The 55,452-nt window shown below is 65.6% G+C and carries 54 protein-coding genes (1 of these 54 only partly in view); 10 read left to right on the plus strand and 44 right to left on the minus strand.

Features of this window, described 5'->3' with window-relative positions:
• Positions 1–98: 98 nt before the first annotated feature.
• The 13 genes from V7Q53_RS07505 to V7Q53_RS07565 all read right to left on the minus strand — a co-directional run bounded on the left by V7Q53_RS07505 (position 99) and on the right by V7Q53_RS07565 (position 14,719).
• Entirely contained in the window at positions 99–1,280 is a 1,182-nt protein-coding gene (locus V7Q53_RS07505; RefSeq protein WP_333827909.1) for an ABC transporter substrate-binding protein, read from the minus strand.
• Positions 1,281–1,344: 64 nt separating this feature from the next.
• The gene (locus tag V7Q53_RS07510; protein WP_333827910.1) at positions 1,345–3,195 is read right to left on the minus strand and encodes an AMP-dependent synthetase/ligase; all 1,851 of its coding nucleotides are present in this window, start codon (positions 3,193–3,195) and stop codon (positions 1,345–1,347) included.
• 2 nt (positions 3,196–3,197) lie between these two features.
• On the minus strand, positions 3,198–3,968 hold the full coding sequence (locus tag V7Q53_RS07515) for an ABC transporter ATP-binding protein (RefSeq protein WP_333827911.1): 771 nt from the start codon (positions 3,966–3,968) through the stop codon (positions 3,198–3,200).
• Positions 3,965–4,729, minus strand: coding sequence for an ABC transporter ATP-binding protein (locus tag V7Q53_RS07520; RefSeq protein ID WP_333827912.1), 765 nt, complete (start codon positions 4,727–4,729; stop codon positions 3,965–3,967). Before V7Q53_RS07520 ends, V7Q53_RS07515 begins: the two co-directional genes overlap by 4 nt.
• Positions 4,726–5,802 carry a branched-chain amino acid ABC transporter permease gene (locus tag V7Q53_RS07525; protein ID WP_333827913.1) on the minus strand — a complete coding sequence of 359 codons (1,077 nt, stop codon included), beginning with the start codon at positions 5,800–5,802 and terminating at the stop codon, positions 4,726–4,728. The genes V7Q53_RS07520 and V7Q53_RS07525 overlap by 4 nt, the downstream gene beginning before the upstream one ends.
• Complete coding sequence (locus V7Q53_RS07530; protein ID WP_333827914.1) at positions 5,802–6,686, minus strand: branched-chain amino acid ABC transporter permease; 885 nt, start codon at positions 6,684–6,686, stop codon at positions 5,802–5,804. Before V7Q53_RS07530 ends, V7Q53_RS07525 begins: the two co-directional genes overlap by 1 nt.
• The gene (locus V7Q53_RS07535) at positions 6,687–7,634 is read right to left on the minus strand and encodes a winged helix-turn-helix transcriptional regulator (protein WP_333827915.1); all 948 of its coding nucleotides are present in this window, start codon (positions 7,632–7,634) and stop codon (positions 6,687–6,689) included.
• Positions 7,631–8,824 (minus strand): acetyl-CoA C-acyltransferase, encoded by a 1,194-nt coding sequence (locus V7Q53_RS07540; protein ID WP_333827916.1) that lies wholly within the window; start codon positions 8,822–8,824, stop codon positions 7,631–7,633. The genes V7Q53_RS07535 and V7Q53_RS07540 overlap by 4 nt, the downstream gene beginning before the upstream one ends.
• Positions 8,825–8,911: 87 nt before the next feature.
• Positions 8,912–9,832, minus strand: a complete 921-nt coding sequence (locus V7Q53_RS07545) for an NAD(P)H-dependent flavin oxidoreductase (protein ID WP_333827917.1) — start codon at positions 9,830–9,832, stop codon at positions 8,912–8,914.
• Positions 9,825–11,516 carry an aldehyde dehydrogenase family protein gene (locus V7Q53_RS07550; protein ID WP_333827918.1) on the minus strand — a complete coding sequence of 564 codons (1,692 nt, stop codon included), beginning with the start codon at positions 11,514–11,516 and terminating at the stop codon, positions 9,825–9,827. The genes V7Q53_RS07545 and V7Q53_RS07550 overlap by 8 nt, the downstream gene beginning before the upstream one ends.
• Positions 11,516–11,965 (minus strand): lipocalin-like domain-containing protein, encoded by a 450-nt coding sequence (locus tag V7Q53_RS07555; RefSeq protein WP_333827919.1) that lies wholly within the window; start codon positions 11,963–11,965, stop codon positions 11,516–11,518. The genes V7Q53_RS07550 and V7Q53_RS07555 overlap by 1 nt, the downstream gene beginning before the upstream one ends.
• Positions 11,962–13,440 carry a carotenoid oxygenase family protein gene (locus tag V7Q53_RS07560; RefSeq protein WP_333827920.1) on the minus strand — a complete coding sequence of 493 codons (1,479 nt, stop codon included), beginning with the start codon at positions 13,438–13,440 and terminating at the stop codon, positions 11,962–11,964. Before V7Q53_RS07560 ends, V7Q53_RS07555 begins: the two co-directional genes overlap by 4 nt.
• A 472-nt stretch (positions 13,441–13,912) precedes the next feature.
• Entirely contained in the window at positions 13,913–14,719 is an 807-nt protein-coding gene (locus V7Q53_RS07565; protein WP_333827921.1) for a FadR/GntR family transcriptional regulator, read from the minus strand.
• Positions 14,720–14,874: 155 nt separating this feature from the next.
• On the opposite strand from V7Q53_RS07565, the gene V7Q53_RS07570 reads away from it, so the two are divergent.
• From V7Q53_RS07570 to V7Q53_RS07590, 5 genes are all read left to right on the plus strand, one after another.
• Positions 14,875–16,098, plus strand: a complete 1,224-nt coding sequence (locus tag V7Q53_RS07570) for an aminotransferase class V-fold PLP-dependent enzyme (protein WP_333827922.1) — start codon at positions 14,875–14,877, stop codon at positions 16,096–16,098.
• A 42-nt stretch (positions 16,099–16,140) separates the two neighbouring features.
• Positions 16,141–17,553: a cryptochrome/photolyase family protein gene (locus tag V7Q53_RS07575; protein WP_333827923.1), complete on the plus strand. Its 1,413-nt coding sequence runs from the start codon at positions 16,141–16,143 to the stop codon at positions 17,551–17,553.
• Positions 17,554–17,651: 98 nt separating this feature from the next.
• On the plus strand, positions 17,652–18,863 hold the full coding sequence (locus V7Q53_RS07580) for a cyclopropane-fatty-acyl-phospholipid synthase family protein (protein WP_333827924.1): 1,212 nt from the start codon (positions 17,652–17,654) through the stop codon (positions 18,861–18,863).
• Positions 18,864–18,916: 53 nt separating this feature from the next.
• Positions 18,917–19,375, plus strand: coding sequence for a TrgA family protein (locus V7Q53_RS07585; RefSeq protein ID WP_333827925.1), 459 nt, complete (start codon positions 18,917–18,919; stop codon positions 19,373–19,375).
• Between the two features lie 19 nt (positions 19,376–19,394).
• Positions 19,395–20,528, plus strand: coding sequence for an NUDIX domain-containing protein (locus V7Q53_RS07590; protein WP_333827926.1), 1,134 nt, complete (start codon positions 19,395–19,397; stop codon positions 20,526–20,528).
• Between the two features lie 30 nt (positions 20,529–20,558).
• Here the strand turns inward: V7Q53_RS07590 and V7Q53_RS07595 are convergent, their stop codons facing one another.
• From V7Q53_RS07595 to V7Q53_RS07605, 3 genes are read right to left on the minus strand one after another with little or no spacing between them, the layout of a single operon-like run.
• On the minus strand, positions 20,559–21,788 hold the full coding sequence (locus V7Q53_RS07595; protein ID WP_333827927.1) for a multidrug effflux MFS transporter: 1,230 nt from the start codon (positions 21,786–21,788) through the stop codon (positions 20,559–20,561).
• Entirely contained in the window at positions 21,785–22,417 is a 633-nt protein-coding gene (locus V7Q53_RS07600; protein WP_333827928.1) for a DsbA family oxidoreductase, read from the minus strand. The genes V7Q53_RS07595 and V7Q53_RS07600 overlap by 4 nt, the downstream gene beginning before the upstream one ends.
• Positions 22,414–23,958 carry a class I adenylate-forming enzyme family protein gene (locus V7Q53_RS07605; protein WP_333827929.1) on the minus strand — a complete coding sequence of 515 codons (1,545 nt, stop codon included), beginning with the start codon at positions 23,956–23,958 and terminating at the stop codon, positions 22,414–22,416. The genes V7Q53_RS07600 and V7Q53_RS07605 overlap by 4 nt, the downstream gene beginning before the upstream one ends.
• 182 nt (positions 23,959–24,140) lie before the next feature.
• Here V7Q53_RS07605 and V7Q53_RS07610 point away from each other — a divergent pair, with 182 nt between their 5' ends.
• Positions 24,141–24,764 (plus strand): helix-turn-helix domain-containing protein, encoded by a 624-nt coding sequence (locus V7Q53_RS07610; RefSeq protein WP_333827930.1) that lies wholly within the window; start codon positions 24,141–24,143, stop codon positions 24,762–24,764.
• Between the two features lie 17 nt (positions 24,765–24,781).
• Here V7Q53_RS07610 and V7Q53_RS07615 read toward each other — a convergent pair whose 3' ends face one another.
• Together V7Q53_RS07615 and V7Q53_RS07620 are read right to left on the minus strand one after the other, a co-directional pair.
• Positions 24,782–24,910: an entericidin gene (locus V7Q53_RS07615; protein ID WP_333827931.1), complete on the minus strand. Its 129-nt coding sequence runs from the start codon at positions 24,908–24,910 to the stop codon at positions 24,782–24,784.
• Entirely contained in the window at positions 24,907–26,685 is a 1,779-nt protein-coding gene (locus V7Q53_RS07620; protein ID WP_333827978.1) for an extracellular solute-binding protein, read from the minus strand. The genes V7Q53_RS07615 and V7Q53_RS07620 overlap by 4 nt, the downstream gene beginning before the upstream one ends.
• Before the next feature lie 325 nt (positions 26,686–27,010).
• On the opposite strand from V7Q53_RS07620, the gene V7Q53_RS07625 reads away from it, so the two are divergent.
• Entirely contained in the window at positions 27,011–27,793 is a 783-nt protein-coding gene (locus tag V7Q53_RS07625) for a 3-hydroxybutyrate dehydrogenase (RefSeq protein WP_333827932.1), read from the plus strand.
• 184 nt (positions 27,794–27,977) lie between these two features.
• Here the strand turns inward: V7Q53_RS07625 and V7Q53_RS07630 are convergent, their stop codons facing one another.
• The 7 genes from V7Q53_RS07630 to V7Q53_RS07660 all read right to left on the minus strand — a co-directional run bounded on the left by V7Q53_RS07630 (position 27,978) and on the right by V7Q53_RS07660 (position 33,933).
• Entirely contained in the window at positions 27,978–28,655 is a 678-nt protein-coding gene (locus V7Q53_RS07630; protein WP_333827933.1) for a DUF502 domain-containing protein, read from the minus strand.
• Positions 28,656–28,859: 204 nt separating this feature from the next.
• A complete protein-coding gene (locus V7Q53_RS07635; RefSeq protein ID WP_333827934.1) occupies positions 28,860–29,774 on the minus strand; it encodes a pseudouridine-5'-phosphate glycosidase in 915 nt (304 codons plus the stop codon).
• Between the two features lie 31 nt (positions 29,775–29,805).
• Complete coding sequence (locus V7Q53_RS07640; RefSeq protein ID WP_333827935.1) at positions 29,806–30,693, minus strand: PfkB family carbohydrate kinase; 888 nt, start codon at positions 30,691–30,693, stop codon at positions 29,806–29,808.
• A gap of 9 nt (positions 30,694–30,702) precedes the next feature.
• A complete protein-coding gene (locus V7Q53_RS07645; RefSeq protein ID WP_333827936.1) occupies positions 30,703–31,335 on the minus strand; it encodes a class I SAM-dependent DNA methyltransferase in 633 nt (210 codons plus the stop codon).
• A gap of 74 nt (positions 31,336–31,409) precedes the next feature.
• A complete protein-coding gene (locus tag V7Q53_RS07650; protein ID WP_333827937.1) occupies positions 31,410–32,066 on the minus strand; it encodes an alpha/beta hydrolase in 657 nt (218 codons plus the stop codon).
• Between the two features lie 3 nt (positions 32,067–32,069).
• On the minus strand, positions 32,070–33,035 hold the full coding sequence (locus V7Q53_RS07655; protein ID WP_333827938.1) for a glyoxalase: 966 nt from the start codon (positions 33,033–33,035) through the stop codon (positions 32,070–32,072).
• Between the two features lies 1 nt (position 33,036).
• The gene (locus V7Q53_RS07660; RefSeq protein ID WP_333827939.1) at positions 33,037–33,933 is read right to left on the minus strand and encodes a dioxygenase family protein; all 897 of its coding nucleotides are present in this window, start codon (positions 33,931–33,933) and stop codon (positions 33,037–33,039) included.
• 80 nt (positions 33,934–34,013) lie between these two features.
• Between V7Q53_RS07660 and V7Q53_RS07665 the strand changes: the two genes are divergently transcribed.
• On the plus strand, positions 34,014–34,973 hold the full coding sequence (locus V7Q53_RS07665) for a LysR family transcriptional regulator (protein ID WP_333827940.1): 960 nt from the start codon (positions 34,014–34,016) through the stop codon (positions 34,971–34,973).
• A gap of 20 nt (positions 34,974–34,993) precedes the next feature.
• On the opposite strand, the gene V7Q53_RS07670 is transcribed toward V7Q53_RS07665, so the two are convergent.
• From V7Q53_RS07670 to V7Q53_RS07695, 6 genes are all read right to left on the minus strand, one after another.
• Positions 34,994–35,701 carry an ABC transporter ATP-binding protein gene (locus V7Q53_RS07670; protein ID WP_333827941.1) on the minus strand — a complete coding sequence of 236 codons (708 nt, stop codon included), beginning with the start codon at positions 35,699–35,701 and terminating at the stop codon, positions 34,994–34,996.
• Positions 35,694–36,428: an ABC transporter ATP-binding protein gene (locus V7Q53_RS07675; RefSeq protein WP_333827942.1), complete on the minus strand. Its 735-nt coding sequence runs from the start codon at positions 36,426–36,428 to the stop codon at positions 35,694–35,696. Before V7Q53_RS07675 ends, V7Q53_RS07670 begins: the two co-directional genes overlap by 8 nt.
• Positions 36,425–37,387, minus strand: coding sequence for a branched-chain amino acid ABC transporter permease (locus V7Q53_RS07680; RefSeq protein WP_333827943.1), 963 nt, complete (start codon positions 37,385–37,387; stop codon positions 36,425–36,427). The genes V7Q53_RS07675 and V7Q53_RS07680 overlap by 4 nt, the downstream gene beginning before the upstream one ends.
• Complete coding sequence (locus V7Q53_RS07685; RefSeq protein ID WP_333827944.1) at positions 37,384–38,256, minus strand: branched-chain amino acid ABC transporter permease; 873 nt, start codon at positions 38,254–38,256, stop codon at positions 37,384–37,386. The genes V7Q53_RS07680 and V7Q53_RS07685 overlap by 4 nt, the downstream gene beginning before the upstream one ends.
• A 96-nt stretch (positions 38,257–38,352) precedes the next feature.
• The gene (locus V7Q53_RS07690) at positions 38,353–39,573 is read right to left on the minus strand and encodes an amino acid ABC transporter substrate-binding protein (RefSeq protein WP_333827945.1); all 1,221 of its coding nucleotides are present in this window, start codon (positions 39,571–39,573) and stop codon (positions 38,353–38,355) included.
• 103 nt (positions 39,574–39,676) lie between these two features.
• Positions 39,677–41,434, minus strand: a complete 1,758-nt coding sequence (locus tag V7Q53_RS07695) for an FAD-dependent oxidoreductase (protein WP_333827946.1) — start codon at positions 41,432–41,434, stop codon at positions 39,677–39,679.
• A gap of 236 nt (positions 41,435–41,670) precedes the next feature.
• Here V7Q53_RS07695 and V7Q53_RS07700 point away from each other — a divergent pair, with 236 nt between their 5' ends.
• On the plus strand, positions 41,671–42,621 hold the full coding sequence (locus tag V7Q53_RS07700; RefSeq protein ID WP_333827947.1) for a LysR family transcriptional regulator: 951 nt from the start codon (positions 41,671–41,673) through the stop codon (positions 42,619–42,621).
• 38 nt (positions 42,622–42,659) lie between these two features.
• Here the strand turns inward: V7Q53_RS07700 and V7Q53_RS07705 are convergent, their stop codons facing one another.
• The 13 genes from V7Q53_RS07705 to V7Q53_RS07765 all read right to left on the minus strand — a co-directional run bounded on the left by V7Q53_RS07705 (position 42,660) and on the right by V7Q53_RS07765 (position 55,103).
• Positions 42,660–42,992, minus strand: coding sequence for a hypothetical protein (locus tag V7Q53_RS07705; protein ID WP_333827948.1), 333 nt, complete (start codon positions 42,990–42,992; stop codon positions 42,660–42,662).
• A 7-nt stretch (positions 42,993–42,999) separates the two neighbouring features.
• The gene (locus V7Q53_RS07710) at positions 43,000–43,836 is read right to left on the minus strand and encodes an intradiol ring-cleavage dioxygenase (protein ID WP_333827949.1); all 837 of its coding nucleotides are present in this window, start codon (positions 43,834–43,836) and stop codon (positions 43,000–43,002) included.
• 79 nt (positions 43,837–43,915) lie between these two features.
• Positions 43,916–44,464 carry a flavin reductase family protein gene (locus V7Q53_RS07715; protein WP_333827950.1) on the minus strand — a complete coding sequence of 183 codons (549 nt, stop codon included), beginning with the start codon at positions 44,462–44,464 and terminating at the stop codon, positions 43,916–43,918.
• Between the two features lie 58 nt (positions 44,465–44,522).
• Positions 44,523–45,743: an acyl-CoA dehydrogenase family protein gene (locus tag V7Q53_RS07720; RefSeq protein WP_333827951.1), complete on the minus strand. Its 1,221-nt coding sequence runs from the start codon at positions 45,741–45,743 to the stop codon at positions 44,523–44,525.
• 30 nt (positions 45,744–45,773) lie between these two features.
• The gene (locus V7Q53_RS07725) at positions 45,774–46,562 is read right to left on the minus strand and encodes an alpha/beta fold hydrolase (RefSeq protein ID WP_333827952.1); all 789 of its coding nucleotides are present in this window, start codon (positions 46,560–46,562) and stop codon (positions 45,774–45,776) included.
• A gap of 313 nt (positions 46,563–46,875) precedes the next feature.
• Entirely contained in the window at positions 46,876–47,919 is a 1,044-nt protein-coding gene (locus V7Q53_RS07730; RefSeq protein ID WP_333827953.1) for a branched-chain amino acid ABC transporter permease, read from the minus strand.
• A gap of 3 nt (positions 47,920–47,922) precedes the next feature.
• Positions 47,923–48,786 (minus strand): branched-chain amino acid ABC transporter permease, encoded by an 864-nt coding sequence (locus tag V7Q53_RS07735; RefSeq protein ID WP_333827954.1) that lies wholly within the window; start codon positions 48,784–48,786, stop codon positions 47,923–47,925.
• Positions 48,783–49,502 carry an ABC transporter ATP-binding protein gene (locus V7Q53_RS07740; protein WP_333827955.1) on the minus strand — a complete coding sequence of 240 codons (720 nt, stop codon included), beginning with the start codon at positions 49,500–49,502 and terminating at the stop codon, positions 48,783–48,785. Before V7Q53_RS07740 ends, V7Q53_RS07735 begins: the two co-directional genes overlap by 4 nt.
• Positions 49,499–50,221 carry an ABC transporter ATP-binding protein gene (locus V7Q53_RS07745; protein ID WP_333827956.1) on the minus strand — a complete coding sequence of 241 codons (723 nt, stop codon included), beginning with the start codon at positions 50,219–50,221 and terminating at the stop codon, positions 49,499–49,501. Before V7Q53_RS07745 ends, V7Q53_RS07740 begins: the two co-directional genes overlap by 4 nt.
• A gap of 62 nt (positions 50,222–50,283) precedes the next feature.
• Positions 50,284–51,558: an ABC transporter substrate-binding protein gene (locus V7Q53_RS07750; RefSeq protein WP_333827957.1), complete on the minus strand. Its 1,275-nt coding sequence runs from the start codon at positions 51,556–51,558 to the stop codon at positions 50,284–50,286.
• A 71-nt stretch (positions 51,559–51,629) separates the two neighbouring features.
• Positions 51,630–52,691, minus strand: a complete 1,062-nt coding sequence (locus tag V7Q53_RS07755) for a maleylacetate reductase (RefSeq protein WP_333827958.1) — start codon at positions 52,689–52,691, stop codon at positions 51,630–51,632.
• A gap of 337 nt (positions 52,692–53,028) precedes the next feature.
• Positions 53,029–53,877: an IclR family transcriptional regulator gene (locus V7Q53_RS07760; protein WP_333827959.1), complete on the minus strand. Its 849-nt coding sequence runs from the start codon at positions 53,875–53,877 to the stop codon at positions 53,029–53,031.
• Positions 53,874–55,103, minus strand: a complete 1,230-nt coding sequence (locus tag V7Q53_RS07765; protein WP_333827960.1) for a CaiB/BaiF CoA transferase family protein — start codon at positions 55,101–55,103, stop codon at positions 53,874–53,876. The genes V7Q53_RS07760 and V7Q53_RS07765 overlap by 4 nt, the downstream gene beginning before the upstream one ends.
• 93 nt (positions 55,104–55,196) lie before the next feature.
• Between V7Q53_RS07765 and V7Q53_RS07770 the strand changes: the two genes are divergently transcribed.
• Positions 55,197–55,452 carry the 5' portion of an acyl-CoA dehydrogenase family protein gene (locus tag V7Q53_RS07770; protein WP_333827961.1) on the plus strand. Its footprint extends 1,088 nt past the window's final position, so only the first 256 of its 1,344 coding nucleotides appear in the window; it begins with the start codon at positions 55,197–55,199; its stop codon lies off the right edge, out of view.

The following is a 55,452-nucleotide window of genomic DNA, read 5'->3' on the forward strand; positions in this document are numbered from 1 at the left end:
CGGGCGGCATGGTGGCGGGGTTCCGGTGGTTGTGCATTCCCGCCCTTATGGCAGGCCCCGCCCGGCAACGGAACCCGCAACCCCCCGCCAGGCGCCGCTCAGAACGGCGCGCCCAGCGGCACCCAACGCCCTCCCTGAATCTGGTCGATCGAGACCCGCTCGGGCATGGCGTGGTTATTCTCGAAGCGCTGCTCGCCATAGGTGGTGAAGTCATCATGCGCGGTGCCCTGCGCGGCGGCGATGAAGCTTTCAGCGCTCAGGTCGCGCCCGGCGGCCTCAAGTGATTTCACGAACCAGTCGGCATAAGCATATGAATTAGCCGCGTTTTCATCAGGCGTCATACCATAGGCCTCCTGAAAGGCGTCGATGAAGGCTCGCGCTTCGGGGTTTTCGGTGCTGTCGTCATGCAACTGCCAGCCGCCGATGCCATAAAGCCCCTCCGCATCCGCGCCGCCCAGCCGCGCCACGACCGAGGAACGCCCGGGGATGGCTGTCAGCACTTTCACATCCCAGTTCAGTTTCCTGACCTCGCTCATCACGCCCACCGTCTCGCGGATGATGGTGCCGGCGATGATCAGGTCGACGTCAGCGGCGCGCATCCGGGCCACCTGACTGGAGAAATCAATATCGCCGGGGCGATAGGCGGCGGTCTCGGCCACCGTCATGCCCAGCCCCTCCATCGCGGCGTTGACACCGGCCTGAATCAGGTCACCGAACGGCCCTTCCTGATAGATCACGCCGATGCGCGTGCTGCCCCATTCGGGGATGGCATGCGCCAGCGCGCGCCCGGTGGTGGTGTGATAATCCTGCACAGTGGTGAACAGAAGCGGGTTGTTCTGCGCCACCTGATGGAACACGACCGACGCACCCCATGGCGCGAACACCACTGTTCCGGCCTCCATCGCCAGCCCGATCGTGGCCGCGTTTGTGCCCGAGCCGAAGGGGTTGAGAAAGGCAAACACCTCATCCTGACGGATCAGCTTTTGCGCGGCGCGCACGGCCAGCTGCGGCTGGCTGCCGTTATCCTCGACGATGAAGCGAAGCTGGCGGCCATGGATGCCGCCCGCCGCATTGGCCTGATTGAGGCGCATCTCGGTGGCGTTGCGCAGCATCGGCATGGCGGCGGCGGCCGGGCCGCTCAGGTCGATATGGGTGCCGATGACGATGGCATCATCCTGAACACCGGCAGCATGCGCGCGGCGCAGCCCCAGCCCCAGCCCCGATGAAAGCGCGGCCCCGGCGGCCCCGGTAGCAAGCAATTGGCGACGGTTGAGTAGCATAACAGACCTCCCTGTTGTCGGATATTGACGGACAGATACCCCTCCCGGCATCGCGGCCTCCGCCTCAGCCGCGATACATGCTGTCGATCAGACTGGCATATTTCTGCGCGATCACCTTGCGTTTGAGCTTCATGGTCGGCGTCAGTTCCTCATCCTCGGCGGTCAGCAACTGGTCGAGGATGCGGAAATCCTTGATCTGCTCCACCCGCGCCAGTTTCGGGTTCGCGGTGGCGATCTCGTCGCTGATCAATGCGTGCACCTCGGGCGCGCGGGTCAGGCTGGCGAAATCGGTATAGGGAATGGCGCGGTCCTGCGCGAAACGGGCGACATGGTCATGGTCGATCATCACCAGCGCGGTCAGGTAATTGCGCCCTTCGCCCACCACCACCACATCGGCGATATAGGGCGAGAACTTGAGCTGGTTCTCGATCTGGCTGGGCGTGATGTTCTTCCCGCCCGAGGTGATCAGGATATCCTTGATCCGGTCACGGATCGCCAGATAGCCCGCCGCGTCGATCTCGCCGCAATCGCCGGTATACAGCCAGCCGTCGGCGTCAATGGTTCCGGCGGTCTTGGCCGGGTCACCGAAGTAACCCGCAAAGATACTGGGCCCGCGCACCAGAATCTCGCCCGCATCGCCGATGGCAATCTCGGTCCCTTCGGCGCCTTTGCCCGCCCAGCCCAGCCGGATGCCGCCGGGCGGCGTGGCGGTGCAGAAGCCGGTGGTTTCGGTCATGCCGAAAGCCTCGCGCAGTTCGATCCCGATGGACAGAAACCAGCGGATCAGCTCTGGCGGCACCGGCGCGGCGCCGGTCAGCGCGGTGCGGCAGTTCTGCAGGCCCAGAAAGACGCGGATGTTGCGCAGGGCCAGCCGGTCAAACAGCCGGGCGGACAGGCCGGTCGGCGGGGGCGGCTGGCCGTTCAGGCGCGCCTCGACGCCCTTTGCGGCACCGGCCTGCGCGCGGGCATAGGCCCAGCGGGCGGGGGCGATGGCGTCGCGCAGGAACAGCTCGATCTGGCTGTGCATCTTCTCCCAGAAGCGCGGCGGGGCAAAGACAACATGCGGCGCAACTTCGCGCATGTCGCCCGCCACGGTGCCGCTGTTTTCCGGAAAATGCACCACCAGCCCCACGGCGAGCGGGTTGAAGACCGATGCCATACGTTCGGCGATATGGCAGAGCGGCAGGAAGGACAAAGCCTTGTCGCCGGGCTGCACGTCCAGATAATCCGGCGCGCGGCTCATCTGGAAGACCACATTGCGGTTGAGGATCATCGCCCCCTTGGGCGCGCCCGTGGTGCCCGAGGTATAGACGAGGAACGCCAGATCATCCGGCCTCCCGGCATCTATCGCGGCCTCAAAGGCCCCGGCGCGGGTTTCAGCCAGCGCCTCGCCCTGCGCCATCACCTCGTCAAAAAAGCTGACGCCGGGCTCTGACAGCCCGCGCAGCCCCTCGCGGTCGATGACGATGATATGCGCCAGATCGGGGCAGGTGTCGCGGATGCTCAGCGCCTTGTCGAGTTGCTCCTGATTTTCGACGACCAGCAGGCGGGTGCGGCTGTCGGTCAGGATATGGCGCAGCTGATCGGGCGAGGAGGTCGGGTAAACCCCGTTCCCCACCAGCCCCATCGCCTGCGCGCCCATGTCGATGATCAGCCATTCCGGCCGGTTCTCGGCCAGCACCGACACCGTATCGCCGCGCGTCAGGCCCCGCTCGGCCAGCGCCAGCCCCAGCGCCCGGGCGCGCGCATAATACTCGGCCCAGCTCAGCGATTGCCACAGCCCTCGGCGCTTGTGGCGCAGGGCAGGGCGGTCGGCCCATTCCTTTGCGCGGGCGCGGAACAGGCGGGCGGGGGTGCCATGGCCCAGAAACTCGGGGCTTGCCGAGGAGAGGGTTTCGGCGCGGGCGTGTTGCATGCTCACCTCCAGTTCCGCTTGCGTTTCCAGCGCTGCGCGGTGCCGCTGCTGCCATGCCCCGCCACGCCCAGATAGGCATCGCGCACGTCATCCTTGGCCTTGAGCGCTTCGCAACTGTCGGCGGCGACAACCCGGCCCAGTTCCATGATATAGCCGAAATCGGCATGGTTCAGCGCCACGGCGGCGTTCTGTTCGACCACCAGAACCGCCACGCCGGTTTCCTGCCGGATGCGGGCGATGATGCCGAAAATCTCGCGCATCAGCAGTGGTGACAGCCCCAGCGAGGGTTCATCCAGCATCAGAAGCTTGGGGCCGGACATCCACGCCCGGCCAATCGCCAGCATTTGCTGCTCACCGCCTGATAGCAGCCCCGCCTGCTGGTTCAGCCGCTCACGCAGGCGCGGGAACCAGTCCAGCACCTGCGCGCGGTCCTGCGCCACGCGCTTGTCGCGCCGCGCATAGGCGCCCATGGTCAGGTTGTCGGCCACCGACAGGAAAGGGTAGACCTGCCGCCCCTCCGGCACCAGCACCAGCCCGCGCCGGGCGATGGCATCGGCATCCAGCCCCTGTGTCTCGGTGCCGTCAAAGCGGATCTTGCCCTTGAACGGGTCAAGCACCCCGGCCAGCGTGTTCAGAAGCGTGGTCTTGCCCGCGCCATTGGCCCCCAGCACCGCCACGATCTGCCCGGCACTGACCGTCAGGTTGACGCCCTGCATGGCCTTGATCGGTCCGTACCAGCTTTCAAGGTTCTGCACGTCCAGCAGCATGCTCATGTCCCCAGATAGGCGGCGATCACCGCCGGGTCTGACTGCACCTCGGCCACTGTGCCCTCGGCCAGAACGCGGCCCTGCGCCATGCAGATCACCCGGTCCGCCACGGCATTGACCAGCGACATATCGTGTTCGATCATCACCACGGTGATGCCCAGCTCGGTGCGGATATCCTCGATCCAGAAAGCCAGATCGCGGGTTTCCTCAGGGTTGAGGCCGCTGGCGGGTTCATCGAGGAACAGGATTTCGGGCTCTGTCGCCAGCGCGCGGCCCAGTTCCACCACCTTGCGCACCCCGTAGGGCAGCCCGGCCACCAGCGCCCCGCGCCAGGGTGACAGATCCAGCAGGTCAATCACCGCTTCGACCGCCGCGCGATGCGCCTCTTCGCGCCGGACCAGCGCCGGGGTGCGCAGCACCTGAGAAAGCCAGTTGCCGCCGCCAAAGCGGGTGCGGCCCAGCAGCAGATTGTCGAGCACGGTGGCATTCTCGAACAGCTCGATGTTCTGATAGGTCCGCGCGATGCCCAGATGCGCGATCCGGTGGCGCGGCACCTGTGTCAGGTCGCGCCCCTTGAACTGCATCCGCCCGCCCGAGGGGGTGAAAACCCGCGTCACAAGGTTCAGCATCGTGGTTTTGCCCGCGCCGTTGGGGCCGATCACCGCCAGCACCTCACCCGGTGCCACGCGCAGGTTCAGCCCGGCAATGGCCTTGAGCCCGCCAAAGGACAGCGACACATCGTCAAGTTCCAGCACCGGCGCATTCATTTGTAACGCTCCGATTTCATGTAGGTTTTCTGGCGGCGGAAGGTGTCGCGGCGGTAGAGCGGAAAGCTTTCCAGCAGCGCGCGGATCTTCAGCCAGCGCCCGTTCAGCCCGCGCGGCTCAAACAGCACGAACAGCGCCAGCACCAGCCCGAAGACAAAGATCTCCAGCCCGAACTGGCGCGCCATCGCATCGGGCAGCAGGGGTTTTACCCGGCTGATCGCCACCGGCAGCGCAGCAATCAGCACCGCGCCCAGAATGGCCCCCCTGAGCGAGCCGAGGCCGCCGATGACCACCATCAGCACCAGCTCCAGCGACAAAAGCAGCGTGAAGCCGTCCGGCGTCAGATAGCCCAGATGATGCGCCATCAGCGCCCCGGCCAGCCCCGTCACCCCGGCAGACAGCGCAAAGGCCCCGGCCTTGACCGCCTTGACGTTGATGCCCAGCCCCAGCGCCGCCGCCTCGCTGTCGCGCACGCCGGTGAACGAGCGCCCCACCTGACCGCGCATCAGGTTCCGCAGCATCAGCAGCACCACAACCAGCACCGCCAGACAGAACCAGTAGAACGGCGCGGGGCGGTTCAGTGCCAGCCCGAACATCTCGGCGCGCGGCACGGCAAGGCCGATGAACCCGCCGGTGACCGAGCGCCAGAGGCCGATCACCTGCTCGACGATCACGGCGAAGGCCAGTGTGACCATCGCCAGATAAAGGCCCGACACCCGGATCGCGGGCAGACCCACCACAAAGCCCGCCAGTGCCGTGATCAGCGCCGCCAGTGGTAATGAGGCCGCCATCGGCACACCCTGACGCATCAGCCAGACATGGGCATAGGCCCCGATCGCCACAAAGGCCGCGTGGCCAAGGCTGATCTGCCCGGTAAAGCCTACCAGCACCATCAGCCCCAGACTGGCGATGCACAGGATGAAGACATAGGCGATCTCGCCCAGCCAGTAGCCTGAGGCAAAGAAGGGCAGCACCACCAGCCCGGCCAGCAGCGCGGCATAAAGCGCGCGCTCCAGCGGCGATTTCATCAGCGCCATGCCCTGACGGTAGCGCGTGTGATAGTCGAACCGCATCAGACGCGCCTCCCGTGGGCTTCGCCCAGAATGCCGCGCGGGCGCAGCACCAGCACCGCGATCAGCACCAGATAGGCGGCGATGTCCTTGAACCCGTGGGGCAGGTAGACCCCGGCATATTGCTCGATCAGGCCGATCAGCAGCCCGCCGAGAATGGCCCCGGGGATGGAGCCGAAGCCGCCCAGAACAATCGCCGCCAGCGCCTTCAGCGTCACCAGCCACAGCGAGATATCCACCAGCGTCACCGGCGCCAGAAACACCCCCGCCACCGCCGCCGTCGCGCCCCCCAATGCCCAGACGAGCGAGTTGAGGCGCTTCACCCGCACCCCGTTCAGATGCGCGGCGAGCTGGTTCTGGCTGGCGGCCTGCATGGCGATGCCCAGCCGGGTGCTGCGGAAGAATGCCCAGAGCGCCAGCGTGATCGTCATCACCACGCCCATGATCACCAGCGACAGGTTGGCAACGCCGATCCCCAGCACCTGCACCGATTGTCCGGTCCACGGCGTGCGGTAGCTTTGCGATTCCGCGCCAAAGGTCATGCTGACCGCGCCCCGGATCATGAAGGCCAGCGCGATGGTCAGCATGACGCCGGAAAACTGCGGCTGCCCGGCAATGCGCCGGATCACCACGGCATCCAGCCCATAGGCAAAGGCCGCAACGCCCCCCGCCGTGATCACCAGCGCCAGCCAGAAGGGCAGGCCTGCACCCGAAATCAGCGCCCAGGCGCAGAACGCGCCCAGCACCAGAATGTCGCCATGGGCGAAGTTCAGCACCTCGGTCGCCTTGTAGATCAGCACGATCCCCAGCGCGACCAGCGCATAGATCGCGCCCACGGCAATGCCGTTGAGCGTGACCTGCGCGAAAAGTTCAACCGCGCTGCCCATTCACGCCTCCATCTCGAAGGTCACATCCTGCGGGAAAAGCCGGGCGTGGCAGTGCGAACAGCTTGCGCGCGCGGTGAAGGGCTTGCCGCAGGCGCGGTGGATCGGCGCGATGGACGAAGGCTCGTTGAACAGCGTCTCGCTGGCCCAGGTGGCAAAGGTGGTCAGATAGCCGAAGAGCGCGCGGCTGGCGGGGGTCAGCAGATAGACCCGGCGGCGCTGGTCGTCGCGGTCGGGCGTGACCTTGAGCAAACCGGCCTCCACCAGCCCCTGCAGGCGGCGCGACAGAACCGAGGGGCCGATGCCCAGCACATGGCTGAGCTGGTCGAAATGGCGGCAGCCCAGCGTGACGGCGATGACGATCATCAGCGCCCAGCGGTCAAGGCGCAGGCCCAGCGACAGCGTCGCGCCCTCGATCGGCACGCGCGGGGTGCGGGTATCGGCGGCGGCTTCGGCGGGCAGGCGGGGGTTGGGGCGCAGCCGGATCGCCAGATCGCCCATCGTCACCTCTTCGCCGCAGGCATCGCAGGAGAGTTTGGGCAGAAAGGCATGGCCGCAGCTTTTGTGGATCAGGCGGCGGGGCAGCGGGAAATCCCCTTCGCCAAAGCGATGCTCCCAGTCCCAGACCATCAGCACGGCGTCATACATCGCCAGCCCGCGCGGGGCGAGGCGGTATTCGTTGCGCGGCGGGTGGGTCTGATAGGGGTGCAGGCGCAGCATATCCATCGCCACCAGCGCCTTGAGCCGCTGGGACAGGGTGTGGCGCGGAATGCCCAGCCGGGTCTGGAAATCATCGAACCGGCGGACGCCCATGAAGGCCCCCATCAGGATCTGCACGGTCCAGCGGTCACCCAGCCGGCGCAGCCCGTGGCTGAGCGTGGACGAACCCAGCGCGTCGCGCATCAGGTCAAGGTCCGGCCCGGTGACGGGGATGGGGTCGGGGGCGTTCATGCCGCGGCACCGCTGACAGTTTCGATCACCAGCGCCGAGGCCAGCCCCGCCGCGCCGCAGGCGGCCACCACCGCCCGCCCACCGCCGCGCTGCTCCAGCGCCTCAATCGCCATCGACAGCAGCACCGCGCCGGTCGCCCCCATCGGGTGGCCAAGCGCGATTGCGCCGCCGTTGATGTTCAGCCGGTCGGTGGGGATATCCATATGGCGGGCGTAATGGAGCATCAGGGCGGCGAAGCTTTCATTGACCTCGAACAGGTCAATATCGGCGGCGCGCAGCCCGGCCTGCGCCAGCGCGGCGCGGCTGGCATCCACCGCGCCGGTCAGCGCAAGCACCCGGTCCACCGCCAGTTCGGCCATGCCAAGAATGCGCGCGCGCGGCCTCAGCCCGGCGCGCGCGGCGGCGGCAGCGCTGGCCAGCAGCACCGCTGCCGCGCCATCGGCCATGGCCGGGCTGTTGCCCGCATGGTGGACATGGGTGATCTCTGGCAGGCCCAGCCGCCCGGCAAGGGCGGCGTCAAACCCGTATTTCGCGCCCATCTCAGTAAAGGCCGGGGGCAGGGCGGCCAGCGCTTCGGCGCTGGTGCCCGCGCGCGGGGTTTCATCGGCGGCCAGCCCTTCCAGCGGCACCAGCGCGGTAAAGCGCCCCTGCTGGCGGGCGCGCACCGCACGGGCCTGGCTTTGGGCGGCATAGGCATCACAATCGGCGCGGCTGAACCCCTCTTGCGTGGCGATGGCATCGGCGCTGATGCCGATGGGCACCAGCCCGGCGGCGCGCTGGAAATCAAGGTCATGGGTCAGCGGACCCTTGTCGCTGGCCATCGGCAGGCGCGACATGCTTTCGACCCCGCCCGCCAGCGCCAGCCCGTCAGAGGCGCCCGCCACCAGCGCCGCCAGCCGCACCGCGCTGATACCGCTGGCGCAGTAGCGGTTCACGCTCAGCCCCGGCACCGCATCGGGGTAGCCCGCCGCAATCAGCGCCAGCTTGCCGATATTGGCGCCCTGCTCGCCGGTCTGGGTGACACAGCCGAAAACAGCCTCGCCCGCCTGCCGGGCCTCAGGGTGGCGGCGGGCGAGTGCGCGCAGCGGTCCGGCCAGCAGATTAACCGGCTTGACGCCGGCCAGCGCCCCCTTGGCATTGCCCCGCCCGCGCGGCGTGCGCAGGGCATCAATGATGACGATATCGCGCATCGCGCTCTCTCTCCCGTTCTCCGGCCCGTCTGGCGGGGCCTTTTGTCTGTGCGGGTGACCTTGAACGGGCACCCGTATCGCTGTCCCTCAAGCCTGCATGGCGGGTGCAAAACGCGCCCGCGCGGCGGTATAGTCCCGCGCCAGCCGTGCCACGATCTGCGCGACCGGCTCTACCCCCTGCACGGCGCCCACGCCCTGCCCGGCAGACCAGACATCGGCCCAGCGTTTGCCCTTGAACGACTGGCCGCTGTCATAGGCGCGCCCCGGCGCATCGGGCATGTTGCGCGGGTCCAGCCCGTTGGCCAGCAGCGAGGGGATCAGCCAGCTTGCCGCCGTGCCGGTGATCGCGGGTGAGACCAGCAGATCATCGACACCCGCCGCCGCCACCATGTCCTTGTAGGCGGGCGGCGCCATGCTTTCCTGCGCGGCGATGAAGCTGGTGCCCATGTAGACCGCATCCGCCCCGGCGGCGATGGCCCCGGCCACGCCCCAGCCGTCAGAAATGCCGCCGCCCAGCACCACCGGCCCGTCAAAGAACTCCCGCACCGCGCGCAGAAAGGCGAAGGGTGAAAGCGCGCCGGTATGGCCGCCTGCGCCGGCGCAGATGCAGGCCAGACCGTCAGCCCCCGCCTGAAGCGCCTTTTTCGCCAGCGTGATCGAGGTGACATCGGCCAGCACCTTGCCGCCATAGCCCTGCACCACCGCGATGGCAGGCGCCGGAGAGCCAAGCGCGCTCACCACCACCGGCGGCTTGTGCTTTGCCACCATCTCAAGGTCTTGCGGCAGGCGGGCATTGCTGGAATGCGTCACCAGATTGGCGCACCACGGCGCGTCACCCACTGCCGCGCGGATGCGGGTCATCCAGTCATCAAGCTGGTCAATGCTGCGCGCATTGGGCGTGGGAAAGGCACCGATAACCCCGGCTTTGCAGGCGGCGATCACCAGATCAGGGCCGGAAATCAGGAACATGGGCGCGGCGATGACCGGCAGGCGCAAGCCGTCAAACATGGCGATCCTCCTTGCCCTCGGCGACCGGCCTGCGCGACTGGGCAATGGCAAAGCGCGAGGCCACGAAGGCGAGCGAGGTCAACGTGGCATTGCCCGCGCCGTTCAGCCCCGTCACATGGTAATCGGAATAGGCGGCGGCGAAATTCAGCGGCATCGCCCCGGTCAGGTTCACGGTCAACTGCGCCCCGGCCTGCGCATAGGCCTCTTCGGCGCGGGCGATGAAAGCCTCATCGGTCGCATAGACAAAGCCGGTGATCCCGCCGTTTTCCTTCGCGTCCTGCGTGGCTTGCGCCAGCGCATCCTCGGCGGTATCGCAGGCCACGATAAAGCTGACCGGCCCGAACTGCTCCTGCGCGTAAAGATCGCGCGCGTCCTTGCCCACGGCCAGCATCAGCGGCGTTGCGGTGCGCGCATCGGGGAAATCCGGATGCGCATAGGGATGGCTTTCCAGCAGCACCGTGCCCCGTGCCGCCCCCGCGTTGCGCATCGCGGCCATCAGGCCCAGCGTTTCGGGCGACTGGATGGTGGCCAGAATCATCGCGGCTTTTCTGGGTTCTTCGATCAGCCGCGCCACCGCCGCCGCCAGCCGTTGCGCGACTTCGTCACGGGCAACCGGGCCTTGCGGCGTGGCCACTTCGGGCGGCAGATAGACGGTCTGGGGCGAGGTGCACATCTGGGCTGAGAACATGCACATCGTGGTGGCAAGGCTGCGCAGCGCGGCGTCCAGATCATCGGCGCCCTGCAACACCACGGTATTCACCCCCGAGGTTTCGGTAAAGGCCAGCGCCGGGTGGGCGTTGGCCTCCACCCACTGGCCGAACCGGGAAGAGCCGGTGAAATCGACAATCGCGCAGGCGGGATGCCCGATCAGCACCTTGCCCAGCGGCTGCGCAACGGTGTCCACGCAGAGCGTGACAAGGTTCGGGTCAAAACCCGCCGCTGCCAGCACGCCGCGCCATGCCCTGACCGTGATCGCCATGGGCAGCACCGACATCGGATGCGGCTTGACGATCACCGCGTTGCCGGTGGCAAGGCTGGCCAGCATCGATGGCCAGGCGTTCCAGGTGGGAAAGCTGGCGCAGGCGAAACAGACCGCCACGCCGCGCGGTATCAGGCGATAGGTCTTTTCCAGCCTGATCTCTGAGGCGCCGAAACGCCGCTCCCACCGCGCTTCGGGGGCGACAAAGCGCATGGCGGCTTCGGCGTGAACCAGCGCTTCAATCCCCCGGTCCAGCGCATTCACGCCGCTGCCCGCATAGGCCATGTTGAACGATTGCCCGGCGGTGTGCATCACCGCGTGAACCAGGTCAAAAAGATGCGCGCGGTAGAGCACATCAAGGCATTCCATCAACACGCCCAGCCGTGTGTCGATATCCGCCGCCGCCCAGCCGGGCATCGCGGCCCGCGCGGCGGAAAACAGCGCCTCCGGGTCTGATTGCGGATAGCCTATGCCCAGGGCTTTCTGCGTGTAGGGCGAGACCTCTTCGCCCGCCGTGCCCGTCACGCCGGGCTGTTCCAGCGCAAAGGGCTGGCCAAGCTGCGCGGTGAAGGCCGCCAGCCCGCGCGCCTGCGCGGCCCCGGTGTCAGGGTATTTTCCCGGCATCTCGGGATAGGGCGACCAGCAGGCGCGGGTGCGGCAGGCTTCCTGCGCACGGGTGAAGGTTTCGCGGTGGCGCTCGAACATCAGCGTCTCCAGATCAGGCGGTGATGGCGCTGGCCGCCACCGGAAAGGGGCTCGGTCGCGGAAAGGGTCAGCGTATCGCCCTCAAGCGTGATGTCGCGCACCTGCTCGGTGCCGACAAAACCGGGGTTCAGCGCATGGGTGACGCGGTGCGCCACCTTCGGCCCGTCCAGCATGTCAAAGGTTCCGGCGTAGTGGAAATAGCTTTCCAGCGCCGCTTCCTTCTCTGCCGCCGGGGCCGAGCGCGGGTTGCCGGTGGAAAAGCCCCGCCGCCCGCCCGCCGCAATACAGGCTGACATGAAGCCATCGGGTGCATAGACGATCAGCCCGGTCGCGGCATCGCCGAAGGGCAGGGTGCTGCGCCCGTCCTGAACGATCTCCCAGCGGGTCAGGTGCCAGCTTCCCAGAAGCACAGAGGAGGGCAGCGCGGAAGGGGGCGGCGCGGCGGTCATGCCACCGCCGCCGCCTGAAGCTGCGCTTCGCGCACCCAGCAGGAATGGAAGCCATGCGGCACCCGCTGCTTCATGATCACCCGCGCGACCGGCCCCTGGATGATGTCGCGCGCATCGGTCACCCAGACTTCCGAGCGGTTCGCCAGCCCGTTCCAGACGAAGCCCACGACATAGCCGTCATCCTCTTCCGTCGCGCCGTCGCGCGGGGCAAAGGGCGCTTCCGAGAACCAGAACCCCTCACCCGGATGATAGGCCACCGCCGAGCCGTTGGAGAGGTCATATTTCACCAGCCCCGCAAATTGCGGCTGTTCCAGCGTGCGGGGGCGGCCCATCAGCACGTTATAGGTGTAGCGGTTCTTCAGCCCCTGCCACGCGGTGTTGATCATCGGAAACTCGCTGTTGAGGATGTCATCCACCACCCCTTCGCGGGTCTCGCCGGTGGCCAGATTCATGCGCCACTGATACAGCTCATAATCGGTGCCCTGCGTGCCGATGGTGAACAGCAGGCGGCGCACATCAAGGTTGCCGTCATAATCGCGCGGCATGGCATAGGGCGTGCCGATCATGACGATCTCGGTCTCACCCTTCGCGTTCACCTCTTCCCAGGCGTTGGCGACATGCAGCATGTAGCGTGGTTCAAACTCGAACCACTGCACCTTGCCGCCATGGCGCGGGATCACGGCATAGCGCGTAGGCCAGTCCTGATGAAACTCAAGGCTGTAGCGCCCGGCGGCCAGCGCTGACGGATTGTTGATCAGCGGGAAGTCATGCAGGATCGTGTAGTGCGGCGTGACCGCGCAGTCATGCGGAAGGCGGGGGCCGGGCAGGGGCACATCCTGAAAGGTAGTGACAGCGCCATCGGCCCCGATCACGCCGTAATGCATATAGGGCGGGCGGTTGCCATAGGCGAAGAACATGAACTCGCCGGTGGATTCGTCCACGCGCGAATGCGCCGAAATCTGCAGGCCGACAAGGCGCGGATCATGCTCCAGCTTGCCCAGCGTGTTCAGGGTGAACGGGTCCACCGTATAAACCGCCCCGCCGCGATACCACATCGAGTAAAGCTTGCCGTTGTGATAGGTCACATCGGTGTTGGAGACGTTCTTCATCGCATCATCGGGCAGCGCGCCCTCGGGCATCCGCTCCTTCAGGCCGGGCCACAGCGCCTTGCCTGCCGCGCGCTCGGCCTTCAGGCCGTCGGTTTCGACAAAGCGGTTGCGATAGGTGGCCCGGCCGCCCTGAAAGCGCACGGCATGCAGCATGCCGTCGCCATCGAACCAGTGATACTTGCCATGCGGGGCATGGGCGGGCGAGGGGCCGTTGCGCACATACATCCCGTTCAGGTCTTCCGGCAGCGTGCCGATAACCTCAAGGTCTTCAAAGGCGGTCTCGATATTGTTGGGCGCGAAAGGGCCCTTCATGCTGGCATCGGGTACGTGCCAGTTCGACCGGTCGGGGAAGTGATCAAGTCCCATCGCGTGCTCCTTTTATTCCGGAATGCGACAGAGGCCTGCCGCCGTGAAAAACCGCCCCTGCGAACCGCCCGCTGCGCGGCGCAAGCATCAGGGACGGGCGGTCTGATGCGGTAATTGAACCTTTTCGTCGACAGAAGAATGCGGCGGGGCTGGCGCAGGCATTCTGGGGGTGGCTACGGATGCCTGAATCCCATGCAAAACGGCCTCAGCCCTCTGAAAAAGCGTGATAAACACCCCACCATGAAGGCGGTTTCTGTTTCTGACATTCACATGCACCTCCCTCGCCGAAGACTCGGCAGTGCCATATAGCTTTCTTTATTGAACTATATGCTATGCGAAAAGATTACTCTGTCAAGAAAGTTTTGACGGGCAGGGAAAAGGCCATGAATCAACACGCGGCCCGCGAAAGGTCGCGCGATAAAATAGCCATGGTGTTCAGGGGATTTGCTGCCTGCCCTTAGCGGGCGGTCTGTCAGTCGTCGGTGCCGTTGCCGCCCAGTCGCTGCACCGGCCGGATGCGCAGATCGCGCATGCTGGGCGGTCGCTCAAAGCCCGGCGCCGCGTCATCGGGCACATCGCCCGCGCGCTGCTCGCGCTCATAGTCCAGCAGATCGGCCAGCGCGCTGTCGCAATCCTCAGCGCGCCCGGCGCCGATGCCGTTGGCCAGCCGGACATGGAAGGACAGATACCGCGCTCTGACACGTGTGGGGCAGGGCTGCGCCTCATGGCGCGCGCTCTCGGCCTCGATCAGCGCCTGTGCCAGCACCGAGAGGACACCATTGCCCGCGGCCTGCGCCAGCGCCAGATACAGCCGCCTGCACGAATCGCGGAAAGCGGCGTCATCAATGGTGAAATCTGACTGGCGATCGATCTCGGTGCGCAGATCGCCGATCGGGCTTCGGCGCTGAGCGGCAAGACGGGCGCAACCGGCCATCATCTGCAGCCGCGCCTCCAGCATCTCTGCCGCCTGATCATGGCCAGTGGTGCCCAGTGAAAGCTGCGTGGCAATGCGCCCGCACAGATCGGCAAGGTCTGGGCGGATGACAAAAGCGCCGCCCCCCGCGCCGCGCCGCGACTGGATCAGCCCCAGCGCCGAAAGCCGCCCCAGCGCCTCACGCAGGGTGGGGCGGGAGACCGAGAAATGGCGGCAAAGATCGGCCTCGGAGGGAAGCCTGTCGCCCGGCACATAATGCCCTGTCAGGATATTTTGCTCCAGCACCCGCGCAATGGACTGCGCCCGGTCAAGCCGCTTTTCGCCCGTTGAATAATCTCTGCTCATGTTCGCAACGCATTGTTGTTATATAATAAAAAAATGTATCTTTTCAGCCTGTCAGTCATCCTGTGCCCTGTCAATCCCCGCTTTCGACAGGGGTGTTGCCTGCCCTGCAAGCCGCGTATCGTCACCCGGAGAAACGGCACACGGGGAAGATTCGGATGCATCTGGATAACGATTTCGTACGCGCACAGTTCCCGGCTTTTGCCGAAGCATCGTTGCAGGGGCAGGCCTTTTTCGAGAATGCGGGCGGCAGCTATACCTGCAAGCCGGTGATCGACCGGCTGGTGCGCTATTATCACAGCCGCAAGGTGCAGCCCTATGCGCCCTATCCCGCCAGCCAGCTTGCCGGCGCCGAGATGGATGAGGCCCGCAGCCGCCTTGCCGCGATGATGGGGGTAGAAACCGACACGCTGTCTTTTGGCCCCTCTACCAGCGCCAATACCTATGTTCTGGCGCAGGCCTTCCGCCAGCACCTGAAGCCCGGCGATGCCATCATTGTCACCGATCAGGACCATGAGGCCAATACCGGCCCGTGGCGGCGGCTGGCGGACAGCGGGATTGAGCTGCGCGAATGGAAGATCGACCCCGCGACCGGCCATCTGCCCCTTGAGCGCTTGCAGGCGCTGCTGGACGGGCCGGTGAAGCTGGTCTGCTTCCCGCATTGCTCCAATGTCGTGGGTGAGGTCAACCCGGTGGCCGAGATCACCGCCATGGCGCATCAGGCGGGCGCGGTGACATGTGTCGATGGCGTCAGCTATGCGCCCCACGGCCTTCCCGATGTGGCGGCACTGGGGGCGGATATCTACCTGTTTTCGGCCTATAAAACCTATGGCCCGCATCAGGGGCTGATGGTCATCAACCACGATCTGGGCATGCGGCTTCCCAATCAGGCGCATTATTTCAACGCCGATACACTTTATAAGCGGTTCACCCCCGCCGGGCCGGACCATGCGCAGATCGCGGCCTGCGCCGGGATGGCCGATTACATTGATGCGCTCGCCGCCCATCATGGCGGCGCGGCGCTTGATCCCGGGGGCCGCGCCGCGCTGGTGCATGACCTGATGCGCGGGCATGAGACCCGCCTTCTGCAACCGCTGCTGGATTATCTCACCAGCCGCAACGAACTGCGTGTTCTGGGCCCGCGCGATGCGACCCGCCGTGCACCCACCGTCGCCATTCAGGCCGAGCAGCCGGGCGAGGTGCTGGCACGCGCCCTTGCGGCGCAGGGCATCATGGCGGGCGGGGGCAGTTTTTACGCTGACCGCGCCCTCAAGGCGCAGGGGGCAGACCCGGCACATGGCGTGCTGCGCCTCAGTTTCGTGCATTACACATCGCAGGCTGAGGTTGACCAACTGATCAGCGCGCTAGATCGGGTTCTGTAGGCGCCTGTTTCGCGGGCGCCCTTTGCAACGTGAAAGCCCGGCATGACGCCCCTTATCCTCTGGTTTCGCCGTGATCTGCGGCTTGACGACAACCCCATGCTTCACGCCGCCACCACCACGGGGCGGGCGCTGATCCCGGTATTTGTGGGCGATGATGCGCTTTTCAGCATCGGCGCGGCGGCGCGCTGGCGGTATGGGGAAAGCATCCGCGATTTTGCCGCCGGGCTGGAACGCATGGGTTCGCGGCTGATCCTGCGGCGGGGCCCGGCGCTGGGGGTGCTGCGCGAACTGGTGGCACAGACCGGGGCGGGCGGCGTCTGGTGGACGCGGCTTTATGACCCGCAGGCGCGCGAACGCGACAGCGCCGTCAAGGCCTTGCTGCGCGAAGCGGGGACTGAGGCGCGCAGCTTTCCCGGCCATCTGCTGGCCGAGCCATGGGAGGTGGAGACCGGGCAGGGCACACCCTACCGCGTCTACACGCCGTTCTGGAAGGCATTGAGCGCGCGCGATATTCCCGCGCCGTGCCCTGCGCCCGCGCGCATCACGGCCCCCCACAGTTGGCCGCAATCCGAGCGGCTGGAAGACTGGCAGCTTGCCCGCGCCCTCAACCGCGCGGTGCCGGTGCTGGCCCGCCATGCCCGCATCGGCGAGAAGGCCGCGCAGGCCCGGCTGGACCGGTTTCTGGCCAATGCCGTCGAGGAGTACCGCCATGCCCGTGATCTGCCGGGGCGTGAGGCCACCTCAGGCCTGTCGGAGAACCTGACCTATGGCGAGATCGGCCCGCGCCGCATCTGGTCTGCCGCGCAAGCGCTCCTGGGCGCTGAACCGGGCCACAAAGGGGCCGAGCATTTCTGCAAGGAACTGGCGTGGCGCGATTTTGCCTATCACCTGATGTTCCACACGCCCGAGATTCTCACCCGCAACTGGCGCGCTGAATGGGACAGCTTCCCCTGGCGCGAGGACAGCCCCGAGGCCGAGCGCTGGCGGCGCGGCATGACCGGGGAGCCCTTTGTCGATGCCGGGCTGCGCCAGATGTATGTGACCGGCACCATGCATAACCGGGCCCGGATGATCGTCGCAAGCTATCTTTGTAAGCATCTGATGACCCACTGGAAAATCGGGATGGACTGGTTCGCCGACTGCCTGACGGACTGGGACCCGGCATCGAATGCCATGGGCTGGCAATGGGTGGCGGGCTCAGGCCCCGATGCCGCCCCCTATTTCCGCATCTTCAACCCCGCCACACAGGCCGCGAAATTCGACGAAAACGCTCGCTACCGGCACCGTTTTATCGCCGAACTCAGCGCCAAACCCGGCCCCGACGCGCTGGCCTATTTTGATTGCACCCCCCGCAACTGGGGGCTGGACCCTGCCGCGCCATACCCGGCTCCGATGGTCGATCTGGCCGAAGGGCGGGCGCGGGCGCTGGCGGCCTATAGCGCGCGCGGTACATAAAACCGCGCAACACCCGCCACAGGCTGAGTTTTTTGTTTTACGAACGCATCCAGCGTCGCTAGTCTTTCGTAAAACAAGAAACCATCCCAGGGGGAGCGATGCGTATCTTGACCAGCACCGACGGCGAAACGGACCTGCCGCGCTATTTCCGGCAGGTCTATGCTCAGGTCAGCAGAATGAATTACGGGCGGCTGGATTTCGTTCTGCCGGACGGGCGGCGCTTCCGGGCGCAGGGGGCAAAGCCCGGCCCGGTCGCCGAAGTGGTCATTCATAACCCCGATGTCTTTGCCCGCCTGATCCGCGAGGGCGATCTGGGTTTTTCCGATGCCTATCTGGAAGGCTGGTGGTCCACGCCGGATCTGCAGATCTTCATGGATGTCATCACGCAGGACAACCCCGAGGTGTACGATGGCTTTGGCGGCATGGTGCTGGTGCGGCTTTATGAGCGTATCCGCCACTGGCTGAACGGCAATTCGCGGCGCCAGGCCCGCAAGAACATCGCCTATCACTATGATCTCGGGAATGATTTCTACCGCCTCTGGCTGGATGACAGCATGACCTATTCCTCGGCACTGTTCCGGACCGGGCAGGAAAGTCTGGAGCGTGCGCAGGAACAGAAATACGCGGCGCTGGTGGATTCGCTGTGTGTGCAGGAAGGCGATCATGTGCTGGAGATCGGCTGCGGCTGGGGCGGATTTGCCGAATACGCGGCGGGCAAGCGCGGGCTGAAGGTGACGGGGCTGACCATCAGTCAGGCCCAGCATGATTACGCCGTCGCGCGGATGCAGCGCGCCGGGCTTTCGGACCGTGTGGAAATCAAGATGCAGGATTACCGCGACGAGACCGGCCATTATGACGCCATCGCCTCGATCGAGATGTTCGAGGCGGTGGGCGAGAAATACTGGCCCTCATATTTCAACACGCTGCGCGAGCGGCTCAAACCCGGGCGGCAGGCCACGATTCAGGTGATCACCGTGCCGGAGGCGCGGTTTGAGAGTTATCGCAAGAACGTTGATTTCATTCAGAAATATATCTTCCCGGGGGGCATGCTGATCTCACCGCGCCGCTTTCAGGAAGAGGCCGTGCGCGCCGGGCTGACCACGCAGGGCTCCATCGAATTTGGCGAAAGCTACAGTCAGACGCTGCGCCGCTGGCACGATGACTTCCTGGCGCAATGGGAGCGGATTGCGCAGATGGGCTATGACGCGCGTTTCAAGCGCATGTGGGAAATGTATCTGACCTCTTGCGCCGCCTGTTTTCACACGGGTATCTGTGACGTGACCCAGATCACCCTGCGCCGCCCGGCCTGAGATCCGGGTTGCACCCCCGGGGCCAGAACCGGAGCCGGGACCAAGGAGGCGCGATGTTCACCCTGATCCGACCGCTTGCGGCGCTGGCGCTTGGCTGCCTTGGCTGGCTTGCCGCTGACGCCTATCGCCCGCTCAACGAACTGGTGCCCGAGACGGCCACCTTCGGGCTGTGGGTGGCCGGGCTGTCGGCCTTGGTGGGCTGGCTGTTTCTGGGCGGGCATCTGGGCCGGGCGCTGTGGTATTCGGTCTATGCCAGCCTGCAGGCGGTGGTGTTGGCGGCGGTGCTGATCAGCGCGGTCTTCTCGGTACGGCAGATCTTCGTGCTGGGATACCGCCGCCAGTATCGTGAGCCGATGGAGGCGTTTACGGGATTCTTTGAACATCTCGTGGATTTTCTGAGGATGGGGTTTGAACCCGGCTTTCTCACCCTGCTTGCCGCGGGGGCGGTGGTGATCGGCATCACCCTGCACATACTTCGCATGCTGCTTGAACGTCGCCGCATGACGCGCTGATTTTGCTTAAGGATTCCCGATGAAGCCCCTCTTCCTCTATGGCACCTTGCGCCATGCACCCCTGCTGGCCTGTGTCTCGGGCGATGCCGCGCTCAGCCCCGCAGCCGCCACGCTGGACGGCCATGCCATTGTGCATGCACTCAGCCCTGATGGCACGGTGCAAACCTTCCCGCTGATCACCCCTTGCCCCGGTGCGCGGGCCGACGGGTTGCTGATCCGCCCTGATGCGGCGGCGCGGGCGCGGCTTGACAGCTATGAGCGCGCCTTTGGCTATGCGCCGGAAACCCGCACCGTTCAGAGCGTTGACGGGCTGGTTGAGGCCGCAGTCTATCTGCCGCAACCCGCGCTCTGGCAGGGCGGGCAGCCGTGGTCGCTGGGCGGTTGGGTGGCGGCGCATGGCGCGCTCACCCTTGAGACTGCCGCCGAGGTCATGGCGCTTCTGCCCCACACCCCGCCCGAGGCCGTGATGGCGCGCTACCGGATGCTGGAAATGCGCGTGGCCAGCCGCACCCGGGCCCGCAGCGATACTGCCCCGGCCAGCCTGCGCCGCCGCGCGCAACCCGGTGATGTGGTGATTGATCAGAGCGCCGCGCCCTATGCCCGGTATTTCGGTGTCGAAGAGGCCGATCTGCGCTTTCGCCGCTTCAACGGTGCGATGAGCGCGCAGGTCAAGCGGGCGGCCTTTGTCATGGCCGATGCGGTGACGGTGCTGCCCTATGACCCGGTGCGCGACTGCGTGATGGTGGTGGAGCAGTTCCGCTTCGGCCCGCTGGCGCGCGGCGACCTCAACCCATGGTCATTGGAGCCGATCGCCGGGCGCATCGACCCGGATGAAACCCCGGAACAGGCCCTGCGCCGCGAAACGCGCGAAGAAGCGGGGCTGGAGCTGGGCGAACTGCTGCCGGTCGGCGGGTATTACCCCAGCCCCGGCGCGGTGACGGAATATCTGTATTCCTATGTCGGGCTGGCCCGGTTGACCGCCGATGAAGAGGGTATCGGCGGTCTGGAAAGCGAGGCCGAGGATATCCGCGCGCATGTCATCCCGTTTGAGCGGCTGATGGCGCTGGTGGACAGCGGCGAGGTGCAGAACGGCCCGATGCTGCTGTCCGCCCATTGGCTGGCCCGTCACCGTGACCGGCTGCGCAAGGCTTAGTGCGCGCTGCCTTGAAGTAGGGCTGCGCGGTCAGCCCGCGCGCAGGGCAAGCCTGCGTGCGATCAGCATGCAGGCGATTGCCACCAGCGCGCAGACCAGCGCCCCCACGGCCAGCGGCCCCGGTGTTCCGTCAAAGGCGCGCGCGACCGGCGTGGCGATGAGCGCCGCCGCGACCGACGAAATTCCACCAAGCACCGAGGCCGCCATGCCCGCCACATGCCCCAGCGGCTCAAGCGCCAGTGCGTTGAGATTGCCGAACAACAGGCCCACGCAGAAGAACTGGATGGTCATGAAGGCGATGAATGCCGGGAATTCAACCTGCATTCCCACCCCGGTCTGCAACAAAGCCAGCATGGCCAGCGACACGCTGATCAGCGCGACCAGCGCAATCAGGATCATCCGCTGCATGCCGAAACGCAGCACGAAACGGGCGTTGAGCAGGCTGGCCGGGGCCGAAAGCAGCGCGACCATGGCAAACCAATACGGAAATTCCGGCCCGCGCGCATAGGTTTCTTCAAAAATCAGCGACACGCTGGACAGCCACGCGAACATCGGCGCGAAGCTGAAGCACAGCGCAACCAGATAGAGCATCACCAGCCGGTGGCCAAAAACCTCGGCCATCGAGGCACGCAGGGCGGCAATCTGCAGCGGGCGGCGGGCGGCGGCGGGCAGGGTTTCGGGCTGGCGGATCATGACCCAGCAGGCCGAGGTGAGGCCAAAGAAGAGAAAGCTCCAGAAAATCGCGCGCCAGCCGAACAGCCCGCCGATCTGCGCGCCCATCAGCGGCGCAATGGCGGGCACCAGTACGAAGATGGTCATGGCGAAAGACATCACCCGCGCCATATGCCGCCCGGAATACAGATCGCGCACCAGCGCCTGCGAAACCACGCGCGGCCCGGCAGTGCCCAGCCCCTGAAGCAGTCGCGCCAGCAGCAGCATCTCCAGGCTGGTTGAGACCGCGGCCAGGCAGGCCGCCGCCATGTAAAGCGCGATTCCGGCGATGATGACCGGCTTGCGCCCGAACCTGTCCGACAGCGGCCCGGCAACAAAGGTGCCCAGCCCCAGCCCCAGCACGAAAACGGTGATCACCATCTGCGCATCCGCGGGGGAGGCGGGCGACAGCTCTGCCCCGATATGCGTCAGCAGCGGCAGCATGGCGTCGATGGAAAACGCCACGGTGGCCAGAAGCAGCGCCAGCATGGCGATGAACTCGCCAAACGGCATCGCGCGCACGGGTGGCGCGGCTGCGTCCTCGGTCATGCGCGGCCCGCCAGCTCGTCGATGATCTGCAACCAGAAGGGAACCTCCTGCGCGCCCGCCACCACATGCTGCCCGGCAATGACAAAGGCAGGAACGCCGCGCAGCCCGCGCCCGCGCACATCGGCATCCTGCGCGCGGATATCATCGGTATCGGCGCCCGAATCCAGAAGCCGCGCCACCACCTTGCCGTCCATCCCCGCCGTTTCGGCCACGGCGAGCAGGATGGCGCGCGCGCCGATATCCGCCCCTTCGGCGAAATAGGCCCGGAACAGCAGGCTGACCACCGCCGATTGCCGCCCCTCCAGCCCGGCCCAATGGATCAGGCGATGGGCATCAAGCGTTGAGGGGGTGCGCCCGATGCGGCCCAGATCAATCGGCAGCCCGCCTGCGGTCGCGGCTTTCTGCACCGGCAGATAGGCCTCGACCACCGCTTTCTGGCTGCCGAACTTGGCCTCCAGATAGTCGCGGCGGTCCATCCCTTCGGGCGGCATGTCCGGGTTCAGCATGAACGGGTGCCAGCTGATCTCAAAGCCGTGGTCGGGCCGGATTTCCATGGCGGCGTCCAGCCGGGATTTGCCGATATAGCACCAGGGGCAGATCGGGTCGGAATAGATATCAAGCGTGGTCATGCCGGTCCTTCCGGTTTTTGTGCAGCCTGCGCGGGCCAGCTCTCGCGCAGAAGGCGCCGGTTGAGCTTGTTGTTGGCCCCGCGTGGCAGGGTATCGACAGGGATGAACAGGCGCGGCTGCTTGTAGCGCGCCAGCGTGGCCGCTGCATGGGCGGCCAGTGTGTCTTCATCAGGAGGGGTGGCGGAGGGGATATAGAACAGGCCGATCACGCTGACACCCGCGCGCACCGGCAGCTCCACGGCAGCGCTTTCCTGCACGCCGGGATGGGCGTCAAAGGCGCGCTCCACCTCCATCGGCGAGACGCGGAAGCCGCCTGCATTGAGCATGTCATCATCGCGGCCCAGATAGCGGATCGCGCCGTCCTCTTCCATCAGCACCGTGTCGCCGGTATGGAACCAGCCGTCGTGCAGTCTGGCGCGGGTCTCTTCTTCGGCGCGCCAGTAGCCCAGAAAAAGGCCCGGGTCATCGGCGCCCACAGCCAGTTCACCACCCGTGCCGCGCGGCACCGGCGCACCATCCTCGCCCAGCACGGCGATGCGGCGGCCCGGCTGGGGGTAGCCTGCGGTGCCCTCCGGCGCGAGGCGCTCAGGGCTGGCGGACACATAGGTCGAGACTTCGGACATGCCGAGCGCCTCATAGATCGCGGTGCCGGTTGCCTCAACCCAGGCGTTGCGCACCGGCTCGGCCAGCTTTTCGCCCGCCGAAAGCCCGTGGCGCAGGCCCGGCAGGGGCAGCAAGGGCATGCGCAGCATCTGCCGGTAAACCCCGGGCGCGGCGGCAAAGATCGTGGCGTCAAAGCGCTTGAGCAGCAGTGCAAGCTGCGCGGGCTCAACGCCCGCATCGGGGATCAGCGCGGTGGCGCCGATGGCCCAGGGGTCCATCAGGCCGGTGCCCAGCGTGTAGGTCCAGTTGAAGGCACCGGCATGCAACAGCCGGTCCTGCGCCGTCAGCCCATACCAGCCCTTCCACATCATCCGCCGCGCCCAGACGGCGCGATGGGCATGCATCACCGCGCGCGGCCGCCCCGAACTGCCCGAGGTGAAGATCATGTAGCCCAGCCGGTCAGGGCTGCCCATATGCCAGTCACAGGGCGGAAGCGCCTGCCAGAGCTGAAGGGTTTCGGCGGTGATGACCGGGGCCGGATGGGCGGGCAGGGCGATGCCCGGCCCCGCCACCAGCAGCGCCGGGTCCAGTTGCGCGGCCATCGCGGTGATCTCAGGCGCGGTCAGTTGCGCCGAGGTCGGCACCGGGACCAGCCCCGCCGCAATCGCCCCCAGAAAGGCCAGCGGAAAATCCACCGTATTGCCCAGCCGCATCAGCACCCGGTCACCGGGCCTGAACCCGGCCTGCACGAACCCCGTGCCGATGCCGCGCACCGCACGGATGAGCGCGGCATAAGACCAGCGCTCAGCCCCGGTCAGGCGCAGCACCTGTAGCGCGATCTTGTCGGGCGTTGCGGCGCCGGCGGCCAGCACATAGGCGGCCATGTTGAAGGGCGCGGGGCAGGGCTCAGCCTGCGTGGGGGCGGTGATCGAAAGCATGCCATTCTGCTACGCGCTGCAACCGGCAGAGGCAAGGGGGCGGCAACAGCCGCAGGCAGGGTTGTGCCATGCTGTGCCGGGCAAGCAGGCTCGACAAGCCGGCGCGAAGGCATTAGCGATGCACAACCCCCCTCGTGCGCCCCCGCCGCCCGGCTGTGCGCGCTCTCAGCCAAGGCCGCTCCATGAGTGATTTGTCGAACCCCAGCATCATCCGTATCGCGCGCGCCAGCGGCGAAGAGGCGCTGGCGGTGCCGGTCGATCTGGCCGAGCGCGTGCGCTCGCTGCGCAAGGAAAAGGGCTGGACGCTGGAACAGGCCGCGCAGGCGGCGGGGATGGCACGCTCGACCCTGTCCAAGATCGAGAATGCGCAGATGTCGCCGACCTATGACGCGCTGAAAAAGCTGGCGGTGGGGCTGGGAATTTCGGTGCCGCAGCTGTTCACGCCGCCCAAAGGGGGGGCGCCTGCCGGGCGGCTGACCACCACCCGCGCGGGTGAGGGTGAGGCGCAGGTGACCACCACCTATGAGCATGAACTGCTGGCAGGCGGTCTGGTGCGCAAGGCCATGCTGCCCTACCGCGCCCGCATCCGCGCCCGCCGGTTCGAGGAATTCGACGGCTGGGTGCGCCATGACGGCGAGGAATTCCTGTATGTTCTGACAGGGGTTGTCCGGCTTTACACCGAATTTTACGCCCCGATCGAGATGAAGCGCGGCGACAGCGCCTATTATGACGCGTCGATGGGGCATAACGTAATCAGCCTGTCACCCGAGGATGCGACGATCCTGTGGGTGACATCGCTCGCCTAGGCGCTTCTGAACCGCGCTCAGAACCAGCCACGCACCCGGCTGGCACCGCCGGCGATGTCATTTCCGACACCTTCGACCGTGTTACAGCCCGCCAGTGCCAATGCCAGACCCAGACCGATGAAAGCAATCCATAGTTTCGGGTTCATTCCTGATACCACCATACCTCGGGCATGAAGCCCGTCCAGTCGCCGTATATCGGCAGTCTTTCGGGAAAATGCAATCCGCGCGCCACGGCCAGCCGTGCCTGTGGCGTGTACCAGAACGGCACCGCGTAGCGCCCGGCCATCAGCACCCGGTCCAGCGCGCGGGTGGCGGCGGTGAAGACCTCGGCATCGTCGGTTTCCAGCAATGTGGTGATCATCGCCTCGACTGCGGGCGAATCCACCCCCGGCAGGTTGCGCGAGCCGGGCTGGTCCACCCCGTCTGAGCCCCAGTAAAGCATCTGCTCGTTGCCGGGGCTCAGCGACATCAGCCGCACGAAATGGGTCATGTCAAAATCATAGGCATTGCTGCGCTCGACATATTGCGCGGAGTCGATCACCGCGAGGCGCACCCGGATCCCCAGTTGCGCCAGCGCGCCGATATAGGTGTTGGCAATCGCCATGATCTCGCCCGAGCCCTGCCTGAGCAGCAACTCAAAAACAAAGGGTTCCCCGGCTGCGTTGCGCAGAACGCCTGCCGCGTCAGGCTCCCACCCGGCCTCCACCAGCAGCCGGGTCGCCGCGCGCAGGTTGCGCCGGTTCGCGCCGCCGTCGCTGACCGGCAGCGCGTATCCGTCCAGCGCGCCGGGGGGCAGGCTGTCGGCAAAGGGTTCGAGCAACGCGCGCTCGGTGCCTTCGGCGGGGCCGGGCTGCATGCCCAGCATCGAATTGCCGAAATACGAGGGGATGCGCGGCTCATGCCCGCCATTGACCAGCGCGTTGATACGCTCAAAATCAAACGCAAGGATCAGCGCCTCGCGCACCCGCCAGTCGGCAAAGATCGCGCGCCGGGTGTTGAAGACAAAGCCGTTCATCCCCGAGGGGCGCTGATGCGGGATTTCCACGCGCCGCACCCGCCCGTCCTGCACCGCCGGAAAATCATAGCTGTCGGCCCAGCGCGCCGCGTTCGTCTCGCGCCAGACCGAAACGGCACCGGCCTTGAACGCCTCGAATGCCACGGCGCTGTCGCCGTAGAACTCATAGCGGATCTCGTCGAAATTGTGCTGGCCCGCGTAAAACGGCAGATCGCGCGCCCACCAGTCCGGGTTGCGGCGGAAGCTGACGAAGCGCCCGGGTTCAAAACGGCCCACCACATAGGGGCCCGAGCCGATGACCGGCACCAGCGCACTCTGATCAAACGGGCGCCCGCCGTTTTCGGTGTCAAACTGCGCACGCTGCAGGATCGGGCGCAGGCCCAGGATCAGCGGCATCTCGCGGTCAGGTTCGGTAAAGGTGAAGCGCACCGAGCGCGGGCCGGTGACCTCGGTGCTGGCAATCTTGGTCCAGGCGTTGCGGTAGATGGCGCGGCCCTCGGTGCCCAATGTCTCGAACGACCAGATCACATCCTCGACAGTGACCGGCGTTCCGTCGGAAAACCGAGCCTCCTCGCGCAGGGTGAATTCGGCGAAAGAGCGCGAATCATCTGTCTCCACCGACTCGGCCAGAACGCCGTAAAGGGTGAAGGGTTCGTCATAACTGCGCCCCATCAGACTTTCGACCGTCAGCAGGCTTACCCCCCATGGCGCGCTGCCAAGCCGGATATAGGGGTTGAGCGAATCAAAGCCCCCGACCTCGGCAAAGACGATTCGCCCGCCATGCCGCGCCTGCACATCAGCATGGGGTAAAGACACGAAATCTGGTGGAAGAGCAGGCTCTCCATACATAGCTATGCCATGCGTGGGCTGTGCAAGGGCCGCCGGAACCGCCCCGGAAAGGGCCATCGCAAGCGCCGTGAGGCACCGGGCAAGGCAGGGGGCAAGGCATGAGACAAGGCGCATCCGGGCGGTCCTTCGTGCAGGGGCGTCACAGCCGGTGCTATCGCTTCATTGCCGCTTTTTCAAACTTTTAGCTTGGAGAGTTCACAAGGATTGGCTATAAAGTCAGCACTGCTCGATAGGTTTCTTGCCTGTATGAAACCTGCCTCAACGACTGACGCCCGCCTTGTGCGGGCGTTTTTTTTGGCCGCATCCCGTCTGGCCATCGGCGCGCCCGGGCGGTTATGCTGCACTGCAATGTATCGGGCGACAGAACCAACGGGAGTAAGCCATGAACGGTCAGTTTCTGCGCGGCAAGCGCGCTATCGTCACCGGGTCCAATTCAGGCATCGGGCTGGGTATCGCCGAGGCGCTGGCGGGGGCCGGGGCGGAGGTGGTGATCAACTCGTTCACCGATTCGCCCGAGGACCATGCGCTGGCGGCAAAGCTGGCGGAAAAGCACGGTGTGGCGGTGCGCTACATCAAGGCCGACATGTCCCGCGCTGCGGACTGCCGCGCGCTGATCGGACAGGCGGGGGGCTGCGATATTCTGGTCAACAACGCCGGTATCCAGCATGTTGCCCGGATCGAGGAATTCCCGGCTGACAAATGGGACGCGATCATCGCCATCAACCTCAGCTCTGCCTTCCACACCTCCGCCGCAGCGCTGGAGGGGATGTATGCCAAAGGCTGGGGGCGGGTGATCAACGTGGCCTCGGCGCATGGGCTGACGGCCTCGCCGTTCAAATCGGCCTATGTGGCGGCCAAGCACGGGGTTGTCGGGCTGAGCAAGACCACGGCACTGGAGGCAGCGGGCAAGGGCGTGACCTGTAACGCCATCTGCCCGGGTTATGTGCTGACCCCGATCGTTGAGAACCAGATCCCGGACCAGATGAAGACCCATAACATGGACCGTGAGACGGTGATCAAACAGGTGATGCTTGCGCGCCAGCCCTCGGGCGATTTCGCCACGACCGAGCAGGTGGGCGGCACGGCGCTGTTCCTGTGTTCAGACGCGGCGGCGCAGATTACCGGCACGACGATCAGCGTGGATGGCGGCTGGACGGCGATGTAACGGGGAGGAGCGAGCATCCGTTCAGGAAGGCGCCTCGTTCAGGAAGGAAGGGGGCTTTGCCCCCTCTGGGCCTGTGGCCCATTCACCCCCAGGATATTTTTAGACAGAAAATGGGCGGCGGCGTCCGTTGCGCAGTCACTGCAAGCGGGGTGGCGAATGGAAGCTGCGCTGACGTGCGCGCGTGTCAGCGCAGGGCCCGTTCCGGTTGTTTCAGCTTCACCGGGTCAGGGACGACCAGCCCCGCCGAGATCACCAGTTTCGCCGCTTCCTCGACCGACATGTCCAGCATGAGCACTTCGTCCTCCGGGACGAACAGCAGAAAGCCCGAGGTCGGGTTGGGGGTGGTCGGCAGGAAGACCGAGATATGCTTCTGTGTGCCGCTGATCCGCTCGGCAATCTCGCCGCGCGCATCGGTGGAGACAAAGGCAATTGCCCAGATTCCCGGGCGCGGGTATTGCACCAGACAGGCGCGGTTGAAGCTGGTGGAGGATTGCGCGAGCACCGTTTCGGCGATCTGTTTCAGCCCGTTATAGATGGAGCGGACCACCGGCATCCGCGCCACGATCTTTTCGCTCCATTCGATCAGGCTGCGCCCGATGAAACCCTTGGCCAGCCAGCCGACACTCAGCGTGAAGGCGACAAAGACGATCACGCCAAGGCCGGGAAAGCTGATGTCGAAGAGGAAGTCGGGCAGCACGCTGCGCGGGATCAGTGGCACGACCTTGCTGTCGATGAACTCGACGATCGAGACGATCAGCCAGATCGTCAGCACGGCGGGTGCCACCACGACCAGCCCTGTCAGGAACGAGTTGCGGATGAGGGCAAGAAAACCGCGTTTCGGCGGGCGGGGCGAAAGCGACATGGGGGGTTCCCGGGACCGGAGTGAACAGCCCCCTATGTAGAAGGCGCCCCCTGTGCATACAAGGCTTGCCTGAGGCGCTTGATTGAGGCCGGAGCGGGCGGTTGGGGGCGGCGTTCCGCCCGGTGGCCCGGCGGTCTGTGCACCCGGCTTCGGCGGCGCGGAATGTGGTCAGCGGGGGCCGGTGCGCAACGGGCGGGCGGGGGCTCAGCCAGCGGCCAGCGCGCGTGCGATGGCGGCGCCGAGACGGGCGTTGTTGCGCACCAGCGCGATATTCGCGGTCAGCGAGCGCCCTTCGGTCAGGGTGAAAATCCGCTCCAGCAGGAAGGGGGTGACGGCCTTGGCGGCGATACCTGCCGCGCGCGCATCCTCCAGCGCCTGTTCGATCACCGGCAGGAGTGTGGCGCGCTCAATCTCATCCCCCTCAGGGATGGGGTTGGTCACCAGTTGCCCGCCCTTCAGCCCCAGAGCCGCCCGCATCCGGTGGGCGCGGGCGATTGCGGCCGGGTCATCCATCCGCAGGGGCGCGGGCAGGCCCGAATCGCGCGACCAGAAGGCGGGCAGCGCGTTCTGCCCATAGGCAATGACCGGCACGCCCAGCGTTTCCAGCACTTCCAGCGTTTTCGGCAGATCGAGGATCGCCTTGGCGCCGGCCGCCACCACCGTGACCGGGGTCTGCGCCAGTTCCTGAAGATCGGCGGAGATATCGAAGCTGTCGCTGGCCCCCCGATGCACCCCGCCGATACCGCCGGTGGCAAAGACCGCGATCCCGGCCAGATGCGCGCAGATCATCGTCGCGGCCACCGTTGTGGCCCCGGTGCGCCCCAGCGCGAGGCAGGCGGCCAGATCGGCGCGCGACAGTTTCATCACGTCGCTTGCCTGCGCCAGCGCTTCCAGCTGCGCCGCCTCCAGCCCGATATGGATGGCCCCGTCCATGACCGCGATGGTGGCGGGAACGGCACCCGCAGTGCGCACCTCATCCTCGACCATGCGCGCGGTTTCAAGGTTCTGCGGCCATGGCATGCCATGGGTGATGATGGTCGATTCCAGCGCCACAACCGCTTGGCCGCCGGCCAATGCGCGGGCCACCTCGGTTGAGAAGACAAGCGGTGCGTTGGTCATGGCCGGGCCTCGTTCCTGGGGGTTGGGGGTGTCATACGGTTTCACCGGCGACATGGGAAGCGGCGGCATCCTGCGCGCGGGCCAGCGCCTCGGCGGGGGTGGCGCCCAGGGCCTCGGCCACCATATGCGCGGCCATGAAGGTGTCGCCCGCGCCGGTGACGCGCGCCACCCGCACCGCCCGCGCAGCGCGGGTCAGCGGTGCGCTGCCTGCGCGCGCATCGGTGCTGTCGCGCGGCCCGTCGGTGACGAGAACGCGGGTTGCCCCGGCCTGCAACAGCGCCAGCGCCCCCTCGCGGCTGGAGGTTAGGGGCTGACCACAGAGGATACCGGCCTCTTCCAGATTGACATAGAGCGTGGCGCGCGGGTGGCGCATCAGCGGTCGCAGGCGCTCGGCCTTGCCGGGGCTGGCGGGCGCGACATGGAGATGCGCCGCCGCAAAGAGGGGGGAGCGCGCGATGCCCGCCAGCAGCGCCTCGGTCAGGTTGCCATCCAGCGCGATGCGCCCGGCGTAGGGGGCACCGGCGCTGCCCAGACGGCCATCGGCGAGCGGCTGCAGGATCGCATCGCCCGCGGCCTCAAGCGAATGGGCATCGGCGATGGCGGCGATCAGGCCGCTGTCATCCTCGATGGCCATGTAGCGGTCGGTGGGTAGGGTGGGGCTGCGCCAGAGATAGCGCGTCTCCAGCCCCAGCGCGCTGGCCTGTGCGATCAGCGCATCGCCCTCGGCATCAGCGCCGATGGCGCTGAGAAGCGCGGGGCGCTGGCCGCGCCGGGCAAGGGTCATGGCGATATTCATCGCCACGCCGCCGGGCAGCCGGGTGATGATGCCGGGCACATCCGCGCCCAGCCGCATGGGCCGCGCGGAACGCCCGATCATGTCCCACAGGACAGAGCCGATGCACAGGAAGTCGGGGGTCATGGGGCGCGATCACAGCTTTCGGAACCGGACAATCAATGCGCGGTCATCGGCATGCGACGGATCGCGCGACCGCGCCCCCGTGCCATAGATCGCCACTTCGCGCAGATCAAGCCCGGTGATGACATCGCCCAGCCGTTCCAGCGCGGGTGCGAAGCGCAGCTTCTCCCAGACCGCGGCATTGACCGACAGCGCAAAAAGCGCGCCGGGTTCGGCCAGTGCCAGCAGGGGCGGCAGGCCCTCCGGCCCGACATGGCCATGGGTAAAGGTGCCCGAGCTGACCATCCCGCGATAGCCGCGCGACAGGGGCAGGGGGCGGGTGATATCGGCCTGATGGAGGGCGCGATAGAGGCCCTTTGTGCCCGCCCGCGCCAGCATCTCGGCAGAAAGATCGACGCCGTCGATATCGCCCGCAAAGCCCAGGCCCCGCAGCGCCGCCGCCAGAAGGCCGGTTCCTGCGCCGATATCCAGTACCGGGCCGGTGCTGCCGACTTCAAGAAACGCGGCGGCCACCTGTGCGGGGAGAAGATAGTCCATACCGGCGGCGAAATCGGTATCGTAGCTGTCAGCCCAGCCGGCATAAAGCTGCAAGCAGTCTTCCGGGCCGGAAAGGGCGTAGGCGCCGTTCAGATCAGGTTCGCTCATGCACCGATCAGGCCATGTCTGGCCGGGAATTGCAAGGGAAGCGGGCAAAAACGCCGGGAAAGGCGCGGCCGAATCTAGCCTTGCATCGCCCATGGCTCCCTGCCCGCAGCGATGTTGCCCAGCATCTGCGACAGCACCGCGCATTCCCCGTCCGACACCTCATGGCCGCGCCCCGGCAGGATATCGCTGCGCAGCCGTGCCCCGGCACCCGCGCTGGTTCCGGCCAGCACCGCAACGCCGCGATGCCAGGCCGGAAGCGGCACCCATGGGTCTGCATCGCCGTTCGAGGCATAGACCGGCAGGCCGTGCAGCGGTGCTGTCGGCAGCCCCTCATCGAACGCGCCAACCCGGCAGCCGGTCAGCAGCACCGCCGCATCCGCGGCGCCGCCGCGCAACAGATATTCGGTGCTCAGGCAGGCACCTTGCGAAAAGCCCGCCACGACAAGCGGCAGACCGGGGCAGGCGGCGCGCGCGGCAGCGATGGTCTGCGAAAGCTGGTCCAGCGCCGTTTCAAGCTGCGCGCGCGTTTCGGGCAACAGCGGATCGACGGCCTTTGCATCATACCAACTGCCGCCCGGCGCGCGGGGCAGGACAAAATGAACCCCCGGTGCCGTCACCCGCGACAGCACCACCCCGATCATCTGTTCAGGCGTCTGCCCCCGCCCGTGAGTGAAGATGCAGACCGCCTTTGCGGTTGCGGCGGGCGCCCCGTGAAAAGCGGTCTGCGTCATGGCTCAGGCGTCCTGAAAGCTGGCGGGTTCCAGCCCGGCGATGATTTCCTCGCGGCGATCATCGAACCAGGGCGGGAAGACCAGCGTTGAGCCGATGGCATCGGCGGGCTCGTCCTTGGCCCAGCCTTCGGGAACGGTCCATGCCAGTTCAAACAGCGCGCCCCCGGGGCTGCGGACATAGCAGGACTTGAAGTAATTGCGGTCCTTCTGTTCCGAGATATCGGTGAAGCCCAGCCCCTCGATATGCGCGCGCAGCTTGAGCTGGTTTTCCTCGGTTCCGGTGTTGAGGGCGAAATGGTGGATGGTGCCGCCAGAAAGCGTCCAGGTGCCCTGCGCCTCGTCCTTGATCTCGACCACCTCGACCACGGCGTTTGGCCCGCCGGGATTGGGCACCTCATAGGCCATGCCCTCGGCATCATCGGCCATCTTCTTCAGCGGCAGGGCGATGGTCAGGAAATCATCCATCGCGTTGCGGTCGGTCACGGCGACGACACCGCCATAGATGCCCTTGATCGCGTGTTCCGCGCCGATGCCCTGTGCGGCGTTGACGATGGGCGCGCGGTTGTCGGCGGGGTTCTCGACCAATTGCAGCTCAATCCCGCAGGGGTGTCTGAAATCAACCCGGTCAATGCCGAAGCGGTTGGATTTCGTGGCCGTGATCCCGCGTTCGCCCAAGCGGTTCACCCAGAAATCCGACGCGCCGACCGGGATGGCCTGCTGCACGATCTTGGACTGGTTGGTGCCGCGCCGACCGAAGATGCCGGGTTTGCGGAAGGGAAAGGTGGTGATGATCGTCGATTCGTCACCGTTCTTCGCGCCGTAGTACAGGTGATAGACCGGCAGAACGCCGTCAAACAACACCGTGCGCTTGACCGAATAGAGGCCAAGATCCTTGGTGAAGAAATCAAAGTCTTCCTGAGCGCCGTCAGTGCTCATCGTCAGGTGGTGATATCCGGAAATGGCAGTCATTTCATCCTCCTATGAAATCGGTGGTCGGTTTCTGCGCTGTCCCCACCGGGGCCAGCACGAATGTGTAAGTGGCTTTCAGCCCCTCGGCACTGTCGGGCACGAAATCGGCCAGCAGGGCCGGGCGCACGGCAAAGAGCGGGTCACTGCCGATGGCCGGGTCGTCGCGGTCAAAGACATGCGTGGTCAGGGTCTGAAACCCGGTGGCGGTGATGCGGAACTGCAGATGCGCCGGGCGGGTCCTGCCAAGGCCCAGACGGGCCAGAAGCGCGCTGACCGGGCCGTCACCGGGCAGGGCATAGCCGCGCGGGCGTATCGTGCGGATCAGCACCGTGCCGTCGCTGCCCGTCTGGTAGCAGCCGCGCAGGTTGAATTCCGGTTGCAGGTCAGGCGCCTGATTCTCATAAAGCCCGTCGCCGTTCGCCTGCCAGACCTCGATGCGCGCGCCGCTGACCGGCGTGCCGTCCAGATCATGGACATGCGCCACGAACAGCAGCGGCTCGCCCCGGTTGTCCAGGCAGATCGCCTCGCCGCTTTTGCGCCGGGGCGCGCCGGGGCGGTAGAAGGGGCCCGCCAGCGTGTCCGGTGTTGCGGCGTCAGGGCGCCGGGAAAGCTGGCGCTCCAGCGTGCTGGACAGGCCCAGCGCATCGGCAAGCAGCACCCATTCCTGCCGCTGGTCCGAACAGGCCTCGCCGACCTCGGTCAGAAAACCGATGAGCGCGCGCAGATCCTCGCGGCTGAGATCATGGTGGCGGGACAGGTCGGAAAAGGCCTGAACCAGCGCCAGCGCAACGGCCGCCAGCCGCGCATCGGGCGCCGAAGCCAGCCGTGCCGCAAGCTGTGCGGCCGGTGGCAGATCGCCTGTCGGCACATCGTCCGCTGGAACAGTGCATGCGTTCATCAGTAGCCCCCCTGTTTGCATGATACGGGGTGGATTCGGCGTTGCTATTATTTCTTCGGCGCATAACATATGGAATTGTTATGAAGATTGATGAGAAACACCTGATTCAACTTGCCGCCGTGGTCGAAACCGGCAGCGTGACGGCGGCTGCCGAATTGCTGGGGCTGTCGCAGCCCGCCGTGTCGCGCACATTGTCGGTGCTGGAAAAGCGGGTGGGCGAGGCGCTTTTCAAACCTTCCCGCCGCCCGCTGGAGGCAACACCGCTGGGCCAGCAACTGGCTGAACATGGGCGCGTGATCCTTGAAGCTTCGCGCCGCGCGTCTGAAACCATCACCGGCTTTCGCTCAGGCGCGGTCGGCACGGTGCGCATTGCGGGCGTGCCGTTCTTCATGGATGCGTTCATCAGCCGCATGATCGGCGAATTTCAGACGCGGCAACCCGGCATCCGCATCGACCAGTCCTATGCCAATCTGCCGGATCTGGAGAAGGATATCGCCTCGAACCGGCTGGATCTGGCGATCTGCCCGCTGGGGCTGGTGGATGCGGGGAAGGGCTTCACCTTCACACCGATCCTGAACGCGCGCAATATCGTCGCCTGCCGCACCAATCATCCGCTGCTGAAAAAGCGCAGGCTTTCGACCCATGATCTGGTTGATTTTCCGTGGATCGCGCCCTTGCCGGGCTCACCCCTGCTGGCGGATATGCATGCGATCCTGCTGTCGATCGGGATGAACGAGATCAACATCCGCTATTCCGGCGGTTCGTTGCTGTCGGTCTTCAACTATCTTGAGGAAACCGACGGGCTGGCGGTGCTGCCGCATTCGGTGGTCTTTGCCCACCGCCGCGACCGGCGCATCACCGCAGTGCCGCTGGAGGTGCCGCAACCCAACCGCTCGCTGGGTATTCTGCGGCTGTCCGGCCGCCCGCGCATCCCGGCTGCCGAGAAGCTGGCCAACCATATCACGGCGCGTTTCGATGATCTGCGCCAGCTGATCAAGCGCCATGAGAACACGGTGATCTGGGGCGCGGGCGATACCTGACGCCCGCGCAGCCAGCTTTGTCACATGCCCAGATAGGCCTTCTGCACCTCGGCGCTTTCCAGCAGCGCCTGCGCGGTTCCCTCGCCGGTGACGCATCCCTTTTCCAGCAGATAACCCCGGTCGGCGATGGCAAGGCTTTGGTGCGAGTTCTGCTCGACAAGCAGAACGCTGGTGCCGGTTGCGGCGATGCTGGGCAGGGCGCGGAACAGCTCACTCGTCAGCAGCGGCGACAGGCCCAGCGAGGGCTCATCGAGCAGCAGAAGGCGCGGGCAGGTCATCATCGCGCGGCCAATGGCCACCATTTGCTGCTCACCCCCGCTCATGGTGCCGGCGATCTGGCTCAGCCGTTGCTTGAGCTTGGGGAAGACGGCGAAAACCCGCTCCAGACTGTCCTGCGCATGGGCGCGGGTGCGGGGCAGGAAGGCGCCCAGCATCAGGTTCTCCTGCACGCTGAGCGTGCTGAACAGATGTCGCCCCTCAGGCACCAGCGCCAGACCGGCCTCGACAATGCGGTGCGCGGGCAGCTTGTGGAGTGCCTGTCCCTCAAGCAGGATCTGAGCGCCCGGATCGGTGGCCACAAGCCCGGCCATGGCCTTGATCAGCGTCGATTTCCCGGCGCCGTTAGAGCCCAGCACCACGACAATCTCGCCCTTGGCGACCGTCAGCGCGGCATTCTCAAGGGCCAGATGGCGGCCATAGCGGACAGACAGGCTGGATACCTCAAGCATGATGCGGCTCTCCGAGATAGGCTTCGACAACAAGCGGGTCGGTCAGCACCGTGGCGGGCGTGCCCTCGGCGATCTTGGCGCCCGCATTCATCACCACGCAGCGGTCGCAGAGCGAGTGGATGGCAGACATCACATGCTCCACCATGATGATCGTGGTGCCGCGCGCCCGGATCGCGCGGATAATCTCGATCCCGCTCAGAAGCTCAGTTGAATTGAGACCGGCGAGCCATTCGTCCAGCAGCAGCACCTTGGGCTCCATCGCCAGCGCGCGGGCCAGTTCCAGCCGCTTCTGGTCGATATAGGTCAGCTTCGCGGCCTCCATCCCGGCCTTGTCGGCCAGCCCCACGATCTCCAGATAGTCGCGGCTGCGCGCGACCATTTCCTCGTTCCAGCGCTGCCCGGGGCGGAAGGCCATGCCGACAACCACATTCTCGGTCACCGTCATATCCTCGATCAGCCGCAGAAGCTGGAAGGTGCGCGCAACCCCCTTGCGGGCCACCCGGTTGGCCGGCAGGCCCGAGATGGTCTCGCCGTCCAGCTCGATCCGGCCACGGTCCATGCCGAACGCGCCCGAGATCAGGTTCATCGTCGTAGTCTTGCCCGAGCCGTTGGGGCCGATCAGCCCCATGATTTCGCCGCGCCGCACGTCAAAGCTGACATCATTGACCGCTACCAGCCCGCCAAAGGCCTTGCGCGCACCCTCAAGCCGCATGAGTACTTCGGTCATGTGCGTTCTCCTGCGGCTGTCGCGCTGCCCCGGGCCGGGTTGCGCCGGGTGCGGGCTATCAGTTCCTCGACACGCCCGACGATGCCGTTGGGCAGCAGATAGACGATGACAATGAACACCAGCCCCAACAGCAGCGAGAAGGCCTGCGGGAAATGGTTGCTCAGCGCCTCAAAGATGAAGGTCATCAGGATGGCGCCCAGAAGCGGGCCATAGATGCGGTGCATCCCGCCCAGAAGCGCCATGATCACCACCTGAAACGAAAGGGTGGAATTGAAGGCGATGGCCGGGTCGATATAGGTCCAGCGCGGGGCCATGATCGCACCGGCCAGCGCCATGATCACCGACGAGGCCACGAAGAGGCCCAGCTTGGCAAAGGTGGGGTTGAGGCCGAAATGGCGCGCCATGGTTTCATCGCCGCCGATGACCCTGAGCGCGAAACCCAGCTTTGAGCGGTGCAGCGCCACCGCGCCCAGCATCACCACCGCCAGCAGCGCCAGCAACTGCCAGAAGATCTGCGTCTGGGTGATGTCCAGAAAGACATAGCGCCCGATGGAGAGGGTGACATTGACCTCATACCAGGTGACAAGCTGGCGCACCATCTCGGCCAGGCCAAAGGTGAAGATCACGAAGTAGATGCCCGCCAGCCGCAGCGTGGCCAGCCCGACGACCAGCGCCACCGCGCCACCCGCAAGTGCCGCCACCAGAAGGACGGCGGGCCATGGCATCACCTCGCCCACAATCGCCACGGTGTAGGAGCCGATGCCAAAGAACACCACGCTGGCCAGCGAAATGTAGCGCGTAGGCCCCGAGAACAGCCCCCATGCCGTGGCCAGCACGCCAAAGTTCAGCAGGCCGATGGTGAAGGCAAGCTGGTAGCTGCTGACGTAAAGCGGCATCATCGCCATGGCCGCGGCCACCGCAAGAATACCGATATACGGAAGCGGAGAGCGGCTGATCATCGTGCGACCCTCCCGAAGATGCCTTGCGGGCGCACGATCAGCGCCAGCAGGAACACCGCGTAGATGACCGCGACGGTCAGGCCCGGGTCCAGATAGGCTGAAACGAAGGCCTCGATCAGCCCCAGAACCAGCCCGGCCACCAGCGCGCCGACCACATGGCCGACACCCGCCATGATCACCACGATCAGCGCCTTCATGGTAAAGACGACGCCCATTTCGGCGGTGAAGGTCATGTAGGTGCTGATCAGAATGCCCCCCAGCGCGGCAATCGCCCCGCCAAGGCCAAAGGCCAGCCCGGCGGCCCAGTTCACATCAATCCCCACCAGCCGCGCGCCCACCGGGTCAACGGCCACGGCGCGCAAGGCCATGCCGGTGCGGGTGTGCATCAGCAGGGTATAGGCCACCACGCCCACCAGCATCGCCATCCCGAATGAGACCAGCCGGTTCAGCGCCACGGTCGCATCCAGAATCGGCACCGGGATAGAGAGATAGGCATAATTGGTATAATTGGAGCCGAACGCCAGCAGCATGATGCCCATGATCGCGAACAGCAGGCCGAAGGTCAGCAGCAGGCTGTCGATCTCCAGCGCCAGCGGCGTTTTCGCGCGTCTGACGATGGGCATCAGCATCACGCGGTACACCAGCCATGACAGCGCGAAGGCCGCAGGCACGACGACGATGGACAGAAGATAGGGGCTGATCCCGAAGGTGCCGAACATGACAAAGACCGCGAAAGCGGCGCCGATCAGAAACTCGCCATAGCCGAGGTTCATCGTGCGCGAGACCCCGTACTGAATTGTCAGCCCCATGGCGACAAGCGCATAGACCCCGCCAAGCGTCAGACCGCTCAGCAATGCGTAAAGAAACATGACCTCATCCTCTGGATAGCCGGAAGCGCGCGCCTGACCCATTGGTCAGACCGATGCGCGCGCCCCCTTGAGCGTGTTGCAGTCAGCGTGCCGCGCTCAGCGGGCAGGCCAGGGCTGCTTGGGCATGATGAACTCGCCACGGCCCGCCACGTCTTGCGGGCCAAGGCCCACGACATAGCCATCGCGGATCTGACCGACCTTGAAGATGTCGGGCATCATCTGGCTGGCCAGACTGATCTCGCCCAGAACCGTGTCGAAGCTGCCGGTTTTCATCTCTTCGGCGATGACATCGTTGTCCAGCGATCCGGTGCGCTCGATCGCCTGCTCCATCGCCTCAAGGGCTGCATACATCACGATGGACCCGGCGCTGTCAGGGCGGCGGCCCGTCACCGCTTCGTGGCGCGCGATGTAGTCAAGCGTGCGCTCGTCATCCATGTTCAGCCCGCCATGCGTCAGCACGCCGTCAACGCTGGCGCCGAAGCGGTCGGTGAACATGGGGAAAGCCCCGCCGATACCCACATACATCACATTCGGGTTGAAGCTGTGCAGCTGGGCATTGTCGGTGATCGCCACCGTGTCAGGCGGATAGCTGAAGGCGGCAAAGGCTTTGACGTCGCGGATTTCGGCCATGATGGACGAGAAATCCTGCGTGCCGACCGGGTAGGTGCGGTCATAGACAAGGTTGAACCCGTATTCGCCAAAGGCACGGCGGGCAGCGGCGGCAAGGTCGATGCCAAAGGCATCGGCAACCGAGATCATCGCCACGTCATCGTCGATATGCCCGGCCTCGCGCGCTTCATTCATCAGTTCAACCACCGGCTCCGCCCAGGAGGCCGCGGTGCCCGACAGCGGGAAGAAACGGCCCCAGCGCTGGATCAGGTCCGGCGCGCGGTCGGTGATCGCGGTGGGGGTGGACTGGATATAGCCGTGACGGTCAAACAGCGGGCCGACCGCAAGGTTCATCGCCGTGCCCCAGGGCGCCAGCAGGATATCGACCTGATCCTGGTTGATCAGCCGTTCCACCGCGCGCACCGCCTCCTCCGAGTTGGAGCGGTCATCGTATTCGATCACTTCGACCGGGTGCATCTCATCACCGACCTTGAGCCCGCCCTTTTCGCGCAGCTCATGCACCCAGAGGTGATAGTTCGGCAGAATCGTGGTGCCCGCGCCGCCCGCATTGGGGCCGGTGAGCGAGATGGCGTAGCCGATCTTTACCGGCGCGCCGCTGGCCAGCGCCTTGCGTGGGCGCAGGCCCAGCAAGGGGGCCATCCCCAGCCCCGCAAGCGAGGCCATCGTCTGTCTTCTGGTAAGCTTCATGGTTCTTCCTCCCGTTGGTAACAGTCGTGGTGTTTACCTGCACCGGCGGTCTCCTCCCGGCCCTGTCAGGGGCCGCATCCCGCCGGTGCCTTTGCGCCGCCGCTCAGCGCGCCAGAATCTGGCGCAGCACCCGCAGCAGGTCTTTCTCCGGTGTCTCGCTCAGCGCGGTGGAGCGCCAGCAGACATGGTGATCCGGCCGCACCAGCAGACAGCCGCTGTCGCGGATTTCCGAGGCGCGGGCCCATTCGCCGCTGTGGTCGATGAAGGGTTGGCGCGGGCCGATGACATGGGTCGCAAGCTCGATCCCCAGATCCGCCGCCACCTTCTGCGCGGCACTCACCCATGCCTCGCCGCCCAGCCCGGTCAGAAGCGTGAACCGGCCATGCCCGCACAGGTCCAGCGAGGACACTTCGCCACCGTCGCCATGACGATAGAGCCAGACATGCGGCAGGCGCGCGCCGGGCCATGTGGTGGGCTGGTAGTGCAGATCGGAGTCAAGCTGGAACGCCGGTTCGATCTGGCCATCGGTCACCACCGCATCGGAACGGTAGCGCTGGTTCATCTCCACCCCATGGGCATCGAATTCGTATTTCTTGAAGGCAATGGCCTTGCGGATCGCCTCGCGCTGTTCTTCGGCATCGGGGGTGCCGGTGGTGCGCGCTTCAAGGTTTTTCTGCATCTGCACCGGATCGACGCCCTCGGCCATGCCCAGTGCCTCGAATATCGGGCCGGTTTCGGCGATCGACTGATTGGCGCGGGTGACGATCTGTTTGGCGATCGGCGCGCGCTCATCATTATAGCTGTCCAGCAGCTTTTCGCCCGCCTGACCCTTGAGCACGAGGGCCAGCTTCCAAGCCAGATTGAACGCATCCTGAATAGATGTGTTCGAGCCAAGGCCGTTCGACGGCGGGTGCCGGTGGATCGCATCGCCCATGCAGAACACACGGCCGTTGGCGGTGCGCGTGGCGTAATAATTGTTCACCGTCCAGGTGCTGGCCGACAGAAGCTCGATCTCCAGATCGGGGTCACCGACCAGCTGGCGCGCCACGCCGGTGGCAAACTCGGGTGTCACCTCAGGCTCGGGCCCGTTGATGTCATACCCCCAGACGATCAGCCATTCGTTCCATGGCCGCACCATCCGCACCAGCCCCATGCCGATCCCGCCGACATCGGCGCCGGGCTGCATAACCCAGTACAGAACCGACGGGCGATGCGCGACGTATTTCGACAGATCGGCCCGGAACAGGATGTTCATCGACCCGCCGACACCCATCTTGCCCTCGAACGGCAGGCCGATATGTTCCGCCACCAGCGACTTGCCGCCATCCGCGCCGATCAGATACTTTGAGCGCACGGTGACATCCTTGCCCGTCAGCCGGTCGCGCAGGGTGGTGGTCACGCCGTCGGCGTCCTGCTCATGGTGCAGGTATTCGGTGGACATGCGCGCCTGCGTCCCGCGCGAACAGGCGGTCTTGAACAGCAGCGGCTCCATGAAGGTCTGGGGCAGGTCGTTCATATGGGTGGGCGATGACATCTGATGCTCGGCGCGCGACAGGGGGTGGTTGCCCCATGCCTTCATCCGCCCGATCTCCTCTCCCGCAAGGCTTTCGCAGAAGATGTTCTCGCCCATCAGATCCTGATGGGTGGCGAACATATAGGCCTCTTCCTCAACCTCGCGGCCCAGGTCGCGCAGCACCTCCATGGCGCGCTGGTTGGTGATATGCGCGCGCGGCGTGTTCGCCAGCCAGCGGTAGCGGTTGACCGCCATGTTGTCGATTCCGTAGCTCGACAGCAGTGCCGCCGTTGCCGCGCCCGCAGGCCCGGTGCCTATGATGAGAACATCGGTCATGATGTCGGCCATCAAGGATTCCTTTCGCTTGAACTGATCGGGCTGCCCGTGCAGCCGGTTGTCGTGGGGAACCGGGCGGGGGCAGCGCAAACCGCGCGCCCGGGCGAAAGATCGCGAGCGCGGACCGGCCTGTCAAAAGCCGGAAGGGTGGTTTGCTTCTGGCTCCTCCCTGAACCATCGGAGAAAAAGGTAACGCGGCGCGACTGAGATGTTGATCGCATCCGAGAGGAATTATATACTCCTGCGTTATGAAACTGGATAGTGAACACCTCGAAATTCTGGCGGTGATCGTCGAAAAGGGCGGTCTGACCGAAGGCGCGGATGCGCTGGGAAAATCGCAGCCCTCTGTTTCGCGCAGCATGGCGCTGCTTGAAAAGCGCATCAACGCACCGCTGTTCGAGCCGGGCCGCCGCCCGCTGCGCCCCACCGAGCTGGGCCAGCGGCTGGCAAGGCTGGGTGCGCAGATCCGCACCGCTAATCAGGAGGCAAGCCTGCTGGTCCGCCGCTTCCAGCAGGGCCATGCCGGGCGGCTGCGCGTGGGGGGCTCGCCCACCTTCATGGATGGCGTGGTCTCGACGATGATCGCCGATTTCCAGTCGCGCCATGACGATGTGCAGATCGAGCAAAGCTATGGCTACATGGACCTGCTTTCGTCCGAGCTGCGCAACGGCGCGCTGGATTGCGCCATTCTGCCGCTGCATGCCAGTCAGGTGCCGCCGGACATGACCTTTGTGCCGCTTCTGCCCGGCAACAACGTGATCGCCTGCCGCGCGGGCCATCCGCTGACCCGGCGCAAGGGCATCACGCTGGCCGATATCGACACCTTCACCTGGATCGCGCCACCGGCGGACAGCCCGCTGTTCCGTGACCTTCAGCGCGCGGTCAAGGCGATCGGGCGCGACGATTTCCGCGTCAGCTTTTCGGGCGGAACGCTGGCGTCGATCCTGTCGGTGCTGGTGGGTTCCGATGCGCTGACGGTGCTGCCCTATTCGGTGGTCTTTCTGGCGCGCCGTACCATGGCGCTGGACGTGCTGCCGCTGCGGATCGAACACCCCGACCGCCAGCTTGGCCTGATGACCATGGACGGCCAGCAGCAGCCCGCCGCGCTCAAGCGGTTTTCCGGTTTCCTGACGGCCGAGTTTCATCGTTTGCGGAACCTGATGGATCATGAATTGCAAATGGCGCGCCGCCGGGGGTGAGCAGGCGGGCGTAAGCGTGTGGGATAACGGCTGCCCGCCTATTTCAGCGCAACATAGGTCTGCGGATCGAGCGCTGACATACGCACCGCCACCGTCAGCCCGGTTGCCTGCGCCAGCGTATCGCGCAGCCTTTGCGCCACGCAGGTCAGGTATTCCGGGGTGCGGGCAGGGCCGGGCAGCAGGTGCAGCTCGGCGTTGATGGCGGGCTGATCCTCCAGCCCCACCACCTCGATCACCGCGAACTGACAGGCCGCCGCCGGCACCCCAAGGTCTTCGCACAGCAGGCTGCGCAGGTCAGGCAGCAGCCGCGCCACCGTGTCGCGGGCGGCGGGGGCGTTCCGGCTGTCGATATAGAACTTCACATTTGGCATGCCGACCTCAGCCCGGAACCAGAACGAAATCAAAGGGCGAGCGCCAGACCGTGTCAGCCCCCTCAAGGCGCTCATAGGGCGCGATGAGGCTTTGCTTGACCCCGAACACCGCATCCGATGTCAGGTATTCATCGCCGCCGACAAAGGTATGCGTGACCAGCTTCTGAAAGCCGGGGGCGATGACCAGATAGTGCATATGCGCAGGCCGGAACGGGTGGCGGCCCAGATGTCCCAGCATCTGCCCTACCGGGCCGTCATCGGGGATCGGATAGCTGACGGGCTTGATGCCGCGGAAGCTGTAGCGCCCGTCAGCCCCGGTAAAGAAGCGCCCGCGATTGTTCCATTTCGGCTGAATACCCGGCTGCTGCACGTCATAATAGCCGTCGGCATTGTCGCTCCAGACATCGATACAGGCGCCCTTGATGGGGTTGCCGTCAAGGTCCAGCACCCGCCCCTCGAACAGGCAGGATTCGCCTTTGCCATCCAGACTGATATTCGCGCCCATTTCGCGGATCGGGGCATCGGCGACATGGAAGGGGCCAAAGACCGTGTTTTCGGTCGCGCCGGCAGGGCGGCGGTTGTTGATCGAATCGACCAGCATGGAGAAGCCCAGCACGTCAGAGAGGAGGATGAATTCCTGCCGCTCGTCCGAGCACATCTGGCCAGTGCGGGTCAGAAAGCCGATGGCGTAATCCCATTCATCCTGCGTCAGGGTGATGTCGCGGGCGAAGGCATGAAGATGCTTCACCAGCGCGGTCATCACTTCGCGCAGCCGCGGGTCGGTATCGGCGCCGATGCGGGCGTTGACGGCATCGGCCGAGTTCTCTTCGGTGAAGTAGCTCATGGTGTCATCCAGACTTGAAGTTCAGGGCTTGGCGCCCGGGGCTTGCGCCGGTTTCCTTTGGCCGCATTCTCTGGCAGCGTCATTCAGTGCTCTCGTCCGGCTCACGCAGCCGGTGCCAGCGCCGGTCCATATAGACCAGCGAGTCACGCTCCGGCTGCGCGCCGGAGGGGGCGACGGCGCCGTCCAGCAGCTCAGCCGCCACCAGCGTGGCGCCGTCCAGCGGCAGCGTGCCGCGCAGCCGGGCGCGGAACCATGTGGCGATGGCGGTATAGCGGGGCTCGCCGGTCGGCAGTTGCTCCCACGCGATGCCGGGGCCGAAACGGTCTGCCCCGCTGGTGGCGGCAAGCTGCGCCAGTTCCAGATCGTCAAAGCGGGTCAGATGGATGACCACGCTTTCGGCCTTCAGCATCGCGGCGGCGGTCGAAGAGCGGTTGGAAAGCGAGAAGGCGACCAGCGGCGGTTCGGCACTGACCGAGATCAGCGAACTGACGGTCAGCGCGACGGGGCCGTCGCCGGGATCGGCGGTGACGATGGCAACGCCCGCCGGATGGCAGCGAAAGGCCTCGCGGAACGCTTCGGACAGGTCTTTGCCCGAAACCCCAGGTGGCTGCGTGTCAGGTTTTGCCATTGTCTTGCTCCGTCCGGTAGCGGCAGGGGCGGGCCGGTGCGCGGCCCGCCCGAAGGGGTTACTTCTTTTCGACAAGGTCGTAGAACTGCCAGACCCGGTCGCTCCAATGGCCCGAAAGCTCACGCCCGGCCGAGGTGACGATGGCCGGGGCGATGGTGAAGTGGTTCACCGCCACCATCACATCGCGGAAGGTGCGCTGCATTATGCCAGCGCGCAGGCTGGCACCACCGGCGGCACGATAGGCAAAATTGACCGCGTTTTCAGCCGCTTCATGGATTTCAGACTTGGCGAGATGGACCATGGTGATCTGGCGGGTCGAAACGGGGGTGCCCTTTTCAACCGTGGCCTCGATATCGCCCCAGACCTCCATCACCAGCGCGCGTGCCGCACGCATCCGGGCCTCGGCGCGGCCATAATCATACCAGAACTTGTCGCTTTCCCCCAGCATCCCGGCGCGGCCGGTTTTCTGGCGGGCGAAGGCCGCGATTTCATCCAGCATGCGGCGCCCGGCGCCCATGGCCCAGCCGGTGTGACCGATGGCGGCCAGACCGATCACGCCAAGGCTGAACAGCTCTTTCTGGCGCTGCGGAACGGCGGTGGCGATGGGGTAGATCATGTCATCGGGGATGAACAGATCCTCGGCGGCATAGTCGATGGAGCCGGTGCCTTTCAGGCCCAGCACATCCCAGTTGCCCAGTGGCTTGTGCTGCTCGATGGGCGCATGGGTGCAGATGATGATCGGGTTGCCCTTGTCATCCATCTGCGGCTTGCCGTTGCCGTCATCGACGAAGGCCGCGCTGTGCGAATAAGTGGCATGGCTGAAGCCCGAACCATAGCTCCAGCGCCCGTTCAGCCGGTAGCCGCCTTCGACCTTTTTCAGCATGCCCAAAGGCGCGCCCTGACCGGAGAAGCGGTGCTCGGTGCCCGGGGCGAAAAGTTTTTCAATCGCCGTGTCGGGCAGGAAGGCTGCCGACATCGCGCCGATGGCGCTATGCACCATCGACACCCAGCCCGCCGAGCCGGAATACCAGGTGATCGCCTCGATCAGCTCCAGCACCTGACGCGGCGGAAGCTGTGCGCCGCCCAGATCTTCGGCGGCCATGATATGCGACATGCGCAGCGGGCGCAGCGCTTCAAAGGTTTCCGTGGTCAGCTCGCCCGCCGCTTCATCGGCTTCGGCGTTCTTTTCGAGAATCGGGCCGATCTCCTTGATCTTCTTCAGAAGTTCGCGGTGATCGGTCGTCTGGCCCCAGTAGCTGTGGCGCATTGGCTTGTTCATGGGTGTTTCCTCCTCGGGGATATCAGGCGGTCAGGCGGCGAGAAAATCGCCGATTTTCCTGAGCGTTTCAGGGTTTTCCTGTGCGATCAGATGGCCGGTGCCAGCAACCGTCAGCAGCTGCGCATTGGGCAGCGCCTCGATCCAGAGCGGGGCCTGCGAGGCGGGCAGAATGCGGTCCTCGGCGCCCCAGACCACCAGCGTGGGGTTGGTGATGCGGTTCATGAACCGCTTGAGGTTGGGCTGGCCCATGCCCTGCGTGGCGCACAATTTGCCGACGGTCTCGCCCTCGCGCATACGGTCCGCGCCAAAGGCCTCGGCGGCTGCGGGGTCTGATCCGTCAGGGAAATAGCGCAGCGCGACCGATACGTCATGCGTCAGATAGCCGGGCAGTTCCTGCGGCGGGATCGTGCCCAGATTGGCGGCAGGATGGGCCGGGTCATTGAGCCCCGCGGGTGCCATCAGCACCACCTTGTCAAAGCGGTCGCGCGCGATGGCGGCCAGTTCCGTGGCCAGCCAGCCGCCCATTGAAAAGCCGATCAGATGCGGCTTTTCGCTTAGGTTCAGGGCATCCAGCAGGTTCAGGTAATGGACCAGAAAATCGCTGATATCGGCGATATGCGGGGCATCGCCCGAAAAGCCCATGCCCGGGTGGCTGGGGCAGAGCACGCGGAAGCGGTCTGCCAGCTCGGCGGCGAAATCAAAGCCCTCCAGCGTGGCCGCGCCGTGCAGAAAGAACACCGGCTTGCCGCTGCCAATGGCCTTGATGACGGTTTTCACCCCGCCGATATCGTATTCCATGGTTTCGAAATCTGTCGCCATTGCCGATCCTCCCTCCGGTTCAGGCGCGGGTGAAGCCAGTGCCGCTTTCATGCGGTGAACCGAAGCGGCGTTGCACCACCACACCGCAGCGGGCAGGGGGTGCAAACCGGAATCGGTGCCGATGATGGGCCACGCCGGCTCCTCTTCCCGCGTGGTTTCGAGGGGTAGTAGACGGGCGCGGGGGGGATTCGTCAAATTCGAATAATCCGGATCAATATAGCACTGGGTGATATTGAGGGCGCCTGTCGGGGTTTCCTTGATATCCGGCGGATGAAAGCCGCGTGATTTCGCCGTCGCCGCATGCGGAACGCGCCTAGGGTTCTTTCGAAAAGATCAGGCGGCGCTGGACCGGGAACAGCGCCAGCCCGGTTCGGTCGGCCACCAGCCCCCACAGCCCGCGCGGCGCGAAGATCATCACCACAATGGCGATCACCCCCAGCGCGAACAGATACCACGCGCCATAGCTGGCAAAGGCCGTCTGCAGCGCCCAGAAGACCAGCACGCCCAGTATGGGTCCTTCCAGCCGCCCGATGCCGCCGATCACCACGATGAAGATCACATAGGCCGTCCATGTGGTGACGCTGAACGCCGCGTCGGGCGATATCCGCGCGGTCTGCATATAGATCAGCGCGCCCACCAGCCCGGTCATGAAACCCGCCGCCAGAAACACCATCCATTTCACCCGCCGCGCATCCACCCCGACCGAGCGCGCGGCCTCGTCATTGTCGCGCACGGCGGCCAGGGCCAGCCCGGTGCGCGAGCGTAGCAGCCAGTAGATCGCGCCGATGGTCACAATGCACAGAACCAGCGCCAGCCAATAGGCCAGAATATCGCGCGCGGCGGCCTGCCGGACATCCAGCAGACTGGCGACCCAGTCCACGCCCCAGATATTCGCCGTCACCTCTCGTGGCAATGAGGTGCCGGTGCCGCCCCCCAGAGCGCGCCACTGCGCGACCAGCAGGCGCGTGACCTCGGCCACCACCCAGGTGCCGATGGCGAAATAGGCGCCGTGCAGGCGGAAGGCGAAGAACGCCATCGGCACCGACAGCGCCAGCGCCGCAAGCCCGCCCAGCACGATCGCCGCAACCGGGTCCCAGCCCCAGAGGAGGACGCCGCCGAACATCGCATAGGCACCGATCCCCACGAAGGCCTGCTGGCCGACCGAGACCATGCCGCCATACCCGGCGATCAGATTCCACAGCTGGGCCAGCATCAGCATGGTCAGGATGAAGAACAGATCCTGAATCATCACGCGCGAGGCAAAGGCGGGCAGGGCAAAAGCCAGCGCAATCAGCCCGATAGCGGCGAAACCGGCGATGGTGGAGGCGCGGGTGCGGGTGGTGACATGGGCCTGCATCGCTCAGTCCCTCGCCCGTGGAAACAGCCCGCGCGGGCGCAGGATCAGCACCACCAGAAACGCCAGATGGCCGGACAGGATCTGCCATTCCGGGTTGATCTGCGCGCCGACCGTCTGCGCCACGCCGATGATCGCGCCCCCCGCCAATGTCCCCCAGAGCGAGCCGAGGCCGCCGACAATCACCGCCTGAAAAGCATAGAGCAGGCGCGCAGGGCCGGTGGACGGGTCAAAGTTTGAACGCATCCCCAGATAGAGCGCGGCGATGGTCACCACCACCATCGCGAGCCCCGTGGCGAGCGCGAAGATGCGCTTCGGGTCAATCCCCATCAGCGAGGCGGTGACCGGGTCATCCGATGTGGCACGAAAGGCGCGGCCAAGGGCGGTGCGGTAAAGCAGCCGGTTGAGCAGGAAGATGGCCAGCACCGCCGATACCAGCGTCAGCAGGGGCAGGGTGCCCACGGTGGCAAGGCCAAGGTTCAGCGACTGGTTTTCCAGCCCGGCTGCAGGCAGGCGGCGGCTGTCGGCTGAGAACAGCTCAAGCATGCCGTTCTGAAGCGCGACTGACAGGCCGAAGGTGACCAGCAGCGGCGGCAGAATGTCATTGCCCAGCACCCGGTTCAGCACCACGCGTTGCAGCAGATAGCCAAAGCCGAACAGCACCGGGGCGGCGATCAGCGCCGACAGAAAGGGGTTCAGGCCGGAAAACTCCACCACCAGCAGGATCAGAAATGCGGCGGCCACGATCAGATCGCCATGCGCCAGATTGACCAGCCGCATGATTCCGAACACAAGGCTCAGCCCCGCCGCGAACAGCGCATAAAGCCCGCCCAGCAGCAGGCCCTGAATAACAGTTTCGACCCAGATCATGGTTCTGCCCTTGCCGGTGCGCCGAAATAGGCGGCGTGGATTGCATCGCGGGTGACGTCAGTGGCGCTGCCTTCCAGCGTCACCCGCCCCTCCATCAGGCAATAAACCCGGTCGGCCATCGCCAGCGCGCGGGAAATGTCCTGCTCCACCACCACCATCGCCGCGCCGCCTTCGCGGATACGGGGCAGGGCGGCATAGATATCGCGGATCACCACGGGGGCGAGGCCAAGGCTGATCTCGTCGCACAAAAGCAGTTCCGGGTTTGACATCAGCGCGCGGCCGATCGCCACCATCTGCTGCTGCCCGCCCGACAACGCAGTGGCGGGGCTGTGGCGGCGTTCACGCAGGATGGGGAACAGCTCAAACACGGTTTCCAGCGTCCAGTGCCCCGCGCCGCGCCGGACCTGCGCGCCGATGCGCAGGTTCTCCTCGACCGAGAGCGAGGGGAACAGTTTGCGCCCCTCGGGCACCATCGAGATGCCGCGCTGCATGATGCGGTCGGGGGCCAGCGCGCCGATGGGTTCACCACGATGCAGCACCATGTCCGGCGCTTGCCGCAGGATCCCGGTGATGGAGCGCAGCAGCGTGGTCTTGCCCGCACCGTTCGATCCGATGATCGCCACCACCTCGCCGGGCTCAATGCGGAAATCGACGCCGAACAGGGCGCGGAACTGGCCGTAAGAGGCGGTCAGCGCGTGGGTTTCCAGAAGGCTCATGCCTCGATCCCCAGATAGATTTCGCGCACCTCTTTCGAGGCCATGATCACGTCAGGCGCGCCCAGCCCGATCACGCGGCCGAAATCCAGCACCAGAAGCCGCTCGACCACGGCATTGAGCGCATGCAGCACATGTTCGATCCAGATGATCGTCACCCCTTCGGCATGCAGGGCGCGGATCGTATCGCTGAGCGCGTGGCACTCGGCCTCGGTCAGGCCGCCCGCGATTTCATCGAGCAGCAGCAGATGCGGCGCGGTGGCCATGGCGCGGCCCAGTTCCAGCCGCTTGCGGTCCAGCAGCGTCAGGCTACCCGCAAGCTGGTTGGCCCGGGGCAAAAGGCCGATGCGCCGCAGGATATCGGCGCAATCCCCGGCCACCTGACCTTCGGGCAGACCCCGGCCAAAGGCAGCGGCGGTGAGCAGGTTTTCAAACACCGTCATCCCCTCGAACGGCTGGGGAATCTGAAAGCTGCGCCCCACGCCCATGCGCACCCGTTTCATGGCGGGGGCGCGAGTGACATCCTCGCCCAGCAGCACCACCCGCCCGGCATCGGGCAGGATGTTGCCGGTGATCAGGTTGAACAGCGTCGATTTGCCCGCGCCATTGGGGCCGATGATGCCAAGCGCCTGCCCGCGTGGCACGGTCAGCGAGACATCATCGGTCACCTTCAGCGCGCCGAAGGCCTTTTTCACGTTTTCCAGAACAAGGACGTTTTCCAAGGTATTCCCAAAGGTTGTGCCCGGCGCAGCAATGCGCCGGGCGGCAGTGTTCAGGGCAGTGCTCAGACCAGCGATTCCATGCTGCCGCCGGTGGGGATCTCGGGCGCGGTCTGGTTGTCGACCACCACCAGATCAAAGCTGTCATCCGCCTGTTTGCGCCATTGACCGCCGACCAGCGGTGTCTTGCAGACATTCTGCGCGGCAAAGGGCGGCACGCCCTCGCCGTTCCATGCCACGCGGCCGACGATGGTTTCCAGATCGGTGGCAGAGATGGCGGCGGCGATTTCTTCCATATCGTCGCTGTCGCTTACCCGGCCCATCGCATCGGCGGCCACTTCAAACAGCGAATGGACAAAGCCGATCGGCTGGGTCCAGGGCCGCCCGGTCCGCTCGGTGAAGGCCTGCGCCAGCTCCGACGAGGACTGGCCGGTGAGCGATGAGGCGAAGGGGTGGCTGGGGCTCCACCACACTTCGGACGACAGGTTATGCCCGGCGTCACCCAGCGCCTGCACCGATTGCGGGAACAGGATTGCCTTGGCGACAGTGATGATTTTCGGGTTGAAGCCCTGTTGCAGCGCCTGATTGCGGAAGGTGGTGAAATCAGGCGGGATCACCACACCGGTGACTATTTCCGCATTTGCCGCACGGAAAGCGTTGATCTGGGCGGTGAAATCGTCGGTCATGTTCTGGAACCGGCCCGGGTCGGTGGTGGTGTAACCGGCCTCGGCAAAGCCCGGCGCCACGCCGACATTCGGATCGCCCCAGGCATTGCCATCGGCATCATTGGGGAACAGGCCGCCGACCTGCTTGTTGGTCTCAAGCTGGTTCCACATATTGGTGAAAACCGCGATCACATCTTCCAGTCCCCAGAAGTAGTGGAAGGCGAAATCAAAGGGTTGCCAGCTATCCGGCGCGCCCGGGTTGCCCTGCTGGCCGATGAACCACGGCTGCCACGGCGCCTTGGTGGAGATGCAGGGCATCCCCTCGGCCTCGCAGGTGGTGGCGACGGGGTTGGTGGTTTCCGGCGTCGAGGCCACGACCATCAGATTGACCTCGTCGCGCACAATCAGCTCGCGCGCGACGGCGGCGGCGCGGTCGGGGTTGGACTGGCTGTCACGCACAATCACTTCGAATTCCTGACCGGCCTGCGAGGCAAGAAAGGCTTCGATATTGAACGCGTCGCTTTCGGCGAAACCGGCCAGCGGGCCGGACTGCGGGCTGACATAGCCGATTTTCAGCTTGGGGCCCTGTGCAAGCGCGGGGGTGAACAGGCCCGGCGCGGCCATCGCAAGCCCGCTGGCGGCACCGGTTTTGAGCAGTCTGCGTCTGGTGATCATGGTCTCTCCTCCCATTAATCGTGATTTCGGTCCGGTCAGGCCGGTTCGCTCCCTTGCCTGCTCCCCTTTTCTCAGGCGGGTTCGCTGCCTTCCCATGCATCTTGCAACAACTGCCTGATTCCCGCGCGGGTAATCTCGCGTGGGTTTTCATAGGGGTTTTTCACGGCGATCTCAGTCGCGCGGTCCAGATCAGCCTCGCTCAGCCCCAGTTCTGACAGCCGCAGCGGCGCACCGATGTCGCGCGCGAAATGCCACAGGCCCGCCCCGGCGCTGGCATGGCCGAAGGTATCCCGGATCGGCGCCAGCAGACCGGCCACCGCCACTTCATTATAGGCGGTGGTATGGGGCAGCAGGATGGCGTGGGTTTCGGCATGCGGCAGGCCGAAACTGCCGCCCAGCACATGCGCCAGCTTGTGATGCAGCGCCATCTGGACATAGCCCAGGGCGGTCGAACAGCCCCAGGCGGCGTAAAGCGCCTGCGAACGGGCCTCAGGATTGGCGGGATCATCGCGCAGTACCGGCAGCGCGGCGGCGAATGCCTTCAGCGCATCGCGGCTCAGCGCCTCGGTCACCGGGTTGCGGTCAGGGGCGTAAAGCCCTTCCATCGCATGGGCAATCGCGTTGAGCGCTGATGTCATGGTCAGGCCCACCGGCAGGCCCAGCGTCAGGTCCACGTCATAGACCACCACCTCAGGCCGGATCGACGCATCGCGCCGCGTGACCTTTTCGCCATCGGCGGTTTCGCCCAGAATATCGGTCATCTCGGAGCCCGCATAGGTGGTGGGCACCACCAGCTGGTCCGCCCCGGTCCGGGTGGCGATTGCCTTGCCTAGCCCGGTGGTGGAGCCACCGCCCAGCGAGACCACGCAATCGGCGCCCAGATCGCGGTAAGCGGCAACGGCACGTCCGGTCACATCGACGGGGGTGTGCATGGCGGCATCGGAAAAGACCCCGGCGGCGGCGCTGCCCAGCGCCTCGGCCAGCGCCTGCGCCTGATCTTCCTGATGCGGCGTGGAGAGGACGAGCGCGCGGTGGTGGCCCAGCCGTGCCACCTCATCCGGGACGCTTTTGAGCGTGCCATGACCGAAAACCACCCGCGTGCTCAGCCCGGCAAAAACAAAGGGCCGCGTCATCGCGCGCCCTCCTGCGACGGGTGCCTGGCCGGATGGTTGCGCATGGTATCAAGCATTTCTGCCTCCGCTCTCGATATTTCCCTGAACGGGGGAGAGGCGCTGCCCAGCCGCCGCACCTGACCGCCACATCCGGGGGCACAGGCCGCAAAAAACCGCATCGCCAGACCGAGCTCCTCCCGTCAGCACTGCCACGCTAGTGGGTATGGGCCCCGCTGAGGATGATTTTTCACGCAGGCTTCATAACAAATTGACATGAAGGCGCGTGACGCAGCACTGATACCCCCCTGAAGGCATATCCCGGAATGCTGAATAGCGGCACTGGATGGCGGTGCCGGGGTCAGGACGGGGGGAGGAGGGTAAACAGCCCCATCTGCCGCAGGGTGTTGGCCGCCTGATGCAGGCGCGGGCCGACATCCTCTTCCATATCCTCGCGCCGGGTGCGGTAGCTGGGCAGCGCGCAGGTCAGGGTGACCGGCAGGCCGTCTTCGGTGAAGCCCAGCGGAGCCGAGGCGGCATAGATCGAGGGGCGCCAGTCACCATAGGACACGCAGAACCCCTCATCCGAGCGGCAGCGCTCGATCGAGGCGACGGTATGCGAAGCAAAGCGCCCGAACAGCTCAGGGTAAGCGAGCCGCGACAGGGCCAGCGTATCGCTGAACTCCTGCCCCGACAGAAGCGACAGAAGCGCCCGCCCGGTGGCCGAAGCCACCAGCGGGCCGGAGATGCCGATTTCGGGCACATGCGGGAAATTCCGCGCCTCACCCGCCGTCTGCACCGAGACGAAATCGCCGCCCGAAACCACCGCCAGCGTGACATTGCCCGAGGTGAACTCGGCCACATCGCGCATCAGCCCCGCGGCCGAATGCCGCCAGCGCGCGGCGGCCAGAACCGGGTAGGCCAGCGTCAGGATCTTGGGTGCCAGCCGGAAGGTGCCGTTCTTGTCGCGGCGGATGAAGCCCTGTGATATCAGTGTCTTGCAAAGCCTTGAAACCGCTGGCCGGTTCAGGCCCAGACGGCGCGCGATATCGGCATTGCTCAGCGTTTCGCCCGCTGTGCGGAAGCATGAAAGCACCTCAAGCCCGCGGATCAGCGTGGTCGAGACCGAGCCGTCGCGCACCAGCTCCTCATGGCCAATGACGACCCCGGCTTCGGCCCAGTCCTTCAGGGTTTCGCTTTCGGAACTCATATGCATTTCTTTTCGCGCAGAGCGTCGATTTCCGTCTCGGTCAAACCAAGCCAGTCGCGATATATGAAATCATTGTCCTTGCCAAGCGCACCCGCCGCCCAGCGCACCTGCCCCGGGGCGTTGCGCATGCGGGGCACCACGTTCTGCATCCGCACCTGCGCGAAATCATCATCGGGCACCGGGATGATCGCCTGACGCTTCTGCATCTGCGGGTCGGCAAAGATCTGATCAATGCTGTAGACCGGCGCCAGCGTGCCATTGGCGGCGCGGAAGGCCGCCAGCACCTCGTCCAGCGTATGCGCGGCGATGAAGGCGCCAAAGACGCGGTCCAGATCGGCGGCATTGCTGACGCGCAGACTGTTGGTGGCAAAGCGCGGGTCTTCGGCCAGTTCGGGCCGGCCGATGGCGCGGGCGTTGTTGCGGAAGGTGACCGCCGTGCTGCCGGCAAGCGAGACATAGCGCTTGTCGGCGGTCATATAGACATCGGAGGGCGCGGAATACTGGTTGCGGTTGCCGCTGCGCTCGCGGATCGCGCCCAGCTGGTCATATTCGATCGCCAGCGATTCAATCATCCTGAGCACGGCTTCGGTCAGCGACAGGTCAATCTCTTCGCCGCGTTCTGGCCGGTCGCGCAGGATGGGCACAAGCGCCGCGCAGACCGCGAAGGCCCCGAAAACCCCGCCGATGGAATCGGCCAGCGGATAGCCGGTGTGCATCGGCGCGCGGTCAGTGTCGCCGGTGATCTGCGTCAGTCCGCCCATAGCCTCGAATATACGGGCAAAGCCGGGCTGGCTGGCATAGGGGCCGTCCTGCCCGAAGGCGCTGACCCGCAGCACCACAAGGCGCGGGTTGGCCGCCCAGAGGGTCTGGATATCCAGCCCCCAGCGGTCCAGCGTGCCGGGACGGAAATTTTCGATCAGCACATCGGTCTGCGCCAGCATGCGCTTGAAAATGGCCGCCCCCTCAGGCTGGCGCAGGTCAAGTGTGCCGTGGCGCTTGCCGCGGTTGGTGACTTTCCACCACAGCGGCTTGCCTTCCTTGAACGGAGGAAAGCCGCGCAGCCCGTCGCCATCGCCGGGCAGTTCCAGCTTGGTCACCTCGGCGCCGAAATCAGCCAGCAGGCTTGCCGCCATGGGGGCGGCGATGATCGTGGCAATGTCCAGCACCCGCAGGCCGCGTAGCGGGCCGGTCGCGCCGGTTGAAAGGGATTTTGGATGATCGGGCATTAAAGGTCCATTTATTGATCTCATATTGACAGAGTGTTACGATATATGAAATATCTCCGTCAACAATAACAATAAAACAAATCCGGGGGGAGAATGGACTTTGAACTGACGCCTGCCGCGCAGGCCATTCGTGACCGCGCCGAGGCCTTTTTTGCCGCCGAAATTCTGCCGCGCCACCGTGACTGGTTTCAGTCGGTCTGCCGCGAAGGGCGCGAGGCGCCGTTCATGCCCGCCCTTCAGCGCAAGGCCCGCGAGCAGGGTTTGTGGAACCTTGCCCTGCCGCTGTTGCGCGATGATGAGCCGGGAACGCGGCTGAGCAATCTGGAATTCGCCCCGGTGGCTGAAATTC

This window comes from Pararhodobacter sp., assembly GCF_036802785.1.
Classification (GTDB): Bacteria; Pseudomonadota; Alphaproteobacteria; order Rhodobacterales; family Rhodobacteraceae; genus Pararhodobacter.

Excerpts from the sequence above, each read along its gene's own strand:
- V7Q53_RS07505 (WP_333827909.1), bottom strand. The coding sequence starts at position 1,280 with ATGCTACTCAACCGTCGCCAATTGCTTGCTACCGGGGCCGCCGGGGCC.
- V7Q53_RS07510 (WP_333827910.1), bottom strand. The coding sequence starts at position 3,195 with ATGCAACACGCCCGCGCCGAAACCCTCTCCTCGGCAAGCCCCGAGTTT.
- V7Q53_RS07515 (WP_333827911.1), bottom strand. The coding sequence starts at position 3,968 with ATGAGCATGCTGCTGGACGTGCAGAACCTTGAAAGCTGGTACGGACCG.
- V7Q53_RS07520 (WP_333827912.1), bottom strand. The coding sequence starts at position 4,729 with ATGAATGCGCCGGTGCTGGAACTTGACGATGTGTCGCTGTCCTTTGGC.
- V7Q53_RS07525 (WP_333827913.1), bottom strand. The coding sequence starts at position 5,802 with ATGCGGTTCGACTATCACACGCGCTACCGTCAGGGCATGGCGCTGATG.
- V7Q53_RS07530 (WP_333827914.1), bottom strand. The coding sequence starts at position 6,686 with ATGGGCAGCGCGGTTGAACTTTTCGCGCAGGTCACGCTCAACGGCATT.
- V7Q53_RS07535 (WP_333827915.1), bottom strand. The coding sequence starts at position 7,634 with ATGAACGCCCCCGACCCCATCCCCGTCACCGGGCCGGACCTTGACCTG.
- V7Q53_RS07540 (WP_333827916.1), bottom strand. The coding sequence starts at position 8,824 with ATGCGCGATATCGTCATCATTGATGCCCTGCGCACGCCGCGCGGGCGG.
- V7Q53_RS07545 (WP_333827917.1), bottom strand. The coding sequence starts at position 9,832 with ATGTTTGACGGCTTGCGCCTGCCGGTCATCGCCGCGCCCATGTTCCTG.
- V7Q53_RS07550 (WP_333827918.1), bottom strand. The coding sequence starts at position 11,516 with ATGTTCGAGCGCCACCGCGAAACCTTCACCCGTGCGCAGGAAGCCTGC.
- V7Q53_RS07555 (WP_333827919.1), bottom strand. The coding sequence starts at position 11,965 with ATGACCGCCGCGCCGCCCCCTTCCGCGCTGCCCTCCTCTGTGCTTCTG.
- V7Q53_RS07560 (WP_333827920.1), bottom strand. The coding sequence starts at position 13,440 with ATGGGACTTGATCACTTCCCCGACCGGTCGAACTGGCACGTACCCGAT.
- V7Q53_RS07565 (WP_333827921.1), bottom strand. The coding sequence starts at position 14,719 with ATGAGCAGAGATTATTCAACGGGCGAAAAGCGGCTTGACCGGGCGCAG.
- V7Q53_RS07570 (WP_333827922.1), top strand. The coding sequence starts at position 14,875 with ATGCATCTGGATAACGATTTCGTACGCGCACAGTTCCCGGCTTTTGCC.
- V7Q53_RS07575 (WP_333827923.1), top strand. The coding sequence starts at position 16,141 with ATGACGCCCCTTATCCTCTGGTTTCGCCGTGATCTGCGGCTTGACGAC.
- V7Q53_RS07580 (WP_333827924.1), top strand. The coding sequence starts at position 17,652 with ATGCGTATCTTGACCAGCACCGACGGCGAAACGGACCTGCCGCGCTAT.
- V7Q53_RS07585 (WP_333827925.1), top strand. The coding sequence starts at position 18,917 with ATGTTCACCCTGATCCGACCGCTTGCGGCGCTGGCGCTTGGCTGCCTT.
- V7Q53_RS07590 (WP_333827926.1), top strand. The coding sequence starts at position 19,395 with ATGAAGCCCCTCTTCCTCTATGGCACCTTGCGCCATGCACCCCTGCTG.
- V7Q53_RS07595 (WP_333827927.1), bottom strand. The coding sequence starts at position 21,788 with ATGACCGAGGACGCAGCCGCGCCACCCGTGCGCGCGATGCCGTTTGGC.
- V7Q53_RS07600 (WP_333827928.1), bottom strand. The coding sequence starts at position 22,417 with ATGACCACGCTTGATATCTATTCCGACCCGATCTGCCCCTGGTGCTAT.
- V7Q53_RS07605 (WP_333827929.1), bottom strand. The coding sequence starts at position 23,958 with ATGCTTTCGATCACCGCCCCCACGCAGGCTGAGCCCTGCCCCGCGCCC.
- V7Q53_RS07610 (WP_333827930.1), top strand. The coding sequence starts at position 24,141 with ATGAGTGATTTGTCGAACCCCAGCATCATCCGTATCGCGCGCGCCAGC.
- V7Q53_RS07615 (WP_333827931.1), bottom strand. The coding sequence starts at position 24,910 with ATGAACCCGAAACTATGGATTGCTTTCATCGGTCTGGGTCTGGCATTG.
- V7Q53_RS07620 (WP_333827978.1), bottom strand. The coding sequence starts at position 26,685 with ATGGCCCTTTCCGGGGCGGTTCCGGCGGCCCTTGCACAGCCCACGCAT.
- V7Q53_RS07625 (WP_333827932.1), top strand. The coding sequence starts at position 27,011 with ATGAACGGTCAGTTTCTGCGCGGCAAGCGCGCTATCGTCACCGGGTCC.
- V7Q53_RS07630 (WP_333827933.1), bottom strand. The coding sequence starts at position 28,655 with ATGTCGCTTTCGCCCCGCCCGCCGAAACGCGGTTTTCTTGCCCTCATC.
- V7Q53_RS07635 (WP_333827934.1), bottom strand. The coding sequence starts at position 29,774 with ATGACCAACGCACCGCTTGTCTTCTCAACCGAGGTGGCCCGCGCATTG.
- V7Q53_RS07640 (WP_333827935.1), bottom strand. The coding sequence starts at position 30,693 with ATGACCCCCGACTTCCTGTGCATCGGCTCTGTCCTGTGGGACATGATC.
- V7Q53_RS07645 (WP_333827936.1), bottom strand. The coding sequence starts at position 31,335 with ATGAGCGAACCTGATCTGAACGGCGCCTACGCCCTTTCCGGCCCGGAA.
- V7Q53_RS07650 (WP_333827937.1), bottom strand. The coding sequence starts at position 32,066 with ATGACGCAGACCGCTTTTCACGGGGCGCCCGCCGCAACCGCAAAGGCG.
- V7Q53_RS07655 (WP_333827938.1), bottom strand. The coding sequence starts at position 33,035 with ATGACTGCCATTTCCGGATATCACCACCTGACGATGAGCACTGACGGC.
- V7Q53_RS07660 (WP_333827939.1), bottom strand. The coding sequence starts at position 33,933 with ATGAACGCATGCACTGTTCCAGCGGACGATGTGCCGACAGGCGATCTG.
- V7Q53_RS07665 (WP_333827940.1), top strand. The coding sequence starts at position 34,014 with ATGAAGATTGATGAGAAACACCTGATTCAACTTGCCGCCGTGGTCGAA.
- V7Q53_RS07670 (WP_333827941.1), bottom strand. The coding sequence starts at position 35,701 with ATGCTTGAGGTATCCAGCCTGTCTGTCCGCTATGGCCGCCATCTGGCC.
- V7Q53_RS07675 (WP_333827942.1), bottom strand. The coding sequence starts at position 36,428 with ATGACCGAAGTACTCATGCGGCTTGAGGGTGCGCGCAAGGCCTTTGGC.
- V7Q53_RS07680 (WP_333827943.1), bottom strand. The coding sequence starts at position 37,387 with ATGATCAGCCGCTCTCCGCTTCCGTATATCGGTATTCTTGCGGTGGCC.
- V7Q53_RS07685 (WP_333827944.1), bottom strand. The coding sequence starts at position 38,256 with ATGTTTCTTTACGCATTGCTGAGCGGTCTGACGCTTGGCGGGGTCTAT.
- V7Q53_RS07690 (WP_333827945.1), bottom strand. The coding sequence starts at position 39,573 with ATGAAGCTTACCAGAAGACAGACGATGGCCTCGCTTGCGGGGCTGGGG.
- V7Q53_RS07695 (WP_333827946.1), bottom strand. The coding sequence starts at position 41,434 with ATGGCCGACATCATGACCGATGTTCTCATCATAGGCACCGGGCCTGCG.
- V7Q53_RS07700 (WP_333827947.1), top strand. The coding sequence starts at position 41,671 with ATGAAACTGGATAGTGAACACCTCGAAATTCTGGCGGTGATCGTCGAA.
- V7Q53_RS07705 (WP_333827948.1), bottom strand. The coding sequence starts at position 42,992 with ATGCCAAATGTGAAGTTCTATATCGACAGCCGGAACGCCCCCGCCGCC.
- V7Q53_RS07710 (WP_333827949.1), bottom strand. The coding sequence starts at position 43,836 with ATGAGCTACTTCACCGAAGAGAACTCGGCCGATGCCGTCAACGCCCGC.
- V7Q53_RS07715 (WP_333827950.1), bottom strand. The coding sequence starts at position 44,464 with ATGGCAAAACCTGACACGCAGCCACCTGGGGTTTCGGGCAAAGACCTG.
- V7Q53_RS07720 (WP_333827951.1), bottom strand. The coding sequence starts at position 45,743 with ATGAACAAGCCAATGCGCCACAGCTACTGGGGCCAGACGACCGATCAC.
- V7Q53_RS07725 (WP_333827952.1), bottom strand. The coding sequence starts at position 46,562 with ATGGCGACAGATTTCGAAACCATGGAATACGATATCGGCGGGGTGAAA.
- V7Q53_RS07730 (WP_333827953.1), bottom strand. The coding sequence starts at position 47,919 with ATGCAGGCCCATGTCACCACCCGCACCCGCGCCTCCACCATCGCCGGT.
- V7Q53_RS07735 (WP_333827954.1), bottom strand. The coding sequence starts at position 48,786 with ATGATCTGGGTCGAAACTGTTATTCAGGGCCTGCTGCTGGGCGGGCTT.
- V7Q53_RS07740 (WP_333827955.1), bottom strand. The coding sequence starts at position 49,502 with ATGAGCCTTCTGGAAACCCACGCGCTGACCGCCTCTTACGGCCAGTTC.
- V7Q53_RS07750 (WP_333827957.1), bottom strand. The coding sequence starts at position 51,558 with ATGATCACCAGACGCAGACTGCTCAAAACCGGTGCCGCCAGCGGGCTT.
- V7Q53_RS07755 (WP_333827958.1), bottom strand. The coding sequence starts at position 52,691 with ATGACGCGGCCCTTTGTTTTTGCCGGGCTGAGCACGCGGGTGGTTTTC.
- V7Q53_RS07760 (WP_333827959.1), bottom strand. The coding sequence starts at position 53,877 with ATGAGTTCCGAAAGCGAAACCCTGAAGGACTGGGCCGAAGCCGGGGTC.
- V7Q53_RS07765 (WP_333827960.1), bottom strand. The coding sequence starts at position 55,103 with ATGCCCGATCATCCAAAATCCCTTTCAACCGGCGCGACCGGCCCGCTA.